Genomic DNA, 54240 nt, shown 5'->3' with positions numbered 1-54240 from the left:
AATACCAGGAAACCGACTTCGTTCCCGCCCAGTAAACCGGAAAGCCCCAGCAAATCGAGATCAGCGCCTACTTCACCATTGGTCTGTTCCTGAATCTCACCGTCTAGCAAAGTCCGAACCTGCAGGCCTCCGTTCGACAACAAGTCTAGCTGAAGCACTTGTGCCGCTTCAGCCAGCGAAACACCAATAACGTTTTGTCCCGGGTAGGCAAATCCTGACGTTGCAGCGACTCGCAGACTGACGTTAGAAAGTCCCAACAGGTTAGTATTTGAAATGGTAGCGAAGTTGTTCAGATCATCATCAACTACGTTGTTCTCCCCAACCACGTCGCAAAGCAGACCACCGGTCAACAAAAGACAATCTGAAACATCCTTGGATGCCTGAGCCTGGATATCCTCATCACTGGCCAGCATGGGCGAGAACTGCTCACCAACACCACACGAAAACTCAACGTCATTCACCAGGTCACAGACATCACCGATGCCGTCGCCGTCCGTATCAGCCTGGTCCGGATTGGCAACCAGCGGGCAGTTATCCTCGGGCAGGCCGATCAGGTTGGTATCGTTAATTCCGTCACCATCGGTGTCTTCATCACAGGCATCGCCAATGCCATCGCCGTCCAGATCCGACTGGGAGGGATTGACGACATCCGCGCAGTTGTCCCAGGGCGTGCTGCCATCAGCCCTCAGGTTCGGAATGCCATCGCCGTCGGTATCGACCGCCTCGCTGCACATGGCCTCATCATTGCCTTCCACATACGGGCAGGCATCCTCGTCATTGAGAAAGCCGTCGCCATCGATATCGTCATCACAGGCATCACCTACGCCATCACCGTCCAGGTCCGCCTGATCCGGATTTGGCACCAGCGGGCAGTTGTCACCCTCGTCCGATGCCGCTATTACTGCAAAGCTGCCATCGTCATTCCGGACCTTGTCTTTAACGCCATCACCATCAGCATCTGTGTCACAGGCGTCGCCATACAGGTCACGATCAGCATTTTCCTGGTCCGGGTTGGGAATGGTCGGGCAGTTATCTTCACCATTCGGCACACCATCGCCATCGATATCCGTTGACGACGCAATGCGGGCATCGCACGCATCGTCGATACCATCGGCATCGGCATCAACCCCGGAATTTCGGGTATTCGGGCAGGAATCCTCGTTATCAGGGATGCCATCCCCATCAGCATCCACCGCTCCACCGGTGCCGCCATCGCCCTGCTCCCCGGTTTGCTGCCCCGAGCCATCCTCAAACGACACACGGCTACCACTGTCGGACTTACACCCGGCTACGGCCAGAAACGCCGTAACCATCAAAATCAAAGGCCAGTTCAGATTGTTCAGTCTCATTTCCAAATTCCTTCTTGCTATCACTTAGAAACCACGTTGAATTCGACTCGGCGATTGCGCTCGCGGCCTTCCTCGGTATCGTTACTGCGGATCGGGCGGGCTTCGCCATAGCCTTCGGCACTCAGCTGTTCCGGAGCCACACCCAGGTCAAGCAGGTAGTTGCGCACGGCGTCTGCCCGCTGCTGTGAGAGTTGCTGGTTGTAGCTTTCAGCCCCCACGCTGTCGGTATGGCCGGCCAGCTCTACCTTAAGGTCTGGCTGTCCTTTCAGGGCCTCGGCGGCGGGAATGAGGATGTCGCGTGCGTTGGCGGTCAGCCGGTTGGAGTTGAACTCGAAAGTCACCCCCTGCAATACCACAGACTGGGCCTTGTCGGTTTCAACGCAGCCAACGGCGTTCACTTCCAGGCCTTCCAGGGTGTTGGGGCACTGGTCTACCCCATCCACAACGCCGTCTTTGTCGGAATCCGCGAGCTGTTGCTCTACCACCACCGGCTTTTCAACAACGGTCGTTTTTTCCACGATACGGGTGCGAGTAGCGCCGATTGGAATGGTCAGGCCGACACTCAGGTGAATGTCAGATAATCCGTCGTCGTAGGAATCCCACAGGTAACGGACGTCGCCCCGCACACGCAGGCCAGACTCGGTAAAAGGGGAGGTGATGAGGCCGAGGGCGGCATTGGCATAGCCGGCAAATTCGCTGGCCGGGTTGTCAGCTACATCGTTACGGGACAGGCCACCACCAACGGATACATACGGCGTGAAGGATTCGCTGTCGAAAAACCGGTAGCTCAGGTCCGCTCCCAGGGTTTGCTGGTAGTAATCCGTTGCGCCGGTAACACCCGTCTCGATAATTCCGGAGAACAATTGAGGCTCAAGCCACCAGTGCTTACCGAAACGGTGACTGTAAATGCCCCGCAAACCGCTGCCGTACTCATCAGTCCTGTCACTGTCGGGCTCAATGTAAGCCCCCAGCACTGACACTTCACTTTCGTGCTTGACCGCATTCGCTTGCACTGCCGTCGCTGCCATCGCGGCGCACAGCCCTGCAACCGATACCGCCAGAAGTTGCTTTCTTGCCATGTGAACACTCCTTTTCCTTTAGCCCTGCCAGTTACACAAAAGAAACAAACTGCCTCTGTTTCTTGGCAGTTTGGGCCAGCTACTGGCGTATTAACTTGGCATTTTATTCACATATTGTTGTCATTTTTGCCAACCATATACTGAACTAACAGTGATCCACTTTATCGTATGGACTTATTTATGTTGAAAGCCAATGGTTTAGCTGAAATTCAGGCCTGAGGTCGCCGTGCTTACAGGCCGATGGACCGGAGGGAGATTTTGCAATTTTTTACATTTTGGCCGAGCAAGGAGCCCAAAGAGAGGTGCAAAAGACTGCCTTGCGCCCCGAAGGGCGTCTGGACAAAAGGCGCAAAGCTTTCAGGGAAAGAAGAGGAATGGATTAAATAGTCTTGCCGTCGTTCAGGGCCAGGGCACCCTTTACGATGCGATAGATCACCCAGATCGAGATACCGAGCAGAATAAACCAACCGATGATCAATGGGGTGGTGATAATACCAATCACCGTCCACAACAGCCCAATCCAGAAGGTGCGGATTTGCCAGCGGAAATGGCTTTCGATCCAGCTGCCACGTACATCATCCAGCTTCACGTAATTGACGATGACGCCAACCAGGCCGGTGATGCCGCCGAGAAAAAAGGACAGGGCCTGAAGGATGTAAACCACGACCGCCAAGTTGCGGCCAGGCTCCGGCTGACGTTCATTGCCGTTGGGGTTTGCGGGAATAAATTCGGGTTCAGCCAAGGTGATAACTCCGGATCAGGACTTTTCCGCAGTCTACCACAGCCCTTTCGCAGCCGGCCTCGGGGTTTTTGCGGACCTTTCCACAATATGACCCTCTGCAAAAACAAAAACCGGCCCAGGTAAAACCGGGGCCGGCTTTGGTGCTGCCTTGTGGCTAACCGCTATGATCAGGCGCCGATTACGCCGCCGTCGTTGCGGGTTACGATGACGCAGGCATCGCGGGGACGAGGGTCGTTAGCATCCGGCCAGTTGGCTTTCGGGTGCTGGATATTCACGAACATGGTTTTGCTGTCCGGAGTGGTGACCACGCCGGTGACCTCACAGCCCTGGGGGCCCACGAAGAAACGCTTGATCTCACGGGTTTCCGGATTCGCAGCCAGCATCATCTGGTTACCGAAGGTTTCGTCGCTGTATCCGTCAGTCTGGATCCACAGACGGCCGTTATAATCGAACCACAGGCCATCCGGACTGTTGAAGATGTTGTCGTCATTCAGCGTAACAACGGCGTCGCCATCAACCACGGTCTCTGTGCCCTGCTCACCGGCGAAGACAAAGATATCCCATTCGAAGAAACCGGCAGTGTAATCGTTACCGGCTTCCTGCCAGCGAATGATGTGGCCGTTCTTGTTCTGGGCTACCGGGTTGGCTGCATTCACCTGGTCTTCTGTGCGCTTGGTATTATTGGTGAGAGTGAAGTAAACCTCGCCGGTATTCGGATCAACCGCACCCCACTCCGGACGGTCCATTGGTGTGGCACCGGCAATGTCAGCGGCCAGACGGGTGTTCAACAGCACGTCGGCCTGGTTCTCGAAGCCATCAAATGCCACATCACCAACGGTCGTACCCTTGGCAGCATTAACCTTGGAGGCAAAAGCCGGGTTGTCGAGATCCAGGGCCAGCCATTCACCACTGCCGTCTTCGTTGAATCGCGCTACATACAGCGTGCCTTCATCCAGCAGGTAACCACCAGCGGTGGCTGCATAGTACGGTTTGGAAGACACGAACTTGTAGATGTACTCGAAGCGGGAGTCGTCACCGGAGTAACAGACAACCGGCTCACCTTCTTTGGCCGGTGCGAAAATTACACCTTCATGGCCGAAACGACCGAGGGCTGTGCGCTTCTGGGGCATGCTCTCCGGGTTGAATGGGTCGATTTCCACCATAAAGCCGAAGGTGTTGGCTTCGTTGCGGTAATCCTCTGAGGCAGAACCGCCGAGCGCGCTGACGTTAAAACGCACGTATTGATCGGCCTTGTTATCTGCCAGTTCCCAATCGTAGCGGCTTTCACTACCCACGCCGTGGCGGGTTTGCTCGCGAGGCTGGGTAGCATCACTGTTGGCAAAGTAACCGTGCCAGTTTTCTTCCGCTGTCAGGTAGGTTCCCCAGGGCGTCGGCCCCATGGAGCAGTTATTGAGGGTTCCGCGGGTGCGGGTACCATTGGGACTGAATTTAGTGAAGAGTTTGTCATAGCCACGAACCGGGCCGCGGATTTCCATTTCAGTACCACCGGTTACCCGGCGGTTGAGTGGGCTGCCAAACACCACATCCCACTCACCGTTAGCATCCTGCTTAATATGAACCACGGAAACGCCGTGGGCTGCGATTTCTTTACGAACTTCATCTGCCGGGCGGGAGCCATCAGCATTATAGGTTGCGCCCTCCGCATGGATGGCCTCCTGATTGATGTACTCATGGTTCATAACCAGGAGACCTTCAGTGGAGCTGTTGCCGCCACTCTTCTGGTCAATCGGGAAGAAGTGCATGCCGTCATGGTGCATACCCACTTGCTCTTCCTGGTCTGCGCCGGAATTGGTGCCATCAGCGCGATAATCCGGGTACGACCCGGTAATCGGTGTGCCCCAGGGCAAGAATGTCTTTGATGAATAGCCTTCCGGAACAACTACCTGGTTATCCATTGACACCGGAACGGCCTGGAAACCCAGCGCTCTTTCGGTTGTACCTGGCGTTTGAGTGTTTCCTGACGCTGTCTCGTCGTCACTGTCGCTGTCACTCCCGCAGGCTACGAGTCCGAGGCCCATAACACTCGCCAAAGCTGCTCCGACGGTCCCTTTCATCACCGCCCGGCGCTGCATGCGCGCAGACAGCACCTGGTGAAAAGGCAGGTTCTCGGAATGGTTAACCACCGGCTCGTAGTTAGGGTCCAGATAATTCGGATCAATGTCGTGCTTGGCCATGTTCTGTCTCTCTCGAAATCGGAAGGAAAGGGCTTTAACGAGAGGCAAGTTTCAACCTGAAAGATGACAGAACAACAAACGTTCCGCGTGATTCTGGTTAAAGTTATTTTACAGCTAACCACACCAGCCAAACTTTGTCGTAAAAACCAAAAAAGGGGCGCCAACCTGCGCCCCTTTTCCGGAAAAAACAACTCTCAGCCAGTGATCACTGAGTCATCTCATCATAACCTTCTTCCATGGCATCACCCGCTTCATCAGCGGCTTCACCGACACTGTCCGCAGCGCTCTGGGCGCCATCGCTGACTTCATCCGCCGCGTTCTGTGCGCCTTCCTTGATTTCGCCCCAGGCACCTTCGTCCTGCCCTGTGGCTTCTTCATAGGATTCCTCTACGGAGTCAGCGGCGTCATCCATCATTTCACCGGCGTTCTCCCCTGCCTGCTCGAAATCAGCCCCTTCATCGCTTTCCGAACTGCAGGCAGCCAGGCCGAGTGTCATCAGCAGAGCCAGTGCGCTCAACGTGAGCTTGTTCATACCATATCCCTCTGTTGGTAAGTATTTACAACGCCAACAGCCTAGAGCGGTTCACCTGCACAGGCAATTACCGGGCGATTACCCTTTCGTTAGCCGCTGGCCGTCGATCATGATCACATGCTCAACACCAAGCACCTTGCCGGAGCCAAGTACCAGAAAATCATGGCCGGCCCGGCTCAGAACGTCCCGAATGTTTTCATGCACCAGGCAAACCTGTCCGTTGGTATCCTGGTAGATGATCTCGGCCAGCCGTCGCCCCTGGACATACTCCACAAGCATTTCCCGAACCGGCAAAGACACAGTCTCTGGTGAGGGGGTTGCAGCACTCATGTTCCATCGTCCCTGTTGTTTTTGTTTTGCAGAAGTCTGGACCACAAATCCCGAATCCGCCAACCGGGGCCGAATTGTCATGTCAGGCCACCTTCCGATGACATTCGTCAAAATTGTTGTATTGCCAGATTGTCCGACATAAATTGAGGACAACCAAGAACAAAACGGAGATCCCTGATATGAACGCCAAGGCCAATCAAGCAGTCGGGCAACAACCGGCCAATTCCACTCCCGCCTCCGGTGAAAAAGACTGGAAAGATCCCAAGCGTTACCTGTGGCTGCTGGGCCCTGCCCTGCCTGGTATCGGCCTGGCCGCTTTGACCGGATACGCGCTGGCGCCCAGGAAGCTGAAGGCACTGGCGTGGACCGGGCCGGCACTGGTGCACGGCGTTATCCCGGCGCTGGATCGGGCGATCGGGGAAGATAAGAGCAACCCGCCGGAATCCGCCGTGCGGTCCCTGGAGCAGGACAAATACTACGACCGGATTGTAAAAGCCTTTATTCCTACCCAGTACGCCATGACGGTTATGGGTGCCTGGCTGGCCAGTCGCAAGAAAACCCCGATCGAAGACAAGATCGGCCTGACCCTGACGGTGGGCGCAATCAACGGTGTGGGCATCAACACCGCCCACGAGCTGGGCCACAAATCCAACAAACTGAACAAGTTGATGGCCATGGCGGCACTGGCGCCGACCGGCTACACCCACTTCGTGGTTGAGCACAATTTTGGTCATCACAAGCGGGTTGCCACGCCGGAAGACCCGGCCAGCAGCCGGATGGGCGAGAGTTTCTGGAAGTTCCTGCCGCGCACGGTGTTTGGTGGCATGAAGTCCGCCGTGAAAATCGAGAAGGCGCGGCTTGAGCGCAAGGGCAAGGGTTTCTGGAGCCTGGACAATGAGTTGCTGCAGGGCTGGGCCATGAGTGCCGGGCTCTTTGGTGCGACTACGCTGGTCTGCGGCCCCAGGGCGGTGCCGTTCCTGGCGGCGCAGGCGGTTTATGGGGCAAGCTTGTTGGAGAGCGTGAATTACATTGAGCACTATGGCCTGCTGCGCCAGAAGGACAAGAGCGGCAAGTATGAGCGCACCCAGCCGGAGCACAGCTGGAACAGCAACCATGTGGTGACCAACCTGTTCCTGTATCAGTTGCAGCGGCATTCTGACCATCATGCCCATCCGACCCGCAGTTATCAGGCCCTGAGGCATTTCGAGAAGGCGCCGCAGTTGCCGGGTGGTTATGCGTCGATGTTGTTGCCGGCTTACCTGCCACAGTGGTGGTACGAGACGATGGATAAGCGGGTGATTGATCACTACGAGGGGGATCTGTCGAAGATCAACTGGGATCCGGATCGTAAGGAGGAGTTGATGGCCCGGTATGCTGACTACGCTGCGAAGGTGGCGGCTGAGGCTGCGGCTCGGCGGGCTGGCGCTTCTTCTGAGTCTGAGGCTGCCTGAGTTCGTGGTTTGATTGCCGGCCCTAGCCTGTTGGTTGGGAGCCGGCGTCGGGTTGGGGCCACCCTTCCGGGAGACGCCGTGAACCCATCCATGGGGGCTTGAGCGCAGCATCCCTGCTGCGCACACTCCCGGAAGGGTGGCCCCAACCCGCCGCTTACGCTTCCGTGGGATAGTCGTTGATTTGACGATTTGCTACGGAAGAGGTTTTGAGGAGCGGACAATCCCGCTACTTGCCTTTGAACACTGCTTCCCGCCTTTCCAGGAACGACTGGATACCTTCTTTTACATCCTCACTGGCCATGACCGGACGCAGCTCCGGGAACAGGCGTTCCTTGGCCACTTCCTGGCCTTCGGACACGGCAATCTTGGACGACTTCAGGCTGCCCTGAACGCCTAAGGGAGCGGCTTTGGCGATCTTTTCAGCGATTTCCATGGCCTTGTTGAGCTGTTCACCGGGTTCCACCAGCTCTTGGATCAAGCCCCACTGATACGCCTGTTCGGCCGTCCATTCGTCACCGGTTAGCAGGTAGCGCTGGGCGTTGCCCCAACCGATTTCGCGCTGCAGGCGGATGGTCGCGCCACCGCAGGCGAAGATGCCGCGTTTCACTTCCAGCTGAGCGAAGCGGGTGCCTTTGGCGGCCACGCGGATGTCAGTGTTGAGCATCATTTCAACGCCGCAGGTGAAGCAGATGCCCTGTGCCGCGAAGACTACCGGCTTGGTAAGTCCCTCGCCTGTGATATGGAACGGATCAAGTTCACCTTCACCGGGCTCGATGCCTTTGCCGTTAGCGAACACGCCGGCCCAGTCGTCCAGTTGCAGGCCGCTGGTGAAGTGGTCACCTTCGGCGTACATAACTGCTACGAGCAGTTCGGGGTCGTTCTGGAGCTGGTAATAGGCTGCAGCGATTTCGTGGTACATGGCCCGGTTCATGGCGTTCATTTTTTCCGGACGGTTCAGGCCTATTTTCAGGATGTGGCCTTGTTTTTCTATGTTTACGAGTGACATTGGCGTTTTCCTCGACTTTGGGTACCTAGCCTGGGTGTTTTGGTGGCTGCGCGGTCAACGGGGAGGGCTTTTCAGGACACGCCCACGAGTACGTCCCTGTAGGCTCGTTTCGGGCCGTCCATGGCCCTCAACGGTCCTGAAAAGCCCTCCCCGTCGCCCGCGCGTCATACTTCTGCGATATACCAGGCCACAGATTCAGAAATAGAACTCAGGTTTTGCTGAAACTTGCATCTCTAGCCTGCGCCCCCACCGTTGCTTGGGTGTGAGCGGCTGGGCGCCCAGCCGCTCACACAACCCCCCAAAACGAGCAGGCTACGAACAGAACCAAGACTCCAGAGCTAGAACCAATCGGCCTTCATGTTCAAGCACGTATCATCCTGATTGCGAAGCAGCACCAGATCCTGGGCCACAGTAGGTAATTCCCAGTGGAAGAAGTACTGCGCGGCCTGCAGTTTGCCCTGGTAGAAGTTGCGCTCGCTGTCGCTATTGGCAGACGCCAGCGCATTGGCTGCCGCGTTAGCCTGCCGCAACCACATCCAGGCTACGATGATGTGACCGAACAAGTGCAGGTAGCAGCTGGCATTGGCCAGGGTTTTGTCGACTTCGCCGCCCATCAGGGATTTGCCCAGGCTCTGGGTGACTTTCACGGCCTGCTGCAACGTCTCACTCAGAGACAATGCCCACTGCTGGCAACGGTCGGTGGTGGCCGCTTGCAGGTCGGTCTGCATTTCCTGCATCAGCAGCTGTAGACCATGGCTCTGGTCTTGCCAGATCTTGCGACCCAGCAGGTCCAGGGCCTGGATGCCGTTTGTGCCTTCGTGGATCGGGTTCAGGCGGTTGTCGCGCCAGCATTGTTCAACCGGATATTCCCGGGTATAGCCGGCGCCGCCGTACACCTGGATCGCCAGGTCGTTGGCTTTGGGGCCGTATTCGGAGGGCCAGGCTTTGATCACCGGGGTGAGCAAATCCAGCAGTTTGCCGGCTTCCATCCGCTTTTGTTCATCCGGGTGGGTGTGCTGGTCGTCCATCAGGCGGGCGCCATACAGGCACAGGGCCAGGCCGCCTTCGCTGTAGGCTTTCTGGGCCAGCAGCATGCGGCGTACGTCGGCGTGGTCGATGATGGGCACTTGCGGGCTTTCGGGGTTCTTTTCGCTGGCTTTGCGGCCCTGCAGGCGGTCTTTGGCGTATTCCAGGCTGTGCATGTAGCCGCGGTAGCCGATTACCGCCGCGCCAAAGCCCACACCGATGCGGGCTTCGTTCATCATCTGGAACATGTATTTCAGGCCCTGATGAGGCTCGCCCACCAGGTAACCATGGCAGGGAGCATCGTCGCCGAAGCTGAGGGCGGTGCTGGTTGTCCCCCGATAACCGAGCTTGTGAATCAGGCCTGCCAGGCTGACGCCGTTGCGCTCGCCCGGGTTGCCGTTTTCGTCCACGTGGAATTTCGGGACGATGAACAGGGAGATGCCTTTCACACCGGCCGGGGCGCCTTTGATCTTGGCCAACACCATGTGAACGATGTTTTCGGTGATGCTCTGCTCGCCACCGGAGATGTAGATTTTGGCACCTTTGATCAGGTAGTGGCCGTCGTCGGTGGGCGTGGCGGAGGTGCGGATGTCCGCCAGGCTGGAGCCGGCGTGGGGCTCGGTCAGGGCCATGGTTCCGCTATAGCGACCACTGAGCATGTTGGGCAGGAATTTGGTTTGCTGTTCGTCGTTGCCGAACACGCGGATGAGGTTAGCGGCGGCGGTGGTCAGGAACGGGTAGCCTGCGGTGCCGGGGTTGGCGGCGGTGAAAAAGCCGTTGCAGGCCGCCATGACAGATTCCGGCAGTTGCATGCCGCCGAGGTCGTAGTCGTAGCGGCCGGCGAGGAAGCCGGCTTCGGCGTAGGCGTCGAAGGCTTGCTTGACCTCGGGGAGCATTTCTACCTGGCCGTTGATGAACCTGGGTTCGTCTTTGTCTGCCGCGCTGTTGTGGTTGGCGAATTTTTCTTTCGCCATCTTGTCAGCGGTTTCGATGACGGCGTCGAAGGTGTCTTTGCTGTGTTCGCTGAAGCGCTCGCGCTGGGTGAGGGCTTCGGTGTCCATGACTTCGTAAAGCTGAAAGGCGAGGTCGCGGCGGTCGATCAGGGTGTCGGTCATTCTGGGTCTCCTGTTTATTGCCGTTAGCCTCTCACAACCACTACACTGGTTGGAATTGTCATTTTTGACTTATTCTTGGTTGAATCCGCCAACCTTTGTTCTGACAAGACGGCCACTGTCGTGGGTATTGCCTTCCGGGAGACGCCGTGAACCCGTCCGTGGGGGCTTGAGCGCAGCTTCCCTGCTGCGCACACTCCCGGAAGGCAATACCCACGCCAGCAGCCTGATTGGGCGATGGCAGTCGCGCCATTTCGGGCCCTACAACAAGCCGTACAGGAGCCAGCTTTTGAAAACCGTCACTATCATTGGCTTCAACGGTGCGTTAGCCAGCGCTATCACAGGGATGATCGACCTGTTTCGCCTCGCCGGGGTGACCTGGGCACGTATTCACGGGGAGCAGCCTTCTGCACAGTTCAGAACCCGGCTGCTGACCGAGAACGGTGAGCCCTGCCAGTGCATCAATGGTGTGACAATTCTGGCCGATGGTTCCTGGCAGGGTGTTGATGATCTGGGTGCAGATGACGTGCTGATTATTCCGACCATTGGCGCGCCCATTGATGAAATTCTGAAGACAAACAACCCTTTGATTCAGTGGCTTTCACAGTTTCAGGACGCAACTCCCGGCGATGTCCGCGTAGCAAGTAACTGCACCGGGGCGTTTTTACTGGCCGCCGCCGGGTTGCTGGACGGGCGGGAGGCGACGACGCACTGGGGCTTCAGCAATCAGTTCCGGGAGCGGTTTCCAGCGGTGGATTTGCGGCCGGAGAAGCTGGTGACGGTGGACGGGCCGGTGGCTTGTGCCGGGGGAGGCATGGCCTGGTGGGATTTGGGGGTGTATCTGGTAGAGCGGCTGGCGGGGGCGCAGGTGGCGCGGGAGTTGGCGAAGGCGTTTGTGATTGATGCGGGGCGGACCAGTCAGGCTCCCTACAGTGCTTTGCAGGCTCGCCGGTATCATTCGGATTCGGTGGTGCTGGGGCTTCAGGATTGGCTGGAGGGGCATTTCCGGGAGGCGGTGTCTGTGGCGGATCTTGCCACGAGGGCCAGGTTGTCGGAGCGGTCGTTGCTGAGGCGGTTCCGGCAAGCGACCGGAGACACACCAACTAGCTATCTTCAACTGCTGAGAATCGAGGAAGCCCGGCGGTTGCTGGAGAGTTCGCAGGATGGCCTGGACGCGATTACCCGGGCCGTGGGTTATGAGGATGTGAGCTCTTTCAGCCGGTTATTCCGTAAGCAAACCGGGCTTTCTCCGGGGGCCTATCGTTCGAAATTTGGCCGTTAAATCCTTTGGTTGACTTGACCTGACCGCCTCGGCACGTATTATCAACCGTCAAGTTTCACAGACGGAGCAACCATGACCGTAAGGTCCAGAGGCTGCACAAACATTCCAGGATTGCCCCTGACCGCTGATATCGTTCTGCAGCGGGGCCGCCTTCCCTATTTTCCGGATCCCCCCTTTTCTGCCTGATCAGCAAGTGAGCCTTAAACGGTCCGCTTTCGTGTGCACGCAGGCTTTCTGAACGCTACACTCAGACTGCTTCGTACTTCTTTCCCATGTAAAAAGAAAACCGATAACGAGGTTGCGATGTCGCTACCCCTGGTTGTATTTCTGCCCTTTCTGATGGCTATTGCTGCGCCACTGTTTGCCCAGGGCGGGCGAACGGCGATTGCCATAGTCTCTTCCATACCGGCTATTATTGGCCTGGCTGCCCTGTTCCCCCACTGGGAAACGCTGGCTGGCGGCGGTGTAGTCCATAACTCCTGGGAATGGCTGCCGGCGCTGGGCATTTCCTTCAGTTTCCGGCTCGACGGGCTGGCGTTGCTGTTTGCGTTGCTGATCCTGATCATCGGCCTCCTGATCATCCTGTATGCCCGCTATTACCTGAAAAAAGGCGAGAACATCGGAAAGTTCTACGCCCTGCTTCTGTGCTTCAAGGGCTCCATGCTGGGCATTGTTCTGTCCGGCAACCTGTTGCTGATGATGATTTTCTGGGAACTGACCAGCCTGACCTCGTTCCTGCTGATCAGTTTCTGGACCCATAAACAGGACGCACGCCGGGGTGCCCGGATGGCACTGGCGGTTACCGGCGGTGGTGGCCTGGCGCTGCTGGCCGGCATTCTGATCATCGGTAACATCGTGGGAAGTTTCGAGCTGGATGCCGTGCTGGCCGCTGGCGACCTCATCAAGAACCACGCCATGTACCCGGTGGCACTCACCCTGATTCTGCTGGGCGCGTTCACCAAGTCTGCCCAGTTCCCGTTCCACTTCTGGCTACCCCACGCGATGCAGGCACCCACGCCGGTTTCTGCGTACCTGCACTCGGCCACCATGGTGAAGGCCGGGGTGTTCCTGATGGCGCGCCTGTACCCGGCCCTGGCCGGCACCGAGCAATGGTTCTACATGGTGAGTTTCACCGGCATGGCTACGCTGTTGGTGGGCGCCTATGTGGCCATGTTCAAGCACGACCTGAAAGGCCTGTTGGCCCACTCCACGGTCAGTCACCTGGGCCTGATCACGCTGCTGTTCGGCATGGGTACCGAGCTCGCAGCGGTAGCTGCGGTCTTCCACGTGATCAACCACGCCACCTTCAAAGCCTCCCTGTTTATGGCGGCCGGCATTATTGACCACGAAACCGGCACCCGCGACATGCGGCGAATCAACGGTCTCTGGCGCTACATGCCCCATACCGCAACCCTGGCGATGGTGGCGGCGTCGTCCATGGCCGGGGTGCCACTGTTGAATGGCTTCCTGAGCAAGGAAATGTTCTTTGCGGAGTCCCTGCAGCTGAACCTGCCTGGTATCTGGGCCTGGATTCCGCCGATTGTGGCTACGCTGGCCGGTATTTTTGCGGTGGCCTACTCCGCCCGTTTCGTGCACGACGTGTTCTTTAACGGCAAACCGGTCAACCTGCCGATCTACCCACCCCACGAACCACCCCGGTACATGAAGATTCCGGTGGAGATCCTGGTGTTTGCCTGTGTGATGGTGGGCGTATTCCCGGCTTACTCGGTGGGTCCGCTGCTTTACTCCGCTTCAGCCGCCACGCTGGGTGGCGAGGTTCCGGACTACCACCTGGCGATTCTGCACGGCTTCAACCTGCCCCTGATGATGAGCTTTGCCGCCTTTATCGGTGGCCTGATCATGTACTCACAGCGCCAGAAGTTTTTCGATTTCCACGCCCGGTTCAAGGAAGTGGATGAGAAAGCGGTCTTTGAAGCCGTGGTCTCCCGCTTTGTGGAACTGGCGAACCGCTTCACTGCACGCATCGAAAACGGCTCCTTGCAGCGCTATGCCATGCTGCTGGTTGCCAGTGCGATTGTGGTGGCGATGGTCCCGCTCGCCACTATGGGCATCTTCGTGGGCGAGAACGGGCTGTCGCCGGTGGACTGGCCCACTGCCATTGCCGCTGCGGTTCTGATCCTCTGCGCCCTGGCCTCGGCATTCCTTCACCGGGGACGCTTTACCTCCCTGATGTTCCTGAGCGTGGTGGGACTGCTGGTGGCGCTGGCCTTTGCCCGCTTCTCGGCACCGGACCTGGCCATGACCCAGCTGTCGGTCGAAGTAGTGACCATGGTGCTGCTGATGCTGGCCCTGTTCTACATGCCTTCGTGGACGCCGCTGGAAACCTCCGGCACTCACCGTGCACGGGACATTGTGCTGGCCCTGCTGGCAGGTGGCGGCATGACACTGGTGACGCTGGCCATGTTGACCCAGCCGTTCACCTCCATCAGCGAGTTCTTCCTGGAAAACAGCAAGACCGGTGGTGGCGGCACCAACGTGGTGAACGTGATCCTGGTGGACTTCCGGGGCTTCGATACCCTGGGTGAAATCACGGTATTGGCCATTGCCGCCCTTGGCATCTATGCCATGCTCAAGGACACGGCGCTCACACCGCCGCCGGGTGATGGTGAAGGCCATGCCTGGACCCGTGATGCCTACCCGCTGATGCTCAAGCAGATTGCCCGGCCCATGCTGCCGCTGGCGCTGATGATTTCGGCCTACATCTTCCTGCGCGGGCACAACCTGCCGGGCGGTGGCTTTATTGCCGGCCTGATCACCTCGGTTGCCCTGATTCTCCAGTATATTGCCAGCGGCATGGTCTGGACCCAGGATCGCATCGGCATCAAGTATCACAACGTGATTGGCCTGGGCCTGATGTTTGCCACCATCGCCGGTGCCGGCAGCTTTGTCTATGGCCACCCGTTCCTCACGTCAACGTTTGACTACATCACCTGGCCGGTGGTGGGCAAGTTCGAGGTAGCCTCTGCCCTGGTATTTGACCTCGGCGTGTACCTGGCCGTGATTGGCGCGACCCTGCTGGCCCTGGTCAGCATCGGCCGGTTGTCCCCCCACTCTGCGATCAGAAGCCCCCGGGAGAATGTGTAATGGAGCTTGTTTTTGCACTGGTTATAGGCGCCCTGACGGCGTCTGGCGTTTACCTTTTGCTTCGGGCACGAACTTTCCCGGTGGTTGTGGGGCTTACGCTCCTGTCTTACGGGGTTAACCTGTTCCTGTTCGCCTCCGGCCGGCTGGCCACGGGCCAGCAGCCGATTCTGGGCAGTTCGGCCAGTTATGCCGACCCCCTGCCCCAGGCCCTGGTACTGACTGCCATTGTTATCGGCTTTGCCATGACCGCGTTTGTGGTGGTGTTGTCACTGAGAAACCTGGCCGACAACCAGGACGACCACGTGGATGGCAACCGCAAGCAGGATGAAGACAGCGAGGAGGCCAAGCAATGAACCACTGGCTGACCGCACCCGTGCTGATTCCGCTGCTGGGTGGCATACTACAGACGTTTATGGGCTACGCCCCGATTGCCCTGCGCCGCACACTGGCGCTGGCGACCACCGTTCTGCTGGTGGCCACCAGCCTGGTACTCCTGACCATGGCCGACGATGGCAGCTACCGTGCCTACGCGTTCGGCAACTGGCAGCCGCCCTTCGGCATTGTGCTGGTGCTGGACCGGCTGGCAGCTTTCATGCTGGTAATGACTTCAGTACTTGCCCTGCTGGCCCATATTTTCTCGCTGGGTGGCGCTGACGAAGGCAACCGGCAGTTCCACACCCTGTTCCTGTTCCAGTTGATGGGGCTGAACATTGCCTTCCTGACCGGCGACCTGTTCAACCTGTTCGTGGCCTTCGAGGTGCTGCTGATTGCCTCCTACGGACTGCTGATGCACGGTGGCGGCACGGTGCGCACAGTTCCGGGCCTGCATTACGTGGTGCTCAACCTGGTAGGTTCATCGCTGTTCCTGATCAGCGTAGGCATGATCTATAGTGTAACCGGCACCCTGAACATGGCCGACCTGGCCGTCAAAGTGCCGCAGGTAACCGGTGAAAATGCCCTGCTGGTAAAAGCCGGTGGCATGATGCTGCTGGTGGTGTTTGCCCTGAAGGCGGCGGTGTTGCCCCTGTGCTTCTGGCTGCCGAAAGCCTATGCCAGTGCCACAGCTCCGGTCGCAGCGCTGTTCGCGATCATGACCAAGGTTGGCATTTACGCGATTATCCGGGTGTATTTCCTGGTTTTCGGCGACGGTGCCGGCGAACTGGCCAACCTCGGCATGGACTGGCTGTTCCCGCTGGCGCTGATTACCCTCGCCATGGGTGTGATAGGTGCACTGGGTGCTGACAACCTGAAATCCCTGACCGCCTGGCAGGTTATTATTTCGGTGGGCACCTTGCTGGCACCGATTGCCCTGGGCTCAGCGGAAAGCCTGTCTGCCGCCTTGTTCTATATGCTCAGCACCACCTGGATTGTTGCCGGCCTGTTCCTGGTGGCAGACCTGGTGGCCTCCCAGCGCGGCAGCGCCGGAGACCGGATTATTACCGCGCCGATGATGCGTCATCGCACCTTCCTGAGTGTTCTGTTCATGATCGGCGCCGTTGCCGCGGCTGGCCTTCCGCCATTCAGCGGCTTCTTCGGCAAGTTGCTGATCCTGATGTCGGTTGAGCCCGGCTCCCAGATGGCGTGGCTCTGGGGCACCATCCTGGTAGGCGGGTTCCTGACGCTGGTGGCCTACAGCCGTGCCGGCAGTATCGTGTTCTGGCGTACAGTTGACGGCCACGTTGAAACCGCCCGCCCGCTCAAAGGCACCACCGCCGTAGCGGCGGGCGCCATGATTGCACTCACGGTGGTGATTGTGGCCATGGCAGGCCCGATCAACCGGTACACCGAAGACACTGCCGCCCAGATCCTGGATACATCGGCCTATATCGACATACTGCAGACCCCCATGGTCGGGGAGGATGACTGATGCTGGACAGACTTAGCTTTCCGCAGCCGTGGCTCAGCCTGTTTCTGTTTCTGACCTGGCAATTCCTGAGTGATGGCATTTCCGGCGGCAGCCTGGTGCTAGGCCTGGTACTGGCCTGGGGTATCCCCCAGCTGACCCAGGGCTTCTGGCCAGAGCGGCCTGCCTTCATGAAATCCTGGCGCATGCCGGCTTACCTGCTGGTCGTGCTCTGGGACATCGTGATTGCCAGCTTCTCGGTCGCCAAGCTGATCCTGAGCCCACGCAAACCGGAACCGGTGTTCGTTTGCTACCCGCTGCAACTGGAGCATCCGCTGGCTATTTCCATTCTGGCCAGCACCATTTCACTGACCCCGGGCACCGTCAGTGCCGATATCAGCGATGATGAAAAGATGTTGCTGATCCACGCGCTGGACGCCCGAAGCGACGACGAAGTGATCGATGCCATCCACACGCGTTACGAGAAACCCCTGATGGAGATGTTCAAATGATCACCATCGCGCTGTACGCCAGCATTGCCATGGTTACCCTGGCTGCCCTGCTGAACGTCTACCGCCTGATACAGGGCCCGGATGCACCGGACCGTGTACTGGCACTGGATACCCTGTATATCAACGCCATTGCCCTGATCATTCTGCTGGGCATTACACTCGGCACCCGCATGTACCTGGAATCTGCCCTGCTGATCGCCGTAATGGGCTTCGTCAGCACAGTGGCCACCGCCAAGTACCTCAAGCGCGGCAGCGTGATTGAATAACCCGGAGGACAACCATGAGCCCGTTAGCTGAATACACCATCTCGGCGCTGCTGATCATCGGGGGGGCCTTCACCCTGATCGGCGCCATCGGCCTGGCCCGGTTACCGGATTTCTTTACCCGGTTGCACGGCCCTACCAAGGCCACCACACTGGGCGTGGGCGCCGTGATGCTCAGTTCCGTGGTTTACTTTTCGAGTACTGGCCAGGGCATCGGCATCTCTGAAATACTGATCACCGTATTCCTGTTCCTGACCGCCCCGGTCAGCGCCAACATGCTGGCCAAGGCGGCCATGCACATTGGTGTGAAAACCATGGATAACACCCGGGGTAAACCCTGGGATCAATAACAACGTAATACCCCGAACACCCATTACAACGACAAGAGGTATTCATAGATGGCACAGACACGGATTCTTAAACCTGCCGACAATGCCTACCAGTATCCGCTGCTGATCAAACGGTTGCTGATGTCCGGCCCGCGTTACAACCCGGACCAGGAAATCGTCTATGCCAACCGCAGCAAGTACACCTACAAGGACCTGGTTGACCGCATTCACCGGCTGGCCAACGCCCTGACCGATGCCGGCGTGAAGCCGGGCGACACCGTGGCGGTCATGGACTGGGATACCCCGCGCTACCTGGAATGCTTCTTTGCCATCCCGATGATCGGTGCCATCCTGCACACGGTAAACGTGCGGCTGTCGCCGGAGCAGATCGTGTATACCATGAACCACGCAGAAGACGATGTGGTGCTGGTGCATGATGACTTCATGCCGATCATCGAAAGCGTGAAAGATGAAATCAAAACCGTCAAAACCTGGATTCAGGTCACCGACGAAGCCAGCGCCAAGGCCACCTCTATCGACACGCTGGGCGAATATGAAGAGCTGCTGGCAAAGGCCGACAACCAGTTCGACATCCCTGACTTTGACGAAAACAGCGTAGCCACTACGTTCTACACCACCGGCACCACCGGTAACCCCAAAGGCGTTTACTTCAGCCACCGCCAGCTGGTGCTCCACACCCTGGCCATGACCGGCAGCATTTCCGCCTATGATGAAATGCCCCTGCTGCGCTCGTCTTCCGTGTATATGCCGGTTACCCCCATGTTCCACGTTCACGCCTGGGGTGTGCCCTATGCTGCCACCATGCTGGGGGTCAAACAGGTTTATCCGGGCCGCTACGAGCCGGAGCTGCTGGTCGACCTGATCAAGACTCACCGGGTAAGCATGTCGCACTGCGTGCCAACCGTCATGCAGATGATGATGGCCACCGAGTCCATCAAAACTGCCGACCTCAGCAACTGGCACGTCCTCATTGGTGGCAGCGCACTGACCAAAGGCCTGTGCGACGCGGCGGCGAGGCTCGGCATTCACATGTACACCGGTTACGGCATGTCGGAAACCTGCCCGCTGCTGAGCACCACGCACCTGAAGCCGGAAGACCTGGACCTGCCGCTGGAACAGCAAACCGCCATCCGGGTGAAAACCGGTATCGCCGTGCCCATGGTCGAGCTGGAAATTGTCGATCCGGATGGCAACCCGGTGCCCCACGACGGCGAAGCCAAGGGCGAAGTGGTTACCCGTGCGCCCTGGCTCACCCAGAGCTACTTCAAGGAGCCCGAGAAGGGCGAAGAGCTGTGGCAAGGTGGCTGGCTGCACACTGGCGACGTGGCGTCCATGGAGCCGGATAACACCCTGACCATCAAAGACCGCATCAAGGATGTGATCAAGACGGGTGGCGAGTGGCTGTCCTCCCTGGACCTGGAAAACCTGATCAGCCAGCATCCGGCCGTTGCCGGTGCCGCCGTGGTGGGTGTGCCGGATGAGAAATGGGGCGAACGGCCCTATGCCCTGGTTACCCTGAAACCCGGCGAGAACATCGGGCTGGAAGACATCCAGAAGCACCTGCAGCAGTTTGTGGACAGTGGCGACATCAACAAGTGGGCCATTCCCGGGCAGATCGACTTCGTGGAAGACATTCCGAAAACCAGCGTTGGCAAAATCAACAAGAAGCTGATCCGGGACCAGCTGACGGACTGATCCACCCACCCCCAAAAAGCCGGTGTCTGTTTTTCAGGCACCGGCTTTTTTGTGGGTAAAAATCAGAGGCCGGTGAAGGTGAAGTCCACCTCCGGAGTGCGGCCAGCCACGATATCGGCCAGGGCCGCGGCCGAGCCGCAGGAATGGGTCCAGCCCAGGGTTCCGTGGCCGGTGTTCAGGTAAAGGTTGTGGAAATGGCTTTTGCCGATATAGGGCACGTTGGAGGGCGTCGTTGGCCGCAAGCCTGTCCAGTACTCGGCCTGGTCCCAGTGTCCCGCCCCCGGCAAGATCTCGGCCGCCCTGCGCACGATCGCCCGGCAGCGGATGAAGTCCAGGTTCCGGGTGTAGCCGTTCAGCTCAGCCGTACCAGCCACCCGAATACGGTCACCCAGCCGGGAATACACCAGTTTGTACTCGTCATCCGTCAGGCTCACCTGGAATGCCGCGTCCGGATTTTTTACCGGCACGGTGATCGAATAGCCCTTGGCCGGATAGATATTCAGGAACAAACCCAGCCGCCGGGCCAGCACTGCACTGAAACTACCCAGACAGAGTACGTAACTGTCGGCCCGCAGAACCTGGTGCCGGCCTTCGGTTAACGTCTGAACACCGAGTATCCGATCCCCCGCCTTGTCGAACCCCAGCACCTCGGTGCCGTAGCGAAACTCCACGCCGGCTTCGGCGCAACGGCGGGCCAGGGCCTGGGTAAATTTCCGGGCATCGCCACTTTCGTCATCGGCGGTGTAGGTCGCCCCGGCAATCCGCTGGCGCACATCTTTTAATGCCGGCTCCAGTTCCACCGCGCGGTCGGCATCGATTACCTGCCGGTCACAGCCCAGCTCCCGCATAATCCGCGCCGGCTCCATGGCGGCATCAAATTCCTGCTGGCTGGTGTAAAAATGCAGAATGCCTTTCTCGAGATGGTCATAGTCAAGATCCAGCTCTTTACGCAGAGCCTGCAACTGGCTCCGGCTGTAGATGCCCAGATTCACCATCTGGCGGATATTATGGGCCGCCCGGGCAGACGTACATTGAGTCAGAAAGGAAAGCCCCCAACGCCACTGGTAGGGGTCCAGGCGGGGCCGGTAAAGCAGCGGGGCTTCGGGCTGGAACAGCCATTTCAGGATTTTCAGGGGCGCCGAGGGGTTAGCCCAGGGCTCGGCATGGCATACGGAAATCTGGCCGCCATTGGCATAGCTGGTTTCAAGGCCCGCCTGCGCCTGGCGATCCACAACCGTTACCTGGTGTCCCTGCTGCTGCAGAAACCAGGCCGTTGTGATACCCACAACGCCCGCGCCCATGACCACTATGTGCATGCCTGCCTCCCCTCAACGTCTGAATGTGGTGAAGCGTCAGCCGCCGGCCTTTTTAACCGTCCACCCCTTTTGCTCAAGCAAGGGCACCAGAAGGTCCCGCTGGTCGCCCTGAATCTCCACCACGCCGTCTTTTACTGTACCACCTGTGCCGCATTTGGCTTTTAGCACTTTGGCGTAGGCCTTGAGTTCTTTGTCGTTCAGGGGAATACCGGTAATCAGCGTTACACCCTTGCCCTTGCGACCCTTGGTTTCCCGGCTTACCCGCACCACGCCGTCACCGGCCGGTCGTTCCGGCTGACCACAGGTGCACTCGGCCACTGGCTGCCGGCACTCCGGGCACATGCGGCCCGTTTCAGTGGAAAATACCAGGCCGCCGTTTCTGTTCTTCATACCCATTGTTGATCCCGTGTACTGATCAGTTCAGGCCCGGAGGGTATTTGGAAAACATCTCGGAGACAACCTCGTCAATCAGCTTGCGCCGGGTTTCCGGAGACTGGTTTTCATTCAGGTAGCGACGACTGACGGCGCGCCAGACCACTTCTTCGTTGCGCCGGTCGGCCAGCTCAACCACCAGCTTGCCTTCGGTAATTTCCCGCACGGGTGGCGGTGCCGACAGGGCCCAGCCAAAGTTACCCCGGCCAAAGCCGAAACCCAGCCCGACGCCTACCTGCTCCAGGCGCTCTTCGGGCACAATCTGCCAGCTCACCAGCAGGTCGGCCTCGGTATCGGGCAGTTTTTTCATCGCCTTGCGGGTAAATTCACGCTCAATGGCATTACGAACCCGGCTGTCATCCAGCGAGGTAAAACCGGAATCCTGCTGGTTGGGCGCGAAGGCCCAGCTGGCGTAGTTACCGAACACGGTTGCCGAATTGTAGTCGGTTACGACATTGCTGGCACAACCGGCCAGAACCAGCGCCATTGCTGCTACAAACAGAATACGCATCGCTCTTCTCCCCTGTTTAATTGGCCGCTTGATCCAGTATACGCCGGCAAACGGTCAGCCGGATGCTGCTAACTTCTATGTGTCAAAACGGTAATCGAGTTTCTGGGCATCGCAGAAGGCGGCAAACTCCGCCTGCCGCACTTCCGGCACCGACACCCGGGCATTCACACGGGAACTGTAGGTAATGTCTTCAATGGTGCCTTCGTGGCCGTCGCACCAGTGCCGTAGCGGCTGTTCATCGGCAAAGCCAAGTTCCACATCCGCCAGCACCCGCGCCTGCTGCACGGTACGGCCAACTTCCGACAACACACTCTCGGCAGCGCCTGCGTAGGCGCGCACCAGGCCGCCGGCGCCCAGTTTGATACCACCAAAATAGCGGATCACGATCACCAGCACATCGCCCATATCCTTGTGCTGGATCACGTTCAGAATGGGCTTACCGGCGGTGCCGGAGGGTTCACCATCATCGTTCATGGCGGCTTCCGCTGCCGAGCCGGGGCGGCCTATCTGGTATCCCCAGCAAACGTGCCGGGCGTCCGGAAAGTCGGCATGGGCCCGGGCAACGTGTTCGCGCACCTCATCCCGGCTGCTCACCGGGTACACGCGGGCAATGAAACGACTTTTTTTCACTTCCGTTTCCCGCTCAAGGTATCCGGACGGGACCGGGTAATCTTTACTCATGATGCTCTCTCAACCGGCAACCGGATGTTTACCTCAAGCCCACCCCCGGGCTGGTTCCGGGCGGTAATTGTTCCGCCATGGGCCGCTACGATGTCCCGGGCAATCGCAAGTCCAAGGCCCCAGCCTTTACCACCCCGGGACTTGTCCGCGCGAAAGAACGGCTCGAACAGGTGCTGCAACAGCTCCTCCGGAGCGCCCGGGCCGTCATCGGCAATATCCACCTGAAGACTGCCATCGGGGGCCGACACTGACACCCGCACGGATTTACCCGAAGGCGTGTGGTCAAGGGCATTCTGCAGCACGTTATCAAACGCCCGCTGCAACAATCCGGCATCGCCCCGTACCGACACAGCACGGGAAGCGCCGGTAGCATCCAGCTGGCAGTCCACTCCCCGTTGTGCGGCAAAGTCCGCGGCATCCTGCAGCACCCGGTTGATCAGCTCCAGTGGCTGCACCGGTTCCCGCTCCATGGCGTCACCGTTCTCCGACACCCGGTACAGCGTCAGAATCTGACCGGTCATGGTTTCCAGCCGCTCATTCTGGCGCAGGATACTGGCCATCATGGCGGGGTCTGCCCCGGTGTCACTGGCCAGCTCAATGGCCACCCGTTGCCGGGCCAGGGGTGTTCTCAGGTCATGGGAAATATCACGCAGAAGATGGTTCTGGCGTTCCAGTAACTGGCACAGCCGGTCGGTCATGGCGTTGAAGGCGGTGGCAAGCTGCCCCACCTCGTCACGCCGCCGGGCAATACGCTGAGGCACCCGCAGCCGGGTATCGCCGGCGGCAATGGCCTGGGCGGTGCTCTCCATATGTTTCAGGGGCTTGGATACCAGCCGGGCAATCCACCAGCAGGCCAGGGAGATCAGGACAAACGCCAGTGCAAATTCCAGGAAACGGAACAACCTCGGGTCCAGCCAGCCGTCGCCACCCATCCGGGGCCAGGCAACCAGTTGGTAGCCTTCCTCCAGGTTAATCAGTGCCGGCTTGTTGGGGTACCAGCCCGACTGAATCCGCTCACGGATATTGCGCGGCAGCCCGCGATGCCCTTCTTCTTTCTCGATCAGCATCAGGTGCAGGTCAAGGCGCTCGCCCTCTGATCGCAGGAACCGCCACATTTCGCCGCGGTTTTCCCGATTGCGAAGGTTCAGGGCCTCCCGGGCGATCTCATGCAAGCCAACCTGCCGTTCAATGGCCTGCCGCTCCCGATCCAGCAGGTAACGGGTGGCGAGGTTACTGGCCACAACGGTAACGGCCATCGCCAGCCAGATCGAAATAAATATCCGCCAGAACAGCGGGAACATGAATGACTTCATTGTGCCGGTACCCGATAGCTGTAACCCAGCCCCCGCACAGTTTCAATGCGAGGCGGATCATCGTTCCCCAGCTTCTTGCGCAGGTTGCTGATGTGCATATCCAGGGTGCGGTCGTAAGCCTCCAGCCGGCGGCCCAGGGCCCACTGCATCAGGTCGGTTTTGCGCACCACACTGCCGGCATGGGCCAGCAACACCTGCAGCACTTCGTATTCGGTGGCAGTTAACTCCAGCGGAGCGTCATCCTGGTAAATACGCCGCTGCCCCGGTTCTACCCGCAAGTCACCATAGGTTCGGGTAGCATCCACATCGGTTTTCTGGTCCCAGGCAATACGGCGCAGCAACGCCTGCAGGCGGGCAACCAGTTCACGGGGGTTACAGGGTTTGGGGATGTAGTCGTCAGCACCCACTTCAAAGCCAACGATGCGATCGGTTTCGTCTCCGCGGGCGGTCAGCAGAATCACCGGCAAATGGGTCTCGGCTCTCAGTTCACGCAGCACATCCAGGCCGTTGATATCCGGCAGCATGATGTCCAGTACCACGATATCGCAATCGTGGGCCAACGCCAGTGCCAGTCCGTCACGGCCATTGGCGGCCTCACGCACGCTGAAACCCTGGGTGGTCAGATACTGCGACAGCAGTTCCCTGAGTTCGTCATCGTCTTCAACCAGCAGTACCCGGTTCTGCATATCCGTTTCTCTCCTGTTGCCCGGCAACAGTCTAACACGGCGCCCGGGCACGGCTGACGGCCAGGCATTTGCCTTTACCGAACCTTTACACCAGCCTGACACCAACTGACGTTGCACCGGCGTACTATGATCACCACAGGAACACCAACCGATGAGGCAACAACCATGAAAGCAAAAACATCCTTACTGACCGCCGGCGTACTGATGGCCGCCATGTTCGCCGCCAGCCCCGCAGCTATGGCCCAGGATCAGGGCATGAAGAAGCAGGGGGGCAAATGGGACCAGAAAGAAATGTGCGAGAACTTCCGCGAAGGCAAAGGCAAGTTCAGCGCCGAGTACCGTGAAGAGCGCCAGGCCGAAATGCAGAAATACCGGGCTGAAATGGCCGACCGCCTGAAGCTGACTGACGAGCAGCGCGAGATCTGGGACGAGATCCACCAGGAGCGTCAGCAAAAGCAGCAGGAGCGTATGGGCAAGTGGCAGCAGAAGATGGAAAAGCGCTGCGGTAACGCCCAGAAGTGATCACAAGCCGGGTTCTGTCGTATGGTATAGGGAAAGTTAACAGAGCATGCCCGAAACCATGGCAGAACCCGCCTCACCTGACATCACCCTGACCACCTGCGCCAGCATCACGGACATTCCCCGTGACGACTGGCAACGGCTGGCCGGGCGCAGCAATCCCTTCCTGCGCTACGAGTTCTTTCAGGCGCTGGAAGATTCCGGCTGTACCCGCACCGAAACCGGGTGGACACCCTGCCACCTGGTTTTTCGCATACAAGGCAAGATCTGCGGCCTGGCCCCGGCCTACCTGAAAAACCACTCCAGGGGCGAATACGTGTTCGACTGGAGCTGGGCCGAAGCCTACCAGCGTTACCAGCTGCCCTATTACCCGAAGCTGCTGATCGCCATTCCGTTTACCCCGTCACAGGGGCCAAGGTTATTGCTGGATGCTTCGTTACGGGCGCAACTGACGCCCGCCCTGCTCGATCAGTTACTGGGCAATCTGACCCAGCAGCTGGGCGCCCATTCCTGGCACCTGCTGTTTCCGGATGCGCCAGACCAGGCCCTGCTTGGCCACGACCAGGAACTGCACCGCACCGGCTGCCAGTTCCACTGGCACAACCGTGGTTACCAGAACTTTGAGGGCTTTCTGGCGGCGCTGACTTCCCGCAAGCGTAAATCCATCCGCAAGGAACGCCGGCAAGTGGCGGATCAGGAGATTACCTTTCACACCTTCCACGGCCGGGATATCTCCGACCAGGTGCTGTCGGCGTTCTTTGTGTTCTACCAGGCCACTTACCTGAAAAGAGGCCAGGCACCCTACCTGAACCAGGCCTTTTTCGAACTGCTGCGGGAACACCTGCCGGAGCACCTGCACATCATCATGGCCGTGCGCCATGGTGAGATGATTGCCGGCGCCTTGTTCATGGCCGGTGAAACTACCCTCTACGGCCGCTACTGGGGCTGCCTGGAAGAATATGACCACCTGCACTTTGAAACCTGCTACTACCAGGGCATAGAACTAGCCCTAGAGCTTGGGCTCCAGCACTTCGACGCCGGCGCCCAGGGCGAGCACAAACTGGTGCGGGGCTTCGAACCGGTGATCACCCACTCCTGGCATGGCATTCTGCACCCGGGTTTCCGGGAGGCTATCGCTGATTTCTGCACCGAGGAGTCCGAACACGTACAGGCCTACTTCGCCGAATCACAAACACTGCTGCCCTACCGCAACGAACAACCCTGAGGTACCACGACTCTGAAACTGGGCTCGCGCGCTCTAACCCAGATAACGCACCAGGGCCGCAGCCAGCAGACCGACGGTAATCGAAGGCAAGGGTTTTCGGGTAGCCAACATGGTTACCGCGGTGGCCACCAACGCAGCCAGGGCCCCGAGATCACCGTCTACCGCCATAGGCACAATGATGGCGATCAACACCGAGCTGGCCATGGTGTTGATAAAACTCTCGACCCGTGGATTGATGCGCACGAACGACATCAGGAACACACCGCCGAAGCGGGTGACCAGGGTAACCACTGTCATAATGGCAATCAGCGCCAGTACGCCGGCGGAGGTGGTTTCAATGGTCACTCGCCACCTCCTTGCCTGAACCTGCCTTGGGCTCCAGCCAGAACAACCCGATCAAGCCGCCAGCCAGCGCTCCGACCACCACATGCATGTTCGGCGGCAGCCATTTCCAGGCCGCCAGCGCACTGACCGCCGCCACCAGCCAGGCCACCAGAACCCGGGGTGATTTCCGGCCGCCCAATGCCATCGTCAGCAAGAAGCATCCCAGCACCATATCCAGCCCGAATGCCTCCGGGTTTTGCATAAGGCCACCGAAATACACCCCCAGCGCGGTACCCAAAACCCACGCCAGCCATAGCACCAGACCGCCGCCCACAATCACCTCCAGATTGTGACGACCATTCTGATAGTCCTGGGCGCAGGCCGCCCAGTTGGCATCCGTCAGTAGCAGCATCAGACCGTACCGTCGCCCGGGCGGCACCTGCTTCAACATCGGATACAGCGAAGCGCCCATCAAAAGGTGGCGGGAGTTGATGGCAAACACCACCACCATCATCGGCAGCACAGACACCTCTGCGCCCCACAAATCCAGCGCACCAAACTGCGAAGCCCCGGCAAAAACCGTGGCGCTCATCAGAATCGATTCAAGCGGCGACAACCCCTCCTGGGTAGACGCCAGGCCGAAAGCTGCACCAAACGCCACCACAAACAGCGAAATGGGCAACAGCCGGAAAAACTCCGCCCGCACCCTGCTCGCCTGAAACTGGTAGGAATAGTGCCCGCCAGACATCAACCCTGACCCTCGCCCCTGCTATCAAAACAACCCGCCAGAATCGCCCGCATCTTCTCCGCACCGAGCTCATTCATCAGCGCAATATTGCGATCAGGAATCCCGTCCACATCCGGATAACCATCAATCGCCGCCTCCAGACTCGCTTCCCGCAGCAAGTGCAGCATAGGATACGGAGACCGGTTGGTGTAGTTCTCCGCCGCCCCCGGTTCGGTGTCGGCAAACTGGTAATCCGGGTGGAAACTGGCGATCTGGTAAACGCCCTCAAGCTCCAGATAGGCCAGCAACGCATCAGCCGCGTCCAAAAACTCGTTGTAGGCGTAGAAATCCTGCAGCACGTCCGGATGAATCAGCAACGTAGTTTCGATCTCCGGTTCGTCTTCCAGGCGCTGCAGTTCCGCATGCAGGGCCTGCAGCAGGTCGTCTTCGTTGCCGGCATTTGTCACCGTAAACCGAACCCGGTTCTTGACCAGTTCCCGTTTGGCGAAGGGGCAGAGGTTGTAGCCAACGACGACGTCTTCGACCCACTTGCGGGTGGCGTTAATGACCTGAGATTCGTTCAAAATAGTTGCCTTTGCTTGTGTCTGAATACAGCTCCGAAGTCCGAGCGCGGGTGTGGGTTGGGCCTTCCAAAACTGTGCGGAGCCATGGATGGCGGAGCTCAAGCGCCACACGGATGTGCCGAAGGAGCGTGTTTTGGAAGGCCCAACCCACACCCGTGCCGGCACCCCATGCTTGATACTTAAACGTAGCCCTGACTCCGAAGATAATCATCATAACTGCCACTGAAGTCGGTAATGCCGTCGGCCTTCAACTCGATAATCCGGGTCGCCAGCGACGAAACAAACTCCCGGTCGTGGCTGACAAAAATCAGCGTCCCCGGATAATTCTCCAGCGCCAGGTTCAGCGCCTCGATGGACTCCATATCCAGGTGGTTGGTGGGCTCATCCATCAGCATCACATTCGGCTTCTGCAGAATCAGCTTACCAAACAGCATCCGCCCCTGCTCACCACCGGAAATCACCTTCACCGACTTACCGATATCATCTCCGGAAAACAGCATCCGCCCCAACGTACCGCGCACCAGCTGCTCGCCACCGGTGGTCCACTGGGCCATCCAGTCGGTCAGGGTGTCATCACGGGCAAAGTCGGCGGTATGGTCCTGGGCGAAGTAGCCTACCTCCGCACTGTCGGTCCACTTCACCTCACCGGCATCCGGCTCATAGGCGCCAGCCAGGCACTGCAGCAAAGAGGTTTTACCGATACCGTTGGGGCCGATGATGGCCACACGCTCGCCGGCTTCGATCTGCAAATCCAGGTTCTTGAACAGCGGGCCTTCGTCGAAGCCCTTGGTCAGGCCTACCAGGGTGACCGCCTGGCGGTGCAGTTTCTTGCCCTGCTCGAAGCGGATAAACGGGCTCACCCGGCTTGACGGCTTCACCTCTTCCAGCTGGATCTTGTCGATCTGGCGGGCACGGGAGGTGGCCTGCTTGGCCTTGGAAGCGTTGGCCGAGAAGCGGCTGACAAACTGCTGCAGTTCGGCAATCTGGGCCTTCTTCTTGGCGTTATCTGACAGCATGCGCTCGCGGGCCTGGGTGGCGGCGGTCATGTATTCGTCGTAGTTGCCCGGGAACAGGCGCAGCTCACCGTAGTCCAGGTCCGCCATGTGGGTACAGACACTGTTCAGGAAGTGGCGGTCGTGGGAGATGATGATCATGGTACTGTTGCGGGCCACCAGAATGTTTTCCAGCCAGCGGATGGTGTTGATATCCAGGTGGTTGGTGGGCTCGTCCAGCAGCAGTACGTCCGGGTCAGAGAACAGGGCCTGGGCCAGCAGCACGCGAAGTTTCCAGCCCGGAGCCAGGGCGCTCATGGGCCCTTCATGCTGCTCCAGCGGAATATCCAGGCCCAGCAGCAGTTCGCCGGCGCGGGATTCGGCGGTGTAGCCGTCCATTTCGGCGAATTCCACTTCCAGGTCCGCCACGGCCATGCCGTCTTCTTCGCTCATTTCCGACAGGGAGTAGATGCGGTCCCTTTCTTTTTTCACATTCCACAGTTCTTCGTGCCCCATGATCACGGTGTCAATCACCGTGCAATCCTCGTAGGCGAACTGATCCTGGCGCAGCTTACCGAGCCGGATATTCGGCTCCAGCATGACCTGCCCGGCCGAGGGCTCCAGGTCGCCACCCAGAATCTTCATCAGGGTGGACTTGCCGCAGCCGTTGGCACCGATCAGACCGTAACGGTTGCCGTTGCCGAACTTGGCAGAAACATTTTCAAACAGGGGCTTGGCCCCGAACTGCATGGTGAGATTGGCGGTGGAGATCAAGAAAAGAACCTGCAAACGTAAGGGCCGGGACAACGCCGGCGAAGAGAAACCGCGCATTGTACAGGTTTGCAAGGCAGACTGTGAGACCGCAGAAACACCGACAAAAAGCGCTTGCCTCTGGCGGCCGGTGCGGGCAGCATTCGTGTCAGACGTTTCCGTCCATACACCCGTCATCCAACTACAGGATATTGATCATGGCACAAGCAACTGCACGCCACATTCTGGTAGACAGCGAAGCCAAGTGTGAAGAACTGAAAAAAGCCATCGAAGGTGGCCAGGATTTTGCGGAAGTCGCGAAGCAGCATTCATCCTGCCCGTCCGGCCGCAATGGCGGCGACCTGGGTTCTTTCGGCCCGGGCCAGATGGTTCCCGAGTTTGACAAGGCCGTGTTCAGCAGTGATCTGAACACCGTGATCGGCCCCATCAAGACCCAGTTTGGCTACCATCTGCTGGAAGTGACTTCCCGCAGCTAAGGTTTGCCGGCCGCCTGTGCATCGCGCAGGCGGCACTGTTCCGGTTAAAACGTAAACGCCCTACTCCCCGCCGAAGTTCCCAAACGCCGCCAGCCGGGCTCCGATGCTTTCAACCGGCTCGATGACGGCTTGCTGAACACTGCTTGTGACTACCCGGGTGAAACTCCTGCCCGCCTCGCTTTCAAGAAAATCCAGATACAGGTTCATTTCCTGGTTACTGATGTCGCGATAGGTGAACAGATAGCCGTCGTAGACTTGCTGGCCCACCATGCCCCGCAAAGCCGGGCGCTGGCTTTCCAGCCGTTCGCGCATTTTTTCGTGGTGCACCGAATCCCGGCTCAGGGCTGCCATGGCGGTACCCAACCCGAGCTGAACGGCGATGGTCGTATCCACTGCACTCTCGGTGGCCCGTGACGCCGCATCGAAGCGGTCAAACAGCTTTTCCCGGGCCGTACCCTGGTAGCGTTTGTTCAGATCTTCCGCCCGGCTGCGAATCTCCGGCCAGGCTGCCGGTGCGGACGCGGCGATTTCCGCCTCGGCGATCTTGCCTGCCACCGGTGTCTGGTACCAGCCGTGCACCTCTTCCAGCTGCTCCGGTGTCAGGGCAGCTTCCAGGTTGGCGACAACCCTTTGCTCTATATCGGCTGCACGAAAACTGTTGCTGACCAGAAACCCGATGCTGTCTGCCACCATGGGCGGCACCTGGCCACTCTGTTTCAGGCCGTCCTGAATACCCCGGCTCATCATCTCCGGGTACTGGGCCACAATGTCATCTACCGGAGATGCTTCCAGAACCTCCCTGGCATCAGGCGCAGCCTGGGCCGTGCCCGCAAGCATAAAGCCGGTGATTAAAAGAGGTTTAACTAGGGAGTTCAGTCGCATTTCTCTATTATCCTGATGATCGAATCGCCCTGTTTATGACACGGCAACAGGCGCCCGGGCAAGTGTCCGTGGGGCTTCGGAGATGACAGTTTGGTAGGGATGAGCCGGAAAAAGACCAGAAAACCCCGAAAAAACCGCAACAAGCGTTTTAATGTGTGGCGCTCACGGGTGAGCTGGTATGGCCTGCCCCTGCTCGGCCTGGTCATCGGCATCTGGGCAACGCTGCGTTTCAGCCTGCTGGCGCCCGACCCGCCGGCCAACACGGACAACATCTGCGAGATCTTCCGCGAACATACCGTCTGGTATGACTACGCCCGGGCCTCACAGGAGAAATGGGGCACGCCTGTGGCTACCCAGCTGGCGTTTGTCTATTACGAATCATCCTTTCGCAGCCACGCCCGCCCTCCCCGCACCCGGCTCTGGGGGCTGATTCCGTGGAAACGACCCACCACCGCGCTGGGCTATGCCCAGGCCCTGGACCCGGCCTGGGGTGAATACCTGATTGCCACAGACGGCAGCTGGCGAACCGTTCGCACAGACATGGAATATGCGCTGGATTTCGTGGGCTGGTACAACCAGCTGAGCCACCGGCACCTGGGCATCGCCCTGACCGCGCCCGCGCAGCTGTATCTTGCCTACCACGAGGGCCGCGGCGGCTATGCCCGGCGATCCTTTGACCAGAAACCGGCCATCAAGTCCCTCGCGCAAAGGGTTCAGAACCGGGCCTTCCGGTACCACAACCAGCTGCAAACCTGCGAAGCCGAGTTCCAGTGCTGGCGGTGGTATCAGTTCTGGCCCTTCTGTTCCGCTGAAGACTGAGTTCAGAGAGTTGCGCTGAACTCGACGGCAGACTCCAGTGCCTGCAGGCGTTCGGCCAGAAACTCCATCACAATCCGCACCCGGGCCATTTGCTGGGTGTCCTGGTTGACGTGCAACCAGAGGTCGACACTTTCACCGTCCAGGGGGTCTGACAGCCGGCGCAATTCCTTTGCCGGCTCGCCAAGGTAGCAAGGCAGAACCGCCAGCCCGGCACCGGCCCTGGCCAGGGCGGCCATTGCCTGCAGGCTGTTGCAGCGAATGACCGAGTTTACGTTCTTGAGATGCTTGCGGTACCACCGGCCCGTTGCCAGGTGGCTGAAAGACTCATCCGGAAGAATCCAGGTGCAGGCTTCCGGCTGGTTTTCGATGTCCATATCTCGATTGCGCCGGCAGTATTTCGCAGCGCCATAAACCGCCGAATCAATCGCGGCAATGCGCTCGCCCTCGAGGGTAGCCTGGGGTTTGTTTTCCGGGCGAAGCGTCAGGTCGGCTTCCCGGTGGCTCAGGTTGGCAACATCGTTGTCGGTGAGCACTTCCAGTTCGATGTCCGGATACTCCCGCACCAGTTCCGCCAGGATCGGGCTCAGCAGCTCGTTCATCATGGCGTCTTCGGCGGCAATCCGGACCTTGCCCACAGGCGCACCGTCCTGGCCCACCAGTTTGCGTTCGAGGTTTTCCATATCGGTTGCCAGCCTTTCCGCTTCCCGAAAGGCCATTTCCCCGACTGGTGTCAGCTGCAATCCGTCCCGGTTGCGCTCGAAAAACTGAACCCCCAGGGACTCTTCCATCTGGTCAAGTCGCCGTAAAACAGTGGTTTGGTGAACACCCAGCAATTCACCGGCTTTTGCGAAGGTTCCGGCTATTGCCAGAGCCCGTATATATCGAAGATAATCCCAGCCCATAGTTACTGCATATTTGCAACGTGAGTACGGAGTTTACCGTATTCAAACTGCAAATAAGAACCCCTAGAATTGTGTGCAAGTTAACGATTCCAGCCACCCGATGAAGGAGGAAGGCGCCATGATTCAGAAGTACACCGCGAGCGTTCGCCCGCAGCCATCAAGCATCCTCCACAATGGAGTGGAGATGCGTCGCCAGTATACCCGCGCCGCGACAAAACAGGTGGTGCAGTTTATCGGCCGCAAACTGCGCATTGCCAACCGCAAGGCAGTTGCCGCAGCCCAGGATATGCCCCAGGTACAGGGCGGCGTATAAGCCCGGCAGCCTGAATCAAAAAACCCCGGCATGGATTCCATGCCGGGGTTTTTGTTTGCCTCGAAGAACGTTCAGAACTCCCAGATCACCTTGGCATTCCGGGCAAACCACTCATCCATCTTACGGTTGTAGAAATCTTCGATCACGTTGCGCTTGATCTTCATGGTGGGTGTGAGCATCCCGTTCTCCATAGTCCAGGGCTCCCGGACCACCACCACAAAGGCAACCTTCTCGTGGGATTCGCAGTCGGCGTTCACCGCTTCCAGCTCCCGGGCTAGCTCCTGCTCCAGTTCGCTGCGATCCGCCCCCCGATCCAGCTCATCACGCGCTTCTTCTGACAGCAGAACCATCAGGCAGGGTTGCGGCTGGTTGGCACCGGCCACGCATACAACCTCCGCTTTCGGGTGGTTAAACCGGTTTTCGATCGGCACCGGCACCACGTACTTACCCTTGGAGGTTTTGAACAGGTCTTTCACCCGGCCGGTGATTCGCAGATAGCCCTGCTCGTCGATTTCGCCCATGTCACCGGTTTTCAGGAAACCGTCTTCGGTAATATCTTCCCGGGTTTTCTCCTCATTCTTGAAGTAACCCACCATCTGCCCGGGACTTTTCACCTGAACCTCGCCGCCATCGCCAATCCGGTGTTCAACGCCGGGGTTGGCCATACCCACGCTGCCAACCCTTGCCTGTCCGGGCCGGTTGGCGTGGGAATAGCCGAAGTTTTCAGACATGCCATAAACTTCCAGCAACTCCAGCCCCAGGTTCCGGTACCAGCCAATAATTTCGGCCGAGAGTGGTGCTGCGCCGGTCAGGGCCGCTCGGCAATGGTCCAGCCCCAGTTGCTTCAATACTTTCTTTTTTACCAGGGAGCTGACCACCGGAATACTGAACAGCAGCTTCTGCTTCTTCGGCGGCAGCTTGGCATTCACCCCCAGGTAGAACTTCATCCACAGGCGAGGCACCGAGAAAAACAGCGTAGGCCGCGCCCGCTGCAGGTCTTCCTGGAAGGTGTCCAGCGAGTTGGCAAAGTAAAGATGGAAGCCGTAATACAGGGACTGGGTTTCTACGGCTGCCCGCTCCGCTACGTGGGCCAGCGGCAGGTAGGACAACATGCGCTCGGAAGAGGACACCGGGAACAACTGCTGGAGGCCGTCTGCCACCGAAATCATGGTACGGAAGCTGTGCATCACGCCCTTGGGCCGGCCGGTACTGCCGGACGTGTAGACAATGGTCGCCAGGTCATCCGGGTTCGGCAGCCTGGGCTCGGCAGGCGACTGACTGGCAACGATATCCTGCCAGGTTGGCGTGTCGTTCCTGGGTGACATGGGCAACGAAACAATCGGCAGATCCGGAGGAATGTGGCCCTTGATGTCATTCCAGCCATCCGCTGTGCCGTCCAGCTTACCCAGGAACAGCAACTTCGCCTCGCTGTGTTCCAGCACATAGGCGGCGGTTTCACCGTTAAGCGTCGGGTACAGGGGCACGCTTACATGACCGGCCGCCCATATGGCCAGGTCCGCCAGAATCCAGTGGGCACTGTTCTTGCCGAGGATGGCGATATTGCTGGGCTGAGGTAAGTTCAGCCCGTTCAGGTAACCGGCCATCCGCCGCACCTGATCCGCCGCCTGCGCCCAGGTAATGTCTTCTACCCGGGCATCGGGGTATGGCTGGGTCAGGTAAACGTTGTCAGGATGCTTCTCTGCCCAGTAGAACAGGCTGTGCAGCGAGGTGGGTTTCTGCGGATCGATAGCCATAACGGCTCCTTATTGTTGTTATAGTCATGTTGTCTGGTCGTTATCTGAACAATTTAGTTTGTGACATTTATCAATCATGGTCTACAGTGAAGGCGTCAGCGTATCAATAGCATTGCCGAGGGAGGTAGCTATGAACAAGCCGACACGTTCTGCCATGACCGCTCCAGCCTGGGGCCTGATCCTGCTGGGTTCCTGCGCCTTTTTCTACACAGCCTACGCGGGAATGCTGGGTACCTGAAGCGCCCTCAGGGCCAGCCTTCCTCACCCAGCAGGGGCACAAACCGTACATCACCAAAGTTTTCCTGCTGGTAATCATGCTCTGAACGGCGGGTGAGTACTGTCAACTGCTGCACAGAATGCTCAGGCCCCACCGGGATAACCAGCCGGCCGCCAATGGTCAGTTGTTGTTTGAGAGAGTCGGGAACCACCGGAGCCCGTGCCGATATCCAGCACCCGTTCCCGTCCGGTGAGTTCCAGGGCTTCGGCCATCAAGGCCACAATGTAGGGTTGTGAAATGGTTTGGCCGTGGCCAATAATTAGATGCCTTCCTGACAGATTACGCCTAACGCCAGACAGAAACCATCCCGATGGTGCTGACCACCAGCAGCACGACACCCAGCACCCGGAAAAACAGCGAACCTTCGGCCTGGAGCATGCGGCCGTGCACATAGAGCCCGATCACATGCCCCACGGCTGCCGCCGGCAGCAGCCACAGATGATGGATGAGTTGCAGGTCGACACCCGCCCAGATAAATGCCGACAGCTTGATTAGTACCAGGATAAACCACAGGGCAAACAAGGTATCCCTGAGCTTCTCCTTGGGCAGGTGTTGCGCCGCCACCGCGATAATCAGCGGAGCACCAATCAGTGAAGTGCCACTGATGTAGCCCCCCAGCATCAGGAAAATGGTATCGACCGTCTTGCTGCCACTGCGGAACGGACGGTTGGCAATGTACGACAGTGAATACAGCGCAACAATCACGAAAATGATCGAGCTCATCACATAGCCCGGCAGGGTAATCAGCCCGAATACCCCGATCAGTTTGGGCACAATCATGATCGCCAGCAGGCGCCCCAGATAACGCCAGTCTACGGTGCCCGTGCCACCGGCCTGCCGGTCCTTCGCGACTTTCCGGTTGTTGAGCCAGATGGTGAGGGAGGAGAACACCAGCAGGTGTATCGAAATCAACGGCAAAAACACCAAAGGTTCATCAAGAACCAGTAAAAGGAACGGCAGGGACAACACGGCACCACCGAAACCCAGCCCTGACCGGACAAACCCGCTCCAGACAAAGATCAATGCAATCAGGATATACTGAACTACAGTCAGGTCAGACATGGGTAAAAGCGGGCTCCGGCATGCAGGTTAGAACGGCTGGGCTAAAAGCTAATGATGACACGGAGGGGAGACAGATGCAGGATGCCAACCGTCGCAGATTCTGGCAGAGCTGTCGGTTGGGTTTGATGTTACTGGCGCTGGCCGGAAATTCCCACAGCGACGATAGTATTATCAACCGGGTCGAGGCCTTGCAGGCCGGTGAGCCGGTGGTGGTTCTTGGCGCTCACCTGCACTCCCGGGACGCGCTCGTGCAGTTCTATGAAGCCCGAAACTACGAACCGGCATGGCGCTCTTTCCCGGCACGGGAGGAACTGCTGCAAGCCATCCGCGAAGTCTCCAATCAAGGCCTGAACCCTGGCGACTACCATTACGACAGCCTGGCGGACTTTGCGTCGCAGCCGCTGGACCACAATGGTGAGGACCTGCAGGCTGATCTCGACCTGGTATTGTCTGACGCCTTCCTGCTGCTTGCCACACACCTGCATGATGGCAAGCTTGACCAGGAAACCCGCTCCGCCCGCTGGCAACCTTCCGACCAGCAAAGGAAAATGCATGAAGTACTGGCGGCCGCCATACTGGACCACAGCATCGACAAAACCCTGCAAGGCCTGAAACCGGAAGCGCCGGCCTACCGCAAACTGGTGGCGCTCCGCAAAGAAGTCTCTGACCTTTTAGGGCAGCCCTGGCCGGTGATCGACCCCGGCCCGGCCATCCGGCCCGGGGATACAGACTCCAGAATGATTGAGGTCCGTGAGCGGCTGAGGCTGCTCGGCGACCTGCCAGCCCGGGACAACGACAGCTCAGAAGCATTCGATACCGGCTTTGCCGACCAGCTGTACAGTGATGACCTGCTCGCCGTGATTCCAGCCTTCCAGGCCCGCCACGGACTGGATCCCGACGGCATCATCGGCCGTAAAACCCTGGTGGCCATCAACCAGATGCCCCTGGAACGGCTACAACAGATCGACGCCAACCTGGAGCGATGGCGCTGGCTGCCGGATTCGCTGGGCGATACCTACATCTTGGTAAACATTGCCGGTTATGAGCTGATCATGGTGGAAAACGGCCAGGAAACCATGCGCCAGCGGGTGATCGTCGGCCAGCCCTACCGGCAGACACCGGTGTTCAGTGACCGTATCCGCTACCTGGTCTTCAACCCCACCTGGACGGTTCCGCGCCGGCTGATGATCGAAGACCAGCTGCCAGTGATCCGCCGAGATCCCGGCTACCTGGACCGGCTCGGCTTCAAGGTATATCAGGGCTGGGGCGCCAACCGGGTGGAGATTGATCCAGCTACCATCGACTGGGATAGCCTGACCAAAAACAACTTCCCCTACCAACTGGTTCAGCAGCCCGGGCCGCAGAACGCCGTCGGCCAGGTGAAATTCATGTTCCCGAACCAGTATGATGTGTACCTGCACGACACCCCGGGCCAATACCTGTTCAGCCGCATGGATCGTACCCTGAGTTCCGGCTGCATCCGGGTGGAGCGGCCGTTTGAGCTGGCGAATAAGTTGCTCGAGGGCAACAGCGACTGGGACAATCGGGCCATTCAGGAAGCCCTGCAATCGAGCGAGCCGATCAACGCCATCCTCCGGAACCCGGTGCCGGTTCACCTGCAGTACTGGACCGTCTGGGTTGATCGCGCCGGAACCTACCAGTTCCGGGAGGATATCTACGGGCGCGACCGCCAGTTGCTGCAGGCCCTTCGTTCCGACTGGCAAGGCAACCTGCAACTGACACCAAGGAGCCATTGATGAAACGCGCAGCCGTCACACTGCTGCTAAGTGCCGGCCTGGCAGCTTGCCAGAGCCTTCCCGGGCCACAAGGCGATATTGCCGATGACGTGGTATTGCTGAAGGCCCATCATTGCCTGGAAGAAAAAGTGGGCGACCAGAACCGCATCCACTTCGGCCCCTGCCTGAAGGTTATCAGCATCAACGACGAGCCCCCGCAAGTCAGTGATGACGGCTTTATTACCCTGCCCGTGCGGCAGGCCATGACCATCGGAACCTCCTGCGTGTACCGCCATGCCGATGGCACCCCGATACCCAGCACCGTGCAAACCCGGGATTTCCCGGTTGCCAGCAATACCTTTACCAATGGCGGCCAGCGCTGGTACCTTCACGCCCACAAACAGGCACGGCAGGTGATCGGTTGCGAGCCCACCCTGTCACGGTCTGTTTACCCCACCCGAAAAACCGACTGAACAGAGAAACCCCATGACCCTGACCACCTGGTTAGCTGTTGTAACCATCTGCGTGCTTGGCGCCATGTCGCCCGGCCCCTCCCTGGCCCTGGTGCTGAAACAGACCATGACCGGCGGGCGCCGGAATGGCGTTGTCGCGGCGCTGTCCCATGGTCTTGGCGTGGGCATCTACGCGTTTCTGAGCATTCTCGGCCTGGCGGCGGTGATTACCGCATCGCCAACAGCGTTCACCATTCTGCAATGGGCCGGGGCGCTGTACCTGGCATGGCTCGGGTTTAAAGGGCTCACCGCCAAGGCTCAAAGCGACCAGGCCCTGCCCGAAGCTCCCAGCACCCGCAGCGCCGCCCGGGACGGCTTCTTGATTGCCTTCTTCAACCCCAAGATTGCGGTGTTTTTCCTGGCGCTGTTCAGCCAGGTGGTCGGGGTGGATACCAGCCTGATGGCGAAGTTTGGCTATGCCGCTACCGCGCTGGTGATTGATACCGGCTGGTACCTGATTGTGGCCTGGCTGTTTTCCAACCCGAAGTGGCTGGATATGCTGAAGAAACGGGCGGTCTGGTTCGAGCGGGTGTTCGGAGCCATTCTGGTAGCGCTGGCGGGGCGACTGGTGGCCGGTATCGTAGCTGGCAAGTAGAACTCCTGCGAAACCATTACTCAACGGTAAGTGCTTCTCAATTGCGCTTCCTGAAGGACTGTGCCACTTTTAAAGGGCACCCCTGAAACGGAGGATAGGAGATGCTCTACTGGGCTATAGTTTGTCTTGTTATTGCGATTATCGCGGGAGTCCTCGGGTTCGGAGGCATTGCGGGAACTGCGGCAGGATTTGCGAAGATACTGTTTTTCATCTTCCTTGTACTGTTGGTCGTGTCCCTGTTATTCAACATGCTTCGCGGTAAAGGCCCCAAGGTCTAGGTTTTCACCGGTCGTGGCCCTCCGGTCACAACGAGGGCCACCCCGGCTACTGCGACCACGCCACCGGCTATCGCCATTGGCCCCAGCCGTTCATCAAACAGAATGAAGGCTTCCAGCGCCGTCACCGGCGGCACCAGGTAGAACAGACTCGCCACCTGGGAAGCAGCCCCTCTGCGTATCAGCCACATCAGAATCAGAATTGCACTTACCGACAACCCGAATACCAGCCAGCCCAGGGCAAGGCTGAACTGCAGTGACCACTGGATTTCGCGGGTTTCCAGGGTAAAAGCACCCAGGGCAAACAAGGCAGCGGCGGCGGTGTACTGGATCATGGTGCCGGAGATCAGGTCTACCCCGGTTCCGAAACGCTTCTGATAAACCGTTCCCAGCGAAATACCAACCAGGGACAGCCCCGCCCAAAGCAAGGTAACCGGTGAGAAACCCGCTCCGTTCGAGCCATCCCCGAGCTTCTCAGCCAGCACCAGGGCCACCCCCACCAATCCCATAACCAACCCTGACCACTGACGGCCCGCCACGGTTTCCCGAAGCAACAAGACCGCCGCCAGGGCCGTGACCAGGGGCTGCAAGCCAACGATCAACGATACCAGCCCAGAAGGCATGCCCTGGTCAATGGCATAGAACACGCCGCCCAAATAGGTTCCCTGCACCAGCAACCCGGTCACCGCCAGGTGCCCCGCTCCGCGCCAACCCGGCCAGCGTGATTTCATCACCAGCGCCAGAACGGTTAACGGTATGAGCGTCAACAGCATACGAATCAGCAGCAGGGTAAATGGCTCTGCATGAGGCAAGCCGTACTTGGCGCCAATAAAACCGGTGCTCCACAACCAGACGAACAGCGCGGGCACAAACAGGGAGTAGTAGATCGGTGGCATAGGTTTCGGCTGCCGCTACACGAATAACAAAGCACCCCACCCGACCGTTTTTGCCGGGTGCAGCGCTACTGTTTCAAACAGGTTGGTGTCAGGGCTCGGCAATCATCGCCTGGAGCTTCTGGGTAAGCTCAACCGCCTCGCACCCCATGGGGGTAAGGTAGCCTCCGTCCATCTGGCTGATCAGACCTTTGGCAAACAGCGTTTCAGCTGCCTTGACGGTCTCCGGCGCAGCGGAATGGGCATGAACCTTGATACCTTCCTGAGTGGAGGTTGAAGGGAATTGCAGCAGAAGGTTCAGTTCAGCAAGGTGCTTTGGCGAGAACGGCATGGAATACTCCCGTGTTGTCATATTCCTAGCAGTGTAGCCTACTGTCTGTGCAAGAGCATCGCCGAGTTACCGAAAGTCTCTTGTGAACCCATCAACATTCCGTATCATCACGGCACCAGAATCCCGCAATTACCGGTACCTTCCCGCAGCCAATACCGGTAAATTCGTTGGTAGGCTGTTTATCTCCAGGCGAGCAATGCGTAACTATTTCCTGAACAAACCGGCACGAGCCCTCATCACTGGCCTGTTCCTGGCGATGGCATTGGTCAGCAGCGCCAGGGCCGACAGCATTCAGCGAATCGTGCATCCGGATGGCCGGGTGGAGTACACCAACGTGAAGAGCAAGGCGCAGCCCCGGGCCTCTACCAAAACCGAAACCATCTATCGCTACACCGATGAACACGGCGTGGTGGCCTACAGCAGCCAGCGTCCGGGTAACGCCGAAGTGGAAGTTATCCGGTTCCATTGCTATGCCTGCGACCCCGGCTCCAAGGTGGACTGGCACAAGACCCCGCTGTTCCTGACACCCTACCGGGATGAAATCCTGACCGCCGCCCGGGAATACGATGTAGACCCGGCCCTGGTTCGGGCGGTCATCCATGCCGAGTCGGCATTTAATCCCAAAGCGGTTTCTCCCGTGGGCGCACAGGGGCTGATGCAGTTGATGCCGGGCACGGCCGATGAGCTGGGCGTGAACGACCCGTTTGCCATACAGGACAACATTCGTGGCGGCGTCGATTACCTGGCCCAAATGCTCAAACGTTTCGGTGGCGATATCCGCCTGGCGACCGCCGCCTACAATGCCGGCCCGGGTGCTGTGGGCCGGTACAACGGCATTCCGCCCTACGCAGAGACCAAGGCCTATGTTGAGCGCGTTGGCATACTGCACCAGCGCTACGCCAAAAACTGATGGGCACCATTCTCAAAAGCCCGGAGATCAAGGGCGATATTGTCCATGTGGCTCGGGATAACTACGGCAACATCCTTGTGATTGACGACCGAAAGCACCGAATCCTGAGCTTTGATTCGGTGTTCGAGCAAAGCAAGATTCTGCGCTCTGCTCCCCAGGTTCCGGTACACGAATACAACCGCGCCATGCTCTTGCCCCTCGCCTTCACCACGCCAGGTAAAGTGACTGTTCTCGGGCTGGGTGGTGGCGCGCTGGCACATGGCCTGTTCACCCTGCTGCCGGAAGCGTCCATCGAGGTTTATGAATTGCGCCGCAAGGTGGCAGACATTGCCAGGGAGTGGTTCTCTCTGCCCGAGTCTGACCGGCTTGATATCCACATTGCCGATGCCCGCGTGGCGGTGGATAACTTACCGGAAGCCGGCACCGATATGATCCTGACCGACCTGTACAGCGCGGACCGGATGAGCCCGGCCCAAAGCCAGCGCCAGTTCATCAAGGCCTGCAGTCGGGCGCTGTCGGCCCAGGGCTGGCTGGTGCTGAACTATCACCGTATGCCGGAACCGGATGGCAACCTGCTTCGGGAGCTCCGGCGCCAGTTTCCCCTGTTACTGGTCTTCAAAAGCAAAACCAACAACTGGGTGATTTACGGCCACAAGCAGGCCATTGACCCGCTGCCGGCCGACAAAGCCCGGCTGAATGCGCTGGAAGCGCGCCTGCCGATTGGCTGGCGTAAGCTGGTCAACAAACTCAGCCGACTTGCCCCACCCGCCGAATGAAGCTTGCCCGTATCGTCAGCAACCAGAACGGAATCAGCCGCCGCCTTGCCAACCAGTTACTGGCAGCCGGGCGGGTCTGGGTGGATGGGGCGGTCTGCCGGGACGGCAGTGAAGACATCTCCCGCTTCCGGGAAGTGAAGATCGACAAGGACATTATCCAGCAGGCCGAACCGGCCTATTACCTGATGCTGCACAAACCCGCCGGGTACCTGAGTGCCACCCGGGACGACCAGCACCCTACCGTTATGGAGTTGATTGAGCCGGAACTGCGTTCGCACCTGCACATTGGCGGGCGCCTGGACCGGGCCAGCACCGGGCTGCTGATTCTGAGCAATGACGGCACCTGGTCTCGCCGGCTGACAGAACCTGCCGTGAAGATTCCGAAAGTGTACCGGGTAACAACCGCTGAACCCATCAGCCCGGAGACCGCCCTGCGCTTTGCCGAAGGTATCTGGTTCGAGTACGAGCAACTGACAACGTCCCCTGCGCAGCTGGAACCGCTGAACGATCACGAGGCGAGGGTCACCATTTTTGAAGGGCGGTATCACCAGGTAAAGCGGATGTTCCACGCAGTAGGCAATCGGGTGACGTCACTGCACCGGGAAAGCATGGGAAGCCTGGTACTGGACCCGGAGCTTCCTGTTGGCGGGTATCGCCACCTGAGCGGCAGCGAGATCCGCTCCATCGGCTGACAGAGCGGATCAAACACATCAGGCGCGGCTGAGGAACTTGCGCTCTTCCACGTTCACCTTGATGCGGTCGCCGGTGGAGATGTGCTCTGGAACCTGAACAACCAGTCCGGTGGTCAGGTGAGCCGGCTTGGTACGCGCGGTGGCAGAACCACCCTTCACAGACGGGTCGGTTTCTTCGATGGTCAGTTCCACCGTAGGTGGCAGGTCAATGGCCACCGGCGTATCGCTGACCAGAATGGCCATCACACCCTGAGTGTCTTCAGTGATGAACAACAGCTCGTCTTCGATGGCGCTCTTGTTCAGCATGTACTGGGTGAAGTCTTCGTTATCCATGAACACGTACTCGTCGCCATCGGCGTAGGAAAACGTGACCGGACGACGCACCAGGTCCGCAAGGTTCAGCATGTCGGAGTCCTTGAAGGTCTCGTCCAGCTTCTGGTTGGTGACCACATCGTACATCCGCATGCGGTACAGGCTGCCGCCGGCACGGCCCTGGGGTACAGAGCGTTCAATGTCCTTAACGAAATACACCCGTCCTTCGTATTCAACGGCCTGGTTCTTTTTAATCTCGCTCGCTTTTGGCATAACACCTGATTCCGAAAAAGTTGATCTTGGTGGGCGCTGATATACCACGACTCGCGCCCGGAAGCGATAGTTGCTACCGCAGTAATCTTACCTGTTTGCCCGGGATAACTCCTCCCGGGTTTTCAATCGCCCTGCCCGACGGATTTCAGCGTTATCAAAGCGCCTTTGTTGCTCAGGGGTTTCCGGCATCGCCGCCGGCACATCCACCGGTTTCCCCTGCTCATCCAGCGCCACAAAAGTGAAAAACGCCGACAGGATATGGCGTGTTTCCCCGGTATAACTGTTTTCCGCCTCCACCTTGGCGCCGATTTCCATGGAAGACCCCCAGCTGCGATTCAGCGACAGGCTGAACAACAGGGTGTCGTTGCCCTTCGCCGGTGCCCGGAAGTGGATGGAGTCGACCGCTGCGGTTACACATACATGGGCAGAATGCCGCTCCGCCACTACCAGGGCCAGACGGTCACACTTGGCCATGATCATGCCACCGAATACCGTGTTATAGGCATTCATATCGTTGGGGAATACTTTATACACATGCTTCTCGATGGCAGAAGCAGCAACAGGCTTGGCCGGTTTGTCAGTCATCTGGCTCATTTCCTTCTGGTTTACCCACAAAAACTGTGGATAACTTTGTTAGCAAGGTAAGGACACCTCGCGCCAGGCTACTGTGCGCCTGGGTTTGCGGGCCATGCAGGTAATTTGATCAGGTATACTGCACTTTTTTCCGGCCGACGACAAAAGGACGTTTTTCCACATGGCACTGGCGAGTACTTCCGGGCGCATTATCACCACACTCATCGCCGTTGCCTGCCTGGCCGGAAGCTGGCACCTGATGAATCAGGGGCTGGAACAAATGACCGAAACCCGCCAGATGCAGAGACTGCCAGCCACCCCGCTCGCTGCACTGTCAGACGGGCCCTACCTGATTGAAGCCACGGTAACCGATGCCCTTGGCGCCCGCCCTGCGCCCCGGTGATACTGCCTATGTGGTTGGGCATTTCAACCGTGAGCACCGTGTTCTTAACCGCGGCGCCCGCAGTTTTGTCAGCATTGCAGCCAGCCTTGGCCTGTTTCTGTTCACCGCCACCTCATTGCTCGCCGCCGATGGCCGGTTCAGCCCGGACAACCTGCTGCTGTCCGCCCTCATGGTGCCACTGGTGCTGTGCCTTTATCTGGGCGTGCTGCATTACAACGACATGGTGTTCCTGAAGAACCGGGTAAACCGGGCCAGGGCCAACATCGACACCATTTTGCAGCAACGCCATGACCTGTGGCCGATGCTGGAGAATACGGTAAAGGCCGCCATGGCCCATGAAAAACAACTGATGACCCACATTGCCTCACTACGGGCCGAGCCGCCCGCCAGCATGGAGTCCGCCGCGAATGTGGAGCGAACGCTTGCCCGTGAACAGGCCGCAACGCAGGTGCTCAAAGCCAGGATTGAAGATTATCCGGAGATGAAAAATCACGAAGTGGTTGGGCGCTTTATGGCGATCATGGCGGATACCGAGAGCTACCTGGCACTGCTGCGCAACAGCTACACCGACAGCGCCATGATCTACAACACCCGAATCCAGACCCTGCCGGATCTGCTGCTGGCCTGGCTGTTCCGGTTCCGCCCGGTCAGCCAGTTCAGCAAGGATGGAAGCTAACTATCAGCCCATCAGGTCAAAGTGAGCGAAGTCCTGCTCAATGCAGCGATCCAGCAGCGCCAGGTAATCGGCTTTCACTTTCAGCTTGGTCTGCTTGTGGGCCGTCATGTTCAGCTGTTTCATCTGGGTAGCCACGGCAAGCGCACGCTCCATCAGCTGTTCCGGGGCGACCGCCTCGTCCAGGAAGCCGGCCGCAATGGCGCCTTCCGGGTTAAAGATCTCGGCATTCACCACAGAACGGTAGAAGTACGGCGCAGGCATGCGATGGCGGGCAATCTCGATACCGGCGTGATGCATGGTCATGCCGATGGCCACTTCATTCAGGCCCAGCTTGAAGCTGCCTTCCACCCCAATCCGGTAATCCACAGACAGCAGGATAAACGCACCCTTGGCAATCGCGTGGCCGCTACAGGCCGCAATCACCGGCCGCGGGAAGGCAGACAAGCGGCGAGTCAGGGTTGAACCCACTTTCACCAGGGCCATGGCCTCTTTCGGGCCTTTCTGCATTTCTTTCAGGTCGTAGCCGCCGGAGAACATACCGGGCTGGCCGGTCAGGATCACAATGGCCTTGTCCTGCTCGGCCTGGTCAAGGGCGGCATTCAGCCCCTCAAAAACCTCGTGGCTCAGGGCATTGGCCTTGCCGTTGTTCAGGGTGATGGTGGCAATGCCATCATTCAGTTCGTAAGTTACGAGTTCTGTCACCTGGATATCCTCATGTACTGCGTTTTATTTAAGTGAGTGTTTGTTAACTTTATAGCTTACGGCTTCTGCGGTAAACCCACGCCAGGCCCAGCAAGGCCAATCCGAGCCCCATAAAGGCAGCAACCCGCCAGAGCCCCTGCAAGCCAGACATATCCACCAGGAAAATCTTGGCAATTACCACGCCCAGCAGCGCCATGCCAACCTTGTGCAACATCAGGCTATGGTTTCGGGCAGACCATAGAATGGCCGCTACAGCATACAACATGCCCACCACCGAATAGGTGTAGAGCTCGCCCTCGCCCATACCGAACTGGAGGGGCATGGCACTGCCCTGCCAAATCTGCCGGATTTCCAGTGCTGTAAATAACAGGAACGCCGCACCGGCCACCGCAAGCGCCCAGTGCCGGGGTACCAGCTCCCGATAACGGCTGATTACCAATGCCAGCAGCACCGGTGCGCCATAGGCCAGTAACAGCAGGTTGAAGACGGGCGTTTCACCAATCACCCCGCTGGTCCACCACGGATTGTGAACCACAACCGCCACCAGATAACTTAACCCGGCCATGGCCAGCAAAATCCACGCAAACAGCCGATACAGCCAGACCAGGGTCTCGCTGGCCCGGGCGCGAATCACATAGACCACACTCACAGAGCCCCAGAGCAGCGTATTGATAGCTGCCTCGGTCAGGCTGTAGTCCCGAACAAAGATGTCACCGTCGTACAGCGCAAAACGCAGGGCCACCCCCATAAACAAAACAACCAGGTGCAACGACGCACCCTCCAGCCACGGGCGAATAGCACCGCTGCGCCCGGCCAGCCAGGTTGCCGCTACCGCAAAGCCGGCAGCACCGACGTAGGTCAGCAGCGTCCAGTGGCTGGCCGCCTGATAGTTGTCCAGCCAGGGATTAAAGGTCAGCCGAGCCACCACAACGGCCAGCACCAGTTTTAACAGCCAGTACAGCTCCGATGCCTGATACCGGCGGGCCAGCCACACCAGGCTGACAAACTGCGCTGCCAGCGCCAAGGTAAGCGAGGCTTCCTGCAGCCACATGACCACCGCCAGAGAGTAACTGGCGTGTGCTGCCAGCAGGGCCCAGACCAACCCAGCACGCCACTCACTGCGCTGCTCCAGCCGCCAGGCCAGAGCGCCATAAACACCACCAGCGAACAAGGAAACCAGGGCCCAGGCGCCAGACGCTTCGCCTGCCGGCATCAACAACAACCAACCCAGCAGCAACCAGATAACCGGTGCCAGCATCACCAGTGAGGCCCAGCGCCTGAGCTGCAATTGCTGTCGCCACTGCCAGAGCCCGGACATCAGGGTAATGACGGCGGCCAGCATCAAGTAAGTGAGGAATATTCCGTGCTGCTCTTCGGCGAGGGTAACCAGCAGAAACTCTCCCGAAGCCTTAGCCGCAAACCCGAGCCAACCCACAACGGTTGCCAGCACCGCCAGCCAGGGCAAGTACCAGAAAGCCCCGCGCCCGGAAGGCGAGAGAATTGCCACCGGCAATATAAACAACCAGGCCAGAAACAGCGGCTCTGTAGCCGGTTGCTGGTAAATGGACACAGCCCAGGCTGCCAGCAGGGCAATCAATGCTTCACGACGACGCTCTCCGGAAAGACTGACTTCACCGGGCCACATGGAAAACAGCACAAACAACGCCGAAAGGTAGCCCGCAGTCGCCAGCATTGCGGCCGAGCCCATACCCACCAATAACCACCACCCCAGAGCGCCCAGCAGCGTGCCATACCAGAGCCAGTCACGGTAAACGCGCCGCATCAACAACATGGAGCTTAGGGTAATCAGAAAGCTGTAGCTCAGCACGAACAGGACGCTGCCGCCTTCGCCACCCACCAGCAAAGGCACCACATAGGCGCCAAACAGCCCCATCACCGCCAGTAACGGGCCGTGAACCAAAGCCAAGGCCATGGTCGCCAGCGATACGACTGCCAGCAGTATCAACCCGGTTACGGGGCCGATAAGCTCATAATGGCGAACACCCGCCAGCAAGGCTGCATAAAGAGTAATACTGCCGCCGCCCGCCAGGGCCGCGAATACCTGGTCTGCCGCCATGTGACGACGGCGCAGATACTCGGCACCGGCATGCAACGCCAGCCCACTCAACAGAGCCAGCGCAAATTGCTGAACCGGGCCAATCAGGCCTGCGCTGATAGAATGGCTGACCATGAAAATTCCGGCCAGGCTTACACTCAGGCCACCCAGCCAAACCATCCAGTTTGCTTTCAGGGTGTTGATCAACCGGGTTTCAAGGGAAAGTCTACGGGGTGGTGGCTCAGAGATATGCGGAGGCGGGTTATCTGCCGGCATCTCAGAAGCCGGCTCAGGCTCTGGCACCGGTTCTTGCGAGATTTGAGGGAGCTCTCCAGATGCATTACGGCTCCTAAGGGCCGCAAGCTCCTGCCGAAGAGACTCTACTTCACGACTCAGCTGTTCAACACGGGAGGCCTGCCGGTCACGCTGGCGAAACGCCAGAAAGCCCAGCAGCGAACCGACAGGCACCAGCAGGGCCGCGCCGGCCATGAGAATAATAAAGATGAATTCCAAACGACGATTCCTTGTCTCTTGAAAAAATCAGGGCTGAACCCGGCCCGACTCCGGCACCAGGCAATTCATCATGGTAATCGAAACATCCCGGAAAACTGCTTCTGATGTCACGTTGTCCGGAAAGTTATCGTAAATCGCCCTTCGACAGGTGGAGGTACGGGACTCCGCCCGCTCCACGCAGTCATCAAACCGTTCTCCGCTACCCCCGGTTGCCTGGGCGCAGACTTCCGGAATCTGTGTAACAGCCCAGTCCACCACGTTACTGCGCTTGGCCGGGCTAGCAGCCAGGTTGGTGTACCTGGCCGGGTCCTCAGGGGCTGGCTCGTCCTGCATCTGATCCCACAGCACATACAGCAACGCACCAGCCACCAGTACAACCGTTACGGCAGGAAACCTCATCCTGCCTGCCCTTGCAGCCACTGGCTGATCTGGGCCTCACTCATGGCACCGCAGTTGCCACCGGCGGCAAGTTTATCAACAGGCACCCGGTTTGCCTTATGGCAGTGGGGACACACCACAAGTTTGGTTTCGACGGACATACGCATTCCTCTTGTCAGCTAATGACCGGTGTTACTGGATGGGCTGGCAACCGCGCATCGCCAATGCAATATTCGCGCTGGCTTTGATTTCTTCGTAGTACTTGGACGCCTGGTTCACGCCCATATCGGCATAGCTACCGGCGGCGGGGCTGATCACCCGCCCCAGGTCAGCCAGGGCACTGGCAGACTGCCGATCACGCTCATAGGCATCAAAGGCCTGATAGATCTCAGCGCAGGTAACGCCGTCTCCGTCGGTGGCCGCCGAGGTCATGTAACCGGAAGTCTGGCAGCCGGCCAGCAGGGCTGTGGCTGCAATCGCAAACATAAATGCAGGTTTCACGCTTGGTTCTCTCCGAATATCTGAGTGGTGTACTGAATAATCACGGATGACAGCCTAAAAGGTTCCTAACCTTCCTTCAGCTGTTGCATAAACCGTTCTATTTCCGATTCTATTTCGGCCAGGCGCTGCTGCCACTCGGCTTTGTAGGCGGCAAATTCCTCACCTAATTCACCCAGCTGTAACTGGGTCTTTGCGGCCACAACGGTGCTTTCGGCCAATGCCTGAAGGTCCGCCTCTTCCAGTTTTTGCTGCTGCGCTTCAAGCTGGGTAACGGCCTCATTCAGCGTGCGCCGGTCTTTCGAAGAGGCCGAAGGATTGGCTTTCAGCGCCTCTCGCAATGACTGGGACCAGGCTTCCATTTGTTGCCCCAGCTGCTCACCATACTCTTCTGCCAGGCCCGAGAATTCACTACTCATCTGTGCGGCTTGCTGCTGAAGCTCCTGCCCCATCAGCTGAAGTTCCTGTGCCAGCTCATCGGATTGCTGTGCCCAGCGGGCTTTAAGATCCTCGCCCAGCTTTTCCAGCTGGCCAACCAGGCTGCCCCACACCGGGCCATCTTCCAGGGCGTCGCCGGTGCGGTAGTAGTCCACCAGCCATTCATCCCCCTGGCGCACCAGGTAGGTGACCGTTTCAACCGCTTCATCACGCCCCTCCAGCCCGCTCAGGGTGGTGGTTACCCGGGCAACCTGCTCATCAATAACAACGCGGCCCCAGGCCACTTGCACGTTCTTCCAGTTCTCGCCAAAACTGTCGAACGCAGCCTCGTCGACCAGCGTGGAGTAGTCGCTGGCGTCACCGGCATCGCCTTCAACAACCGCCTGCCAGAAGACTTCAGAAACTTCCTGCGGAGATTCCGGCCCGGAGCAGCCCGCCAGCAAGGCAACACTGGCCGCCAGCAATGTCATCAGAAATGTCTTCAACATGGTAAAACGTCTCTTGCTTCAGGTTATGCCCGTTATCCTACACCAATCGGAGCCGTGGCAACCGTCACGGGGAGCCTGGAAACCGGCGTGATGTGATAGGGTAAGCGTAACGAAATCAGGAACCTCTTGTGCATGCGCATTCGAATTACCCACCAGAGAATCACCATTGTCCTGCAACTGATACTCCTGGCCGAGGCGGTGTTTGCTGTAATCGGCCAGCGCTGGTTCACTGCCTTCCTGACCAGCATGATCATTGCCATTACCTTTTTCCCGGTTTTGTTTGAGCGGCGTTTCCGCATTCACATTCCACCGGGACTGCAGCTGGCGGCCATCGGCTTTGTGTTCGCGTCCCTGTTTCTGGGCGAAATTCGCGACTACTACACCCGCTTCTGGTGGTGGGACATGGCCCTGCACACCACTTCGGGCTTCCTGCTTGGCATCCTCGGTTTTTTGCTGGTGCATATCATGAACGAAACCGAGAAGCTCCAGATGCACCTGAAGCCGGGCTTTGTTGCCCTCTTTGCCTTCATGTTTGCCCTGGGCATTGGGGCCCTGTGGGAGGTCTTCGAATTCACCATGGATTCATTATTCGGAATGAACATGCAAAAACCCATGCTGGGGGATCCATCCGGGCTGACCGATACCATGTGGGACCTGATTGTGGATGCCATTGGTGCCCTGATCATTTCGACCCTGGGCTGGCGTTACCTGAAGAATCCGGACGAGGCCTCGTTCCTGGAGCGGTGGATTGATGCCTTTATCGAACGTAACCCCCGCTTTTTCCGGCGCTGAGGAAGCCCATGCTGAAAATCTCCAACGCCGTTGAACTGGCAGACTGGGAAATTGAGATCACCCAGATACGCGCCCAGGGCGCGGGCGGGCAGAACGTCAACAAGGTTGCCTCTGCCGTTCACCTCCGGTTCGATATCCAGAACTCCAGCCTGCCGCCGTTCTACAAGGAGCGGCTGATGGCGTTGTCTGACCAGCGAATCAGCAAAGACGGCATCATCGTGATCAAAGCGCAGTCCTTCCGCACCCTGGAGCTGAACAAGGACGATGCCCTTCAGCGCCTGAAAGAGTTGATTCAGGAAGCGGTAAAGCAACAGAAAGCCCGCCGCCCCACCAAGCCAACGAAGGGCTCTCAACGTCGGCGTGTGGACAGCAAAACCAAAAAAGGCAAAACCAAGGCGCTCAGGGGAAAAGTGCAGCTTTGATATCCCCGGCGCCTGAGTGATCAATTTATCCACAGCAGAGCAGCGAAAAAAAGATGGCACTGCCCTACTACCTCGGCTGTCCCCAGTGGCAAGATCCGAACTGGAACAACCAGCTGCCACCCGGCGGCACTCCCTTGGCGCGCTATGCCCGGGTGTTCAACACCGTTGAGGGCAACACCACCTTCTACGCCAGCCCCAGCCGGGATCAGTGTCTGCAATGGCGGCAGCAGGTGCCGGACAGCTTCCGCTTCCTGTTCAAACTGCCCCGAGCCATCACCCACGAACGCTTTCTCACCGGCGTGGGCGATGAGCTGGATACTTTTCTATCGCTGATTGAGCCGCTAAACGATGTGCTGGGCCCCATGTTGCTGCAGCTACCCGCCGGCTTTGGCCCTCAGCGGCTAGACCAGCTCTGGCATTTCCTGGATACCGCACCCGAGTTTCTTCACTGGACTGTAGAAGTCCGCCACCCGGCATTTTTCGCCAAGGGTGACGAAGAACGGGCATTGAACCAGGGTTTGCGGGCCCGAAAGCTGGCAAGGGTGGTTCTTGATAGCCGGGCGTTGTTCTCGGCAACGCCCGACTGTGAATCAACCATCGATGCCCAGCGCAAGAAGCCCCGAGTTCCGGTGCACATCCTGCCCAGCGACGCGGCGCCGGTGATTCGCTACATAGGCCACCCCGACCTGGAAACCAACCGAACCTTCCTTGCGCCCTGGGTAGATCGCGTGGCTGCCTGGATTGAGGCTGGCATTCAGCCCTATGTATTCATGCACATGCCCGACAACGGCCATGCGGTGGAGCTGGCTGCGTTGTGGACCGAATTGCTGCGGGAGAAGCTCCCAGAGTTGGAACCACTGCCGGTAGAGCTATCCACGCCACAGATCGGGTTGTTTTGATAACGGAGCGAACGTTATGCCAAGGCTGTTTTTCGGACTGGAGATACCCGACACCATCAAAGCGAGCCTCCTGCAGATGAAAACACAGGTAGCCGGGGCTCGCTGGCAAAGCCGTGGACAACTGCACCTGACCCTGGCATTCCTCGGCCAGGTCGAAGAGCCGCAGGTGGCTCTGGCCTGCGACCTGGCAAGAGGCGTTACCCGTGCCCCCTTTGAACTCAATGTGCAGGGACTGGGTTGCTTCGGTTCCCCGGAGAGCCCGAAAATTCTCTGGGCTGGAGTATCGCCGGAAGACCAACTTCGGGAGTTCCAACAAAACCTCGCAAACCGACTCACCAACAACGGGTTTACGCTAAAAAACCCAAGCTTCAAACCTCACATAACAATCAGTCGATTCCGCCCACCGACCGGTTCGGTGGCGTCACTGCTTGAGAGCCACAGGAACACCTCATTCGGCACCATGCCGGTTAAGGACTTCGTTCTGTTCGAAAGCACACCCGGTGCAGGTGGCTCGGTGTATACGGTACTTGAGCGGTTTGTATTGCCGACCCATACCGATTGACGCATTACAGCTGTTCAAGATATTTGAGCCCGGAGAGCTGGTTCATCTGCTGCTGAATCCAGGCCACCCGTTCCTGCACATAGGCTGTGGGTGCCGTTACGCTCAACACCTTTGGATTGGGTAGCACGGCGGCCAAACGAGCAGCCTGGGTCTGGGATAATTGGCGGGCAGGTTTGCCGAAGTAGATCTGGCTGGCGGCCTCTACTCCGTAGATTCCGGGCCCGAATTCCGCAATATTCAGGTAAACCTCCAGCACCCGCTCCTTTGGCCACAGGCCATCAATCCCCAGTGCCAGCACGGCTTCAAGCGCCTTGCGAACAAAGCTGCGACCATTCCAGAGAAACAGGTTCTTGGCGGTTTGCTGGGTAATGGTGCTGGCGCCCCGCAAGCCCTCTCCGGCCTTGTACTCGGATACTGCCTTGCGGATGGCCTCGAAATCCACCCCCGCATGATAGGGGAAGCGCTGGTCTTCACTGGCTACCACGGCCAGCGGCATCCAGGGTGAAATCTCCGCCATGAGCACCCATTCCTGCCGAAGCGGCTCTGGCGCAGTGCCAAGTTGATAAGCCAGCATAAAGGCGGAGGTAGGCGGGTTCACAAACCGGAACAAAAGGATGGTCAGAAAAACCATGGCCACAACAGCCCCGAATGCCATGGCTAGAAGGCGCAGGGATTTACGAATGAAAGACCTTTTGGCCATAGCCGGAACCTGTCGTACTCGGTTGAACATGTTTCAAACAGACATTACATGTTAGCCGACACGACAGGCCTTGGCGGTTACGATATGGAAAGCCTTAACGCGCAGGAATAAACCGGCCGTAGCCCATTTCCCGGCCGAACTCCGGCACCAGTTGCTCGTCGTCCACCGCCAGTTTGCCGTTGATCAGCACAGTTTTCACAATGCCCGGGTTACGGTTAACCAGCCGCTGCAAGCCAAAGTTCTCCATCTCGCCCCAGTGTGCGTAAACCGCTGAAGGTTGCCACCCATTCCACGTGAAGCCTGCCACCCGGACCGGAGCAAGGCTGCCACCCATCGGAGCGTAGCGACGCGGGGTTTCTCTTCTTACTCCGAAGTCTCAGTGCCCGTCAACTTTGCC

At 58.7% G+C, this 54240-nt stretch carries 62 protein-coding genes and 1 pseudogene (1 of these 63 only partly in view); 27 read left to right on the top strand and 36 right to left on the bottom strand.

The annotated features are described in order from the left end of the window. The 6 genes from H3Z84_RS14825 to H3Z84_RS14800 form a co-directional block, all read right to left on the bottom strand. On the bottom strand, positions 1-1349 hold the 5' portion of the coding sequence (locus H3Z84_RS14825) for a thrombospondin type 3 repeat-containing protein (protein ID WP_199457995.1). 124 nt of this gene lie to the left of the window's left edge; only the first 1349 of its 1473 coding nucleotides appear in the window; it begins with the start codon at positions 1347-1349; its stop codon lies beyond the left edge, outside the window. Between the two features lie 20 nt (positions 1350-1369). Then, a complete protein-coding gene (locus H3Z84_RS14820; RefSeq protein ID WP_199457994.1) occupies positions 1370-2428 on the bottom strand; it encodes an OmpA family protein in 1059 nt (352 codons plus the stop codon). A 379-nt stretch (positions 2429-2807) separates the two neighbouring features. Further along, positions 2808-3170 carry a DUF4870 family protein gene (locus H3Z84_RS14815; protein WP_199457993.1) on the bottom strand — a complete coding sequence of 121 codons (363 nt, stop codon included), beginning with the start codon at positions 3168-3170 and terminating at the stop codon, positions 2808-2810. Between the two features lie 167 nt (positions 3171-3337). Beyond that, positions 3338-5365 carry a PhoX family protein gene (locus H3Z84_RS14810; RefSeq protein ID WP_199457992.1) on the bottom strand — a complete coding sequence of 676 codons (2028 nt, stop codon included), beginning with the start codon at positions 5363-5365 and terminating at the stop codon, positions 3338-3340. A gap of 205 nt (positions 5366-5570) precedes the next feature. Beyond that, positions 5571-5897: a hypothetical protein gene (locus tag H3Z84_RS14805; protein ID WP_058341392.1), complete on the bottom strand. Its 327-nt coding sequence runs from the start codon at positions 5895-5897 to the stop codon at positions 5571-5573. 78 nt (positions 5898-5975) lie between these two features. Continuing rightward, positions 5976-6227 (bottom strand): hypothetical protein, encoded by a 252-nt coding sequence (locus tag H3Z84_RS14800; protein ID WP_058341393.1) that lies wholly within the window; start codon positions 6225-6227, stop codon positions 5976-5978. Between the two features lie 179 nt (positions 6228-6406). Between H3Z84_RS14800 and H3Z84_RS14795 the strand changes: the two genes are divergently transcribed. Beyond that, entirely contained in the window at positions 6407-7678 is a 1272-nt protein-coding gene (locus tag H3Z84_RS14795; RefSeq protein ID WP_228285906.1) for an alkane 1-monooxygenase, read from the top strand. Between the two features lie 226 nt (positions 7679-7904). Here H3Z84_RS14795 and H3Z84_RS14790 read toward each other — a convergent pair whose 3' ends face one another. Beyond that, positions 7905-8684, bottom strand: a complete 780-nt coding sequence (locus tag H3Z84_RS14790) for a crotonase/enoyl-CoA hydratase family protein (RefSeq protein ID WP_199457991.1) — start codon at positions 8682-8684, stop codon at positions 7905-7907. A gap of 338 nt (positions 8685-9022) precedes the next feature. Beyond that, positions 9023-10825 carry an acyl-CoA dehydrogenase gene (locus H3Z84_RS14785; protein ID WP_199457990.1) on the bottom strand — a complete coding sequence of 601 codons (1803 nt, stop codon included), beginning with the start codon at positions 10823-10825 and terminating at the stop codon, positions 9023-9025. A gap of 286 nt (positions 10826-11111) precedes the next feature. Between H3Z84_RS14785 and H3Z84_RS17230 the strand changes: the two genes are divergently transcribed. The 8 genes from H3Z84_RS17230 to H3Z84_RS14745 all read left to right on the top strand — a co-directional run bounded on the left by H3Z84_RS17230 (position 11112) and on the right by H3Z84_RS14745 (position 19872). Beyond that, positions 11112-12104, top strand: coding sequence for a GlxA family transcriptional regulator (locus H3Z84_RS17230; protein ID WP_199458071.1), 993 nt, complete (start codon positions 11112-11114; stop codon positions 12102-12104). Between the two features lie 303 nt (positions 12105-12407). Continuing rightward, on the top strand, positions 12408-15209 hold the full coding sequence (locus H3Z84_RS14775; protein WP_199457989.1) for a monovalent cation/H+ antiporter subunit A: 2802 nt from the start codon (positions 12408-12410) through the stop codon (positions 15207-15209). Further along, positions 15209-15562, top strand: a complete 354-nt coding sequence (locus H3Z84_RS14770) for a Na+/H+ antiporter subunit C (protein ID WP_022987973.1) — start codon at positions 15209-15211, stop codon at positions 15560-15562. The genes H3Z84_RS14775 and H3Z84_RS14770 overlap by 1 nt, the downstream gene beginning before the upstream one ends. After that, entirely contained in the window at positions 15559-17076 is a 1518-nt protein-coding gene (locus tag H3Z84_RS14765; protein ID WP_199457988.1) for a monovalent cation/H+ antiporter subunit D, read from the top strand. Before H3Z84_RS14770 ends, H3Z84_RS14765 begins: the two co-directional genes overlap by 4 nt. Continuing rightward, a complete protein-coding gene (locus H3Z84_RS14760; RefSeq protein WP_199457987.1) occupies positions 17076-17564 on the top strand; it encodes a Na+/H+ antiporter subunit E in 489 nt (162 codons plus the stop codon). The genes H3Z84_RS14765 and H3Z84_RS14760 overlap by 1 nt, the downstream gene beginning before the upstream one ends. Next, complete coding sequence (locus tag H3Z84_RS14755; protein WP_022987970.1) at positions 17561-17830, top strand: K+/H+ antiporter subunit F; 270 nt, start codon at positions 17561-17563, stop codon at positions 17828-17830. Before H3Z84_RS14760 ends, H3Z84_RS14755 begins: the two co-directional genes overlap by 4 nt. 14 nt (positions 17831-17844) lie before the next feature. Next, positions 17845-18177, top strand: coding sequence for a Na+/H+ antiporter subunit G (locus H3Z84_RS14750; RefSeq protein ID WP_022987969.1), 333 nt, complete (start codon positions 17845-17847; stop codon positions 18175-18177). Between the two features lie 48 nt (positions 18178-18225). Then, on the top strand, positions 18226-19872 hold the full coding sequence (locus H3Z84_RS14745; protein ID WP_199457986.1) for a fatty acid--CoA ligase: 1647 nt from the start codon (positions 18226-18228) through the stop codon (positions 19870-19872). 62 nt (positions 19873-19934) lie between these two features. Here H3Z84_RS14745 and H3Z84_RS14740 read toward each other — a convergent pair whose 3' ends face one another. From H3Z84_RS14740 to H3Z84_RS14715, 6 genes are all read right to left on the bottom strand, one after another. Continuing rightward, entirely contained in the window at positions 19935-21188 is a 1254-nt protein-coding gene (locus H3Z84_RS14740; protein WP_199457985.1) for a D-amino acid dehydrogenase, read from the bottom strand. A gap of 36 nt (positions 21189-21224) precedes the next feature. Then, positions 21225-21584 (bottom strand): translation initiation factor Sui1, encoded by a 360-nt coding sequence (locus tag H3Z84_RS14735; protein ID WP_058341409.1) that lies wholly within the window; start codon positions 21582-21584, stop codon positions 21225-21227. A 19-nt stretch (positions 21585-21603) separates the two neighbouring features. Beyond that, positions 21604-22131, bottom strand: a complete 528-nt coding sequence (locus H3Z84_RS14730; RefSeq protein ID WP_199457983.1) for a DUF4136 domain-containing protein — start codon at positions 22129-22131, stop codon at positions 21604-21606. A 75-nt stretch (positions 22132-22206) separates the two neighbouring features. Further along, positions 22207-22812, bottom strand: coding sequence for a YigZ family protein (locus H3Z84_RS14725; protein WP_094623827.1), 606 nt, complete (start codon positions 22810-22812; stop codon positions 22207-22209). Beyond that, positions 22809-24125, bottom strand: coding sequence for a sensor histidine kinase (locus H3Z84_RS14720; protein ID WP_199457982.1), 1317 nt, complete (start codon positions 24123-24125; stop codon positions 22809-22811). Before H3Z84_RS14720 ends, H3Z84_RS14725 begins: the two co-directional genes overlap by 4 nt. After that, entirely contained in the window at positions 24122-24811 is a 690-nt protein-coding gene (locus tag H3Z84_RS14715) for a response regulator transcription factor (protein WP_022987962.1), read from the bottom strand. Before H3Z84_RS14715 ends, H3Z84_RS14720 begins: the two co-directional genes overlap by 4 nt. Positions 24812-24976: 165 nt before the next feature. On the opposite strand from H3Z84_RS14715, the gene H3Z84_RS14710 reads away from it, so the two are divergent. Together H3Z84_RS14710 and H3Z84_RS14705 are read left to right on the top strand one after the other, a co-directional pair. Beyond that, a complete protein-coding gene (locus H3Z84_RS14710; RefSeq protein WP_058341413.1) occupies positions 24977-25333 on the top strand; it encodes a hypothetical protein in 357 nt (118 codons plus the stop codon). 58 nt (positions 25334-25391) lie between these two features. Continuing rightward, positions 25392-26555: a GNAT family N-acetyltransferase gene (locus H3Z84_RS14705; protein ID WP_199458070.1), complete on the top strand. Its 1164-nt coding sequence runs from the start codon at positions 25392-25394 to the stop codon at positions 26553-26555. A gap of 33 nt (positions 26556-26588) precedes the next feature. Here the strand turns inward: H3Z84_RS14705 and H3Z84_RS14700 are convergent, their stop codons facing one another. The 4 genes from H3Z84_RS14700 to H3Z84_RS14685 all read right to left on the bottom strand — a co-directional run bounded on the left by H3Z84_RS14700 (position 26589) and on the right by H3Z84_RS14685 (position 29956). Next, positions 26589-26900, bottom strand: coding sequence for an AzlD family protein (locus H3Z84_RS14700; RefSeq protein ID WP_094623824.1), 312 nt, complete (start codon positions 26898-26900; stop codon positions 26589-26591). Continuing rightward, positions 26890-27627 (bottom strand): AzlC family ABC transporter permease, encoded by a 738-nt coding sequence (locus H3Z84_RS14695; RefSeq protein ID WP_199457981.1) that lies wholly within the window; start codon positions 27625-27627, stop codon positions 26890-26892. The genes H3Z84_RS14700 and H3Z84_RS14695 overlap by 11 nt, the downstream gene beginning before the upstream one ends. Further along, a complete protein-coding gene (locus tag H3Z84_RS14690) occupies positions 27627-28190 on the bottom strand; it encodes a DUF1415 domain-containing protein (RefSeq protein WP_199457980.1) in 564 nt (187 codons plus the stop codon). Before H3Z84_RS14690 ends, H3Z84_RS14695 begins: the two co-directional genes overlap by 1 nt. Positions 28191-28369: 179 nt before the next feature. Next, positions 28370-29956, bottom strand: a complete 1587-nt coding sequence (locus tag H3Z84_RS14685; RefSeq protein WP_199457979.1) for an ABC-F family ATPase — start codon at positions 29954-29956, stop codon at positions 28370-28372. A gap of 194 nt (positions 29957-30150) precedes the next feature. Between H3Z84_RS14685 and H3Z84_RS14680 the strand changes: the two genes are divergently transcribed. Next, positions 30151-30429: a peptidylprolyl isomerase gene (locus H3Z84_RS14680; RefSeq protein WP_022987955.1), complete on the top strand. Its 279-nt coding sequence runs from the start codon at positions 30151-30153 to the stop codon at positions 30427-30429. A 60-nt stretch (positions 30430-30489) separates the two neighbouring features. Here H3Z84_RS14680 and H3Z84_RS14675 read toward each other — a convergent pair whose 3' ends face one another. Further along, entirely contained in the window at positions 30490-31311 is an 822-nt protein-coding gene (locus H3Z84_RS14675) for a DUF2059 domain-containing protein (RefSeq protein WP_199457978.1), read from the bottom strand. 99 nt (positions 31312-31410) lie between these two features. Between H3Z84_RS14675 and H3Z84_RS14670 the strand changes: the two genes are divergently transcribed. Beyond that, positions 31411-32130, top strand: coding sequence for a hypothetical protein (locus H3Z84_RS14670; protein ID WP_022987953.1), 720 nt, complete (start codon positions 31411-31413; stop codon positions 32128-32130). 2 nt (positions 32131-32132) lie between these two features. Here H3Z84_RS14670 and H3Z84_RS14665 read toward each other — a convergent pair whose 3' ends face one another. Next, a complete protein-coding gene (locus tag H3Z84_RS14665) occupies positions 32133-33032 on the bottom strand; it encodes a LysR family transcriptional regulator (protein ID WP_199457977.1) in 900 nt (299 codons plus the stop codon). 118 nt (positions 33033-33150) lie between these two features. Between H3Z84_RS14665 and H3Z84_RS14660 the strand changes: the two genes are divergently transcribed. Next, positions 33151-33345 (top strand): hypothetical protein, encoded by a 195-nt coding sequence (locus H3Z84_RS14660; protein WP_058341421.1) that lies wholly within the window; start codon positions 33151-33153, stop codon positions 33343-33345. A 71-nt stretch (positions 33346-33416) separates the two neighbouring features. Here H3Z84_RS14660 and H3Z84_RS14655 read toward each other — a convergent pair whose 3' ends face one another. From H3Z84_RS14655 to H3Z84_RS14645, 4 genes and pseudogenes are all read right to left on the bottom strand, one after another. Continuing rightward, positions 33417-35099 carry an AMP-binding protein gene (locus tag H3Z84_RS14655; RefSeq protein WP_199457976.1) on the bottom strand — a complete coding sequence of 561 codons (1683 nt, stop codon included), beginning with the start codon at positions 35097-35099 and terminating at the stop codon, positions 33417-33419. Positions 35100-35344: 245 nt separating this feature from the next. Continuing rightward, on the bottom strand, positions 35345-35527 hold the full coding sequence (locus H3Z84_RS17225; RefSeq protein ID WP_323127008.1) for a hypothetical protein: 183 nt from the start codon (positions 35525-35527) through the stop codon (positions 35345-35347). Then, positions 35526-35639: pseudogene (locus H3Z84_RS17395) on the bottom strand (protein-L-isoaspartate O-methyltransferase); the annotation flags it as partial. The gene H3Z84_RS17225 and the pseudogene H3Z84_RS17395, both read right to left, overlap by 2 nt. 22 nt (positions 35640-35661) lie before the next feature. Next, positions 35662-36438: a TSUP family transporter gene (locus H3Z84_RS14645; protein ID WP_199457975.1), complete on the bottom strand. Its 777-nt coding sequence runs from the start codon at positions 36436-36438 to the stop codon at positions 35662-35664. Positions 36439-36512: 74 nt separating this feature from the next. On the opposite strand from H3Z84_RS14645, the gene H3Z84_RS14640 reads away from it, so the two are divergent. The 4 genes from H3Z84_RS14640 (at position 36513) to H3Z84_RS14625 (ending at position 39559) form a co-directional block, all read left to right on the top strand. Then, positions 36513-38195, top strand: coding sequence for a L,D-transpeptidase family protein (locus tag H3Z84_RS14640; RefSeq protein ID WP_228285905.1), 1683 nt, complete (start codon positions 36513-36515; stop codon positions 38193-38195). Next, positions 38195-38647 carry a hypothetical protein gene (locus H3Z84_RS14635; RefSeq protein WP_199457974.1) on the top strand — a complete coding sequence of 151 codons (453 nt, stop codon included), beginning with the start codon at positions 38195-38197 and terminating at the stop codon, positions 38645-38647. The genes H3Z84_RS14640 and H3Z84_RS14635 overlap by 1 nt, the downstream gene beginning before the upstream one ends. A gap of 13 nt (positions 38648-38660) precedes the next feature. After that, the gene (locus tag H3Z84_RS14630; protein ID WP_094623815.1) at positions 38661-39281 is read left to right on the top strand and encodes a LysE family translocator; all 621 of its coding nucleotides are present in this window, start codon (positions 38661-38663) and stop codon (positions 39279-39281) included. A 101-nt stretch (positions 39282-39382) separates the two neighbouring features. Next, complete coding sequence (locus H3Z84_RS14625; RefSeq protein ID WP_022987944.1) at positions 39383-39559, top strand: DUF1328 domain-containing protein; 177 nt, start codon at positions 39383-39385, stop codon at positions 39557-39559. On the opposite strand, the gene H3Z84_RS14620 is transcribed toward H3Z84_RS14625, so the two are convergent. Further along, the gene (locus H3Z84_RS14620) at positions 39556-40452 is read right to left on the bottom strand and encodes a DMT family transporter (protein WP_199457973.1); all 897 of its coding nucleotides are present in this window, start codon (positions 40450-40452) and stop codon (positions 39556-39558) included. The two genes, H3Z84_RS14625 and H3Z84_RS14620, sit on opposite strands and share 4 nt — an antisense overlap. A gap of 88 nt (positions 40453-40540) precedes the next feature. Continuing rightward, positions 40541-40780, bottom strand: a complete 240-nt coding sequence (locus H3Z84_RS14615; RefSeq protein ID WP_022987942.1) for a TIGR02647 family protein — start codon at positions 40778-40780, stop codon at positions 40541-40543. Positions 40781-40976: 196 nt separating this feature from the next. On the opposite strand from H3Z84_RS14615, the gene H3Z84_RS14610 reads away from it, so the two are divergent. From H3Z84_RS14610 to H3Z84_RS14600, 3 genes are read left to right on the top strand one after another with little or no spacing between them, the layout of a single operon-like run. Next, entirely contained in the window at positions 40977-41690 is a 714-nt protein-coding gene (locus H3Z84_RS14610; protein WP_199457972.1) for a lytic transglycosylase domain-containing protein, read from the top strand. Then, entirely contained in the window at positions 41690-42466 is a 777-nt protein-coding gene (locus tag H3Z84_RS14605) for a spermidine synthase (protein ID WP_199457971.1), read from the top strand. Before H3Z84_RS14610 ends, H3Z84_RS14605 begins: the two co-directional genes overlap by 1 nt. After that, positions 42463-43158 (top strand): pseudouridine synthase, encoded by a 696-nt coding sequence (locus tag H3Z84_RS14600; protein WP_199457970.1) that lies wholly within the window; start codon positions 42463-42465, stop codon positions 43156-43158. Before H3Z84_RS14605 ends, H3Z84_RS14600 begins: the two co-directional genes overlap by 4 nt. Positions 43159-43176: 18 nt before the next feature. Here the strand turns inward: H3Z84_RS14600 and yeiP are convergent, their stop codons facing one another. Together yeiP and H3Z84_RS14590 are read right to left on the bottom strand one after the other, a co-directional pair. Next, positions 43177-43743, bottom strand: coding sequence for an elongation factor P-like protein YeiP (gene yeiP, locus H3Z84_RS14595; protein WP_058341429.1), 567 nt, complete (start codon positions 43741-43743; stop codon positions 43177-43179). An 87-nt stretch (positions 43744-43830) separates the two neighbouring features. Beyond that, the gene (locus H3Z84_RS14590) at positions 43831-44328 is read right to left on the bottom strand and encodes an acyl-CoA thioesterase (protein WP_199457969.1); all 498 of its coding nucleotides are present in this window, start codon (positions 44326-44328) and stop codon (positions 43831-43833) included. 169 nt (positions 44329-44497) lie between these two features. On the opposite strand from H3Z84_RS14590, the gene H3Z84_RS14585 reads away from it, so the two are divergent. After that, a complete protein-coding gene (locus H3Z84_RS14585; RefSeq protein ID WP_199457968.1) occupies positions 44498-44719 on the top strand; it encodes a hypothetical protein in 222 nt (73 codons plus the stop codon). Further along, positions 44688-45395 carry a LemA family protein gene (locus H3Z84_RS14580; RefSeq protein WP_094623808.1) on the top strand — a complete coding sequence of 236 codons (708 nt, stop codon included), beginning with the start codon at positions 44688-44690 and terminating at the stop codon, positions 45393-45395. Before H3Z84_RS14585 ends, H3Z84_RS14580 begins: the two co-directional genes overlap by 32 nt. A gap of 3 nt (positions 45396-45398) precedes the next feature. On the opposite strand, the gene H3Z84_RS14575 is transcribed toward H3Z84_RS14580, so the two are convergent. The 6 genes from H3Z84_RS14575 to H3Z84_RS14550 all read right to left on the bottom strand — a co-directional run bounded on the left by H3Z84_RS14575 (position 45399) and on the right by H3Z84_RS14550 (position 50468). Then, on the bottom strand, positions 45399-46097 hold the full coding sequence (locus H3Z84_RS14575) for a crotonase/enoyl-CoA hydratase family protein (RefSeq protein WP_199457967.1): 699 nt from the start codon (positions 46095-46097) through the stop codon (positions 45399-45401). Between the two features lie 49 nt (positions 46098-46146). After that, a complete protein-coding gene (locus H3Z84_RS14570; protein ID WP_228285903.1) occupies positions 46147-48666 on the bottom strand; it encodes a DUF2339 domain-containing protein in 2520 nt (839 codons plus the stop codon). A 27-nt stretch (positions 48667-48693) separates the two neighbouring features. Beyond that, a complete protein-coding gene (locus H3Z84_RS14565) occupies positions 48694-49065 on the bottom strand; it encodes a hypothetical protein (protein ID WP_199457966.1) in 372 nt (123 codons plus the stop codon). Then, positions 49062-49205 (bottom strand): hypothetical protein, encoded by a 144-nt coding sequence (locus tag H3Z84_RS14560; RefSeq protein WP_022987932.1) that lies wholly within the window; start codon positions 49203-49205, stop codon positions 49062-49064. Before H3Z84_RS14560 ends, H3Z84_RS14565 begins: the two co-directional genes overlap by 4 nt. Positions 49206-49236: 31 nt before the next feature. Continuing rightward, on the bottom strand, positions 49237-49545 hold the full coding sequence (locus H3Z84_RS14555; protein ID WP_232901656.1) for a hypothetical protein: 309 nt from the start codon (positions 49543-49545) through the stop codon (positions 49237-49239). A 65-nt stretch (positions 49546-49610) separates the two neighbouring features. Then, a complete protein-coding gene (locus H3Z84_RS14550) occupies positions 49611-50468 on the bottom strand; it encodes a hypothetical protein (protein WP_228285902.1) in 858 nt (285 codons plus the stop codon). A gap of 132 nt (positions 50469-50600) precedes the next feature. On the opposite strand from H3Z84_RS14550, the gene H3Z84_RS14545 reads away from it, so the two are divergent. From H3Z84_RS14545 to thpR, 4 genes are read left to right on the top strand one after another with little or no spacing between them, the layout of a single operon-like run. Next, complete coding sequence (locus tag H3Z84_RS14545; RefSeq protein ID WP_199457965.1) at positions 50601-51260, top strand: hypothetical protein; 660 nt, start codon at positions 50601-50603, stop codon at positions 51258-51260. Positions 51261-51268: 8 nt separating this feature from the next. Further along, positions 51269-51682 (top strand): alternative ribosome rescue aminoacyl-tRNA hydrolase ArfB, encoded by a 414-nt coding sequence (gene arfB / locus H3Z84_RS14540; protein ID WP_022987929.1) that lies wholly within the window; start codon positions 51269-51271, stop codon positions 51680-51682. A gap of 53 nt (positions 51683-51735) precedes the next feature. Next, complete coding sequence (locus H3Z84_RS14535; RefSeq protein WP_199457964.1) at positions 51736-52581, top strand: DUF72 domain-containing protein; 846 nt, start codon at positions 51736-51738, stop codon at positions 52579-52581. 16 nt (positions 52582-52597) lie between these two features. Next, positions 52598-53143: an RNA 2',3'-cyclic phosphodiesterase gene (gene thpR / locus H3Z84_RS14530; protein WP_199457963.1), complete on the top strand. Its 546-nt coding sequence runs from the start codon at positions 52598-52600 to the stop codon at positions 53141-53143. A gap of 4 nt (positions 53144-53147) precedes the next feature. Here thpR and mtgA read toward each other — a convergent pair whose 3' ends face one another. Together mtgA and H3Z84_RS14520 are read right to left on the bottom strand one after the other, a co-directional pair. Further along, positions 53148-53843, bottom strand: a complete 696-nt coding sequence (mtgA, locus tag H3Z84_RS14525; protein ID WP_094623801.1) for a monofunctional biosynthetic peptidoglycan transglycosylase — start codon at positions 53841-53843, stop codon at positions 53148-53150. Positions 53844-53937: 94 nt separating this feature from the next. Further along, positions 53938-54075 carry a hypothetical protein gene (locus tag H3Z84_RS14520; protein WP_199458077.1) on the bottom strand — a complete coding sequence of 46 codons (138 nt, stop codon included), beginning with the start codon at positions 54073-54075 and terminating at the stop codon, positions 53938-53940. Positions 54076-54240 lie beyond the last annotated feature (165 nt).

This window comes from Marinobacter sp. bablab_jr003 (genome assembly GCF_016464245.1).
Taxonomy (GTDB): Bacteria; Pseudomonadota; Gammaproteobacteria; order Pseudomonadales; family Oleiphilaceae; genus Marinobacter; species Marinobacter vinifirmus.
Note: the sequence above shows the minus strand (reverse complement) of the source record. Positions and strands in the feature narration are given on the sequence as shown.

Excerpts from the sequence above, each read along its gene's own strand:
- H3Z84_RS14820 (WP_199457994.1), bottom strand. The coding sequence starts at position 2,428 with ATGGCAAGAAAGCAACTTCTGGCGGTATCGGTTGCAGGGCTGTGCGCC.
- H3Z84_RS14810 (WP_199457992.1), bottom strand. The coding sequence starts at position 5,365 with ATGGCCAAGCACGACATTGATCCGAATTATCTGGACCCTAACTACGAG.
- H3Z84_RS14805 (WP_058341392.1), bottom strand. The coding sequence starts at position 5,897 with ATGAACAAGCTCACGTTGAGCGCACTGGCTCTGCTGATGACACTCGGC.
- H3Z84_RS14800 (WP_058341393.1), bottom strand. The coding sequence starts at position 6,227 with ATGAGTGCTGCAACCCCCTCACCAGAGACTGTGTCTTTGCCGGTTCGG.
- H3Z84_RS14795 (WP_228285906.1), top strand. The coding sequence starts at position 6,407 with ATGAACGCCAAGGCCAATCAAGCAGTCGGGCAACAACCGGCCAATTCC.
- H3Z84_RS14790 (WP_199457991.1), bottom strand. The coding sequence starts at position 8,684 with ATGTCACTCGTAAACATAGAAAAACAAGGCCACATCCTGAAAATAGGC.
- H3Z84_RS14785 (WP_199457990.1), bottom strand. The coding sequence starts at position 10,825 with ATGACCGACACCCTGATCGACCGCCGCGACCTCGCCTTTCAGCTTTAC.
- H3Z84_RS14775 (WP_199457989.1), top strand. The coding sequence starts at position 12,408 with ATGTCGCTACCCCTGGTTGTATTTCTGCCCTTTCTGATGGCTATTGCT.
- H3Z84_RS14770 (WP_022987973.1), top strand. The coding sequence starts at position 15,209 with ATGGAGCTTGTTTTTGCACTGGTTATAGGCGCCCTGACGGCGTCTGGC.
- H3Z84_RS14765 (WP_199457988.1), top strand. The coding sequence starts at position 15,559 with ATGAACCACTGGCTGACCGCACCCGTGCTGATTCCGCTGCTGGGTGGC.
- H3Z84_RS14760 (WP_199457987.1), top strand. The coding sequence starts at position 17,076 with ATGCTGGACAGACTTAGCTTTCCGCAGCCGTGGCTCAGCCTGTTTCTG.
- H3Z84_RS14755 (WP_022987970.1), top strand. The coding sequence starts at position 17,561 with ATGATCACCATCGCGCTGTACGCCAGCATTGCCATGGTTACCCTGGCT.
- H3Z84_RS14750 (WP_022987969.1), top strand. The coding sequence starts at position 17,845 with ATGAGCCCGTTAGCTGAATACACCATCTCGGCGCTGCTGATCATCGGG.
- H3Z84_RS14745 (WP_199457986.1), top strand. The coding sequence starts at position 18,226 with ATGGCACAGACACGGATTCTTAAACCTGCCGACAATGCCTACCAGTAT.
- H3Z84_RS14740 (WP_199457985.1), bottom strand. The coding sequence starts at position 21,188 with ATGCACATAGTGGTCATGGGCGCGGGCGTTGTGGGTATCACAACGGCC.
- H3Z84_RS14735 (WP_058341409.1), bottom strand. The coding sequence starts at position 21,584 with ATGGGTATGAAGAACAGAAACGGCGGCCTGGTATTTTCCACTGAAACG.
- H3Z84_RS14730 (WP_199457983.1), bottom strand. The coding sequence starts at position 22,131 with ATGCGTATTCTGTTTGTAGCAGCAATGGCGCTGGTTCTGGCCGGTTGT.
- H3Z84_RS14725 (WP_094623827.1), bottom strand. The coding sequence starts at position 22,812 with ATGAGTAAAGATTACCCGGTCCCGTCCGGATACCTTGAGCGGGAAACG.
- H3Z84_RS14720 (WP_199457982.1), bottom strand. The coding sequence starts at position 24,125 with ATGAAGTCATTCATGTTCCCGCTGTTCTGGCGGATATTTATTTCGATC.
- H3Z84_RS14715 (WP_022987962.1), bottom strand. The coding sequence starts at position 24,811 with ATGCAGAACCGGGTACTGCTGGTTGAAGACGATGACGAACTCAGGGAA.
- H3Z84_RS14710 (WP_058341413.1), top strand. The coding sequence starts at position 24,977 with ATGAAAGCAAAAACATCCTTACTGACCGCCGGCGTACTGATGGCCGCC.
- H3Z84_RS14705 (WP_199458070.1), top strand. The coding sequence starts at position 25,392 with ATGGCAGAACCCGCCTCACCTGACATCACCCTGACCACCTGCGCCAGC.
- H3Z84_RS14695 (WP_199457981.1), bottom strand. The coding sequence starts at position 27,627 with ATGTCTGGCGGGCACTATTCCTACCAGTTTCAGGCGAGCAGGGTGCGG.
- H3Z84_RS14680 (WP_022987955.1), top strand. The coding sequence starts at position 30,151 with ATGGCACAAGCAACTGCACGCCACATTCTGGTAGACAGCGAAGCCAAG.
- H3Z84_RS14675 (WP_199457978.1), bottom strand. The coding sequence starts at position 31,311 with ATGCGACTGAACTCCCTAGTTAAACCTCTTTTAATCACCGGCTTTATG.
- H3Z84_RS14670 (WP_022987953.1), top strand. The coding sequence starts at position 31,411 with ATGAGCCGGAAAAAGACCAGAAAACCCCGAAAAAACCGCAACAAGCGT.
- H3Z84_RS14665 (WP_199457977.1), bottom strand. The coding sequence starts at position 33,032 with ATGGGCTGGGATTATCTTCGATATATACGGGCTCTGGCAATAGCCGGA.
- H3Z84_RS14660 (WP_058341421.1), top strand. The coding sequence starts at position 33,151 with ATGATTCAGAAGTACACCGCGAGCGTTCGCCCGCAGCCATCAAGCATC.
- H3Z84_RS14655 (WP_199457976.1), bottom strand. The coding sequence starts at position 35,099 with ATGGCTATCGATCCGCAGAAACCCACCTCGCTGCACAGCCTGTTCTAC.
- H3Z84_RS14645 (WP_199457975.1), bottom strand. The coding sequence starts at position 36,438 with ATGTCTGACCTGACTGTAGTTCAGTATATCCTGATTGCATTGATCTTT.
- H3Z84_RS14640 (WP_228285905.1), top strand. The coding sequence starts at position 36,513 with ATGCAGGATGCCAACCGTCGCAGATTCTGGCAGAGCTGTCGGTTGGGT.
- H3Z84_RS14635 (WP_199457974.1), top strand. The coding sequence starts at position 38,195 with ATGAAACGCGCAGCCGTCACACTGCTGCTAAGTGCCGGCCTGGCAGCT.
- H3Z84_RS14630 (WP_094623815.1), top strand. The coding sequence starts at position 38,661 with ATGACCCTGACCACCTGGTTAGCTGTTGTAACCATCTGCGTGCTTGGC.
- H3Z84_RS14625 (WP_022987944.1), top strand. The coding sequence starts at position 39,383 with ATGCTCTACTGGGCTATAGTTTGTCTTGTTATTGCGATTATCGCGGGA.
- H3Z84_RS14620 (WP_199457973.1), bottom strand. The coding sequence starts at position 40,452 with ATGCCACCGATCTACTACTCCCTGTTTGTGCCCGCGCTGTTCGTCTGG.
- H3Z84_RS14615 (WP_022987942.1), bottom strand. The coding sequence starts at position 40,780 with ATGCCGTTCTCGCCAAAGCACCTTGCTGAACTGAACCTTCTGCTGCAA.
- H3Z84_RS14610 (WP_199457972.1), top strand. The coding sequence starts at position 40,977 with ATGCGTAACTATTTCCTGAACAAACCGGCACGAGCCCTCATCACTGGC.
- H3Z84_RS14605 (WP_199457971.1), top strand. The coding sequence starts at position 41,690 with ATGGGCACCATTCTCAAAAGCCCGGAGATCAAGGGCGATATTGTCCAT.
- H3Z84_RS14600 (WP_199457970.1), top strand. The coding sequence starts at position 42,463 with ATGAAGCTTGCCCGTATCGTCAGCAACCAGAACGGAATCAGCCGCCGC.
- yeiP (WP_058341429.1), bottom strand. The coding sequence starts at position 43,743 with ATGCCAAAAGCGAGCGAGATTAAAAAGAACCAGGCCGTTGAATACGAA.
- H3Z84_RS14590 (WP_199457969.1), bottom strand. The coding sequence starts at position 44,328 with ATGACTGACAAACCGGCCAAGCCTGTTGCTGCTTCTGCCATCGAGAAG.
- H3Z84_RS14585 (WP_199457968.1), top strand. The coding sequence starts at position 44,498 with ATGGCACTGGCGAGTACTTCCGGGCGCATTATCACCACACTCATCGCC.
- H3Z84_RS14580 (WP_094623808.1), top strand. The coding sequence starts at position 44,688 with ATGCCCTTGGCGCCCGCCCTGCGCCCCGGTGATACTGCCTATGTGGTT.
- H3Z84_RS14565 (WP_199457966.1), bottom strand. The coding sequence starts at position 49,065 with ATGAGGTTTCCTGCCGTAACGGTTGTACTGGTGGCTGGTGCGTTGCTG.
- H3Z84_RS14560 (WP_022987932.1), bottom strand. The coding sequence starts at position 49,205 with ATGTCCGTCGAAACCAAACTTGTGGTGTGTCCCCACTGCCATAAGGCA.
- H3Z84_RS14550 (WP_228285902.1), bottom strand. The coding sequence starts at position 50,468 with ATGTTGAAGACATTTCTGATGACATTGCTGGCGGCCAGTGTTGCCTTG.
- H3Z84_RS14545 (WP_199457965.1), top strand. The coding sequence starts at position 50,601 with ATGCGCATTCGAATTACCCACCAGAGAATCACCATTGTCCTGCAACTG.
- arfB (WP_022987929.1), top strand. The coding sequence starts at position 51,269 with ATGCTGAAAATCTCCAACGCCGTTGAACTGGCAGACTGGGAAATTGAG.
- H3Z84_RS14535 (WP_199457964.1), top strand. The coding sequence starts at position 51,736 with ATGGCACTGCCCTACTACCTCGGCTGTCCCCAGTGGCAAGATCCGAAC.
- thpR (WP_199457963.1), top strand. The coding sequence starts at position 52,598 with ATGCCAAGGCTGTTTTTCGGACTGGAGATACCCGACACCATCAAAGCG.
- mtgA (WP_094623801.1), bottom strand. The coding sequence starts at position 53,843 with ATGGCCAAAAGGTCTTTCATTCGTAAATCCCTGCGCCTTCTAGCCATG.